The sequence below is a fragment of the Christiangramia sp. 3-2217-3z genome (assembly GCF_051195275.1).
GTDB lineage: Bacteria > Bacteroidota > Bacteroidia > Flavobacteriales > Flavobacteriaceae > Christiangramia > Christiangramia marina.
In genome coordinates, this window is sequence record NZ_JBNJLI010000004.1 from 57,672 (window position 1) to 115,342 (window position 57,671).

At 38.1% G+C, this 57,671-nt stretch carries 58 protein-coding genes and 1 tRNA gene (2 of these 59 cut by a window edge); 34 read left to right on the forward strand and 25 right to left on the reverse strand.

What is annotated here, in order from left to right; all coding sequences use genetic code 11:
* A protein-coding gene (locus tag ACSHZO_RS08385; RefSeq protein WP_298247023.1) for an oligosaccharide flippase family protein crosses the window boundary here: on the forward strand, positions 1-116 show its final stretch. It extends 1,342 nt beyond the left edge of the window; the window shows 116 of its 1,458 coding nt (coding positions 1,343-1,458); the start codon falls outside the window, past its left edge; its stop codon occupies positions 114-116.
* A gap of 82 nt (positions 117-198) precedes the next feature.
* On the opposite strand, the gene ACSHZO_RS08390 is transcribed toward ACSHZO_RS08385, so the two are convergent.
* The gene (locus ACSHZO_RS08390) at positions 199-1,425 is read right to left on the reverse strand and encodes a hypothetical protein (RefSeq protein ID WP_298247024.1); all 1,227 of its coding nucleotides are present in this window, start codon (positions 1,423-1,425) and stop codon (positions 199-201) included.
* A gap of 133 nt (positions 1,426-1,558) precedes the next feature.
* Positions 1,559-4,348, reverse strand: a complete 2,790-nt coding sequence (gene uvrA, locus ACSHZO_RS08395) for an excinuclease ABC subunit UvrA (protein ID WP_298247025.1) — start codon at positions 4,346-4,348, stop codon at positions 1,559-1,561.
* 223 nt (positions 4,349-4,571) lie between these two features.
* On the opposite strand from uvrA, the gene ACSHZO_RS08400 reads away from it, so the two are divergent.
* Together ACSHZO_RS08400 and ACSHZO_RS08405 are read left to right on the forward strand one after the other, a co-directional pair.
* Positions 4,572-5,156 carry an RNA polymerase sigma factor gene (locus ACSHZO_RS08400; protein ID WP_298247026.1) on the forward strand — a complete coding sequence of 195 codons (585 nt, stop codon included), beginning with the start codon at positions 4,572-4,574 and terminating at the stop codon, positions 5,154-5,156.
* A gap of 58 nt (positions 5,157-5,214) precedes the next feature.
* Positions 5,215-5,367, forward strand: a complete 153-nt coding sequence (locus tag ACSHZO_RS08405; RefSeq protein ID WP_298247027.1) for a hypothetical protein — start codon at positions 5,215-5,217, stop codon at positions 5,365-5,367.
* A gap of 27 nt (positions 5,368-5,394) precedes the next feature.
* On the opposite strand, the gene ACSHZO_RS08410 is transcribed toward ACSHZO_RS08405, so the two are convergent.
* Positions 5,395-6,054 carry an endonuclease III domain-containing protein gene (locus tag ACSHZO_RS08410; RefSeq protein WP_298247028.1) on the reverse strand — a complete coding sequence of 220 codons (660 nt, stop codon included), beginning with the start codon at positions 6,052-6,054 and terminating at the stop codon, positions 5,395-5,397.
* A gap of 31 nt (positions 6,055-6,085) precedes the next feature.
* Between ACSHZO_RS08410 and bcp the strand changes: the two genes are divergently transcribed.
* Entirely contained in the window at positions 6,086-6,538 is a 453-nt protein-coding gene (bcp, locus tag ACSHZO_RS08415) for a thioredoxin-dependent thiol peroxidase (protein ID WP_298247029.1), read from the forward strand.
* Positions 6,539-6,555: 17 nt separating this feature from the next.
* On the opposite strand, the gene ACSHZO_RS08420 is transcribed toward bcp, so the two are convergent.
* The 6 genes from ACSHZO_RS08420 to ACSHZO_RS08445 all read right to left on the reverse strand — a co-directional run bounded on the left by ACSHZO_RS08420 (position 6,556) and on the right by ACSHZO_RS08445 (position 11,246).
* A complete protein-coding gene (locus ACSHZO_RS08420) occupies positions 6,556-6,936 on the reverse strand; it encodes a hypothetical protein (RefSeq protein WP_298247030.1) in 381 nt (126 codons plus the stop codon).
* A 3-nt stretch (positions 6,937-6,939) separates the two neighbouring features.
* Complete coding sequence (locus tag ACSHZO_RS08425) at positions 6,940-8,142, reverse strand: alanine dehydrogenase (RefSeq protein ID WP_298247031.1); 1,203 nt, start codon at positions 8,140-8,142, stop codon at positions 6,940-6,942.
* Between the two features lie 55 nt (positions 8,143-8,197).
* On the reverse strand, positions 8,198-8,797 hold the full coding sequence (locus ACSHZO_RS08430; protein WP_298247032.1) for a hypothetical protein: 600 nt from the start codon (positions 8,795-8,797) through the stop codon (positions 8,198-8,200).
* Positions 8,739-8,885: a hypothetical protein gene (locus ACSHZO_RS08435; protein WP_295180574.1), complete on the reverse strand. Its 147-nt coding sequence runs from the start codon at positions 8,883-8,885 to the stop codon at positions 8,739-8,741. The genes ACSHZO_RS08430 and ACSHZO_RS08435 overlap by 59 nt, the downstream gene beginning before the upstream one ends.
* 279 nt (positions 8,886-9,164) lie before the next feature.
* Positions 9,165-9,569 carry a tRNA (adenosine(37)-N6)-threonylcarbamoyltransferase complex ATPase subunit type 1 TsaE gene (gene tsaE, locus ACSHZO_RS08440; protein WP_298247033.1) on the reverse strand — a complete coding sequence of 135 codons (405 nt, stop codon included), beginning with the start codon at positions 9,567-9,569 and terminating at the stop codon, positions 9,165-9,167.
* 129 nt (positions 9,570-9,698) lie between these two features.
* Entirely contained in the window at positions 9,699-11,246 is a 1,548-nt protein-coding gene (locus tag ACSHZO_RS08445; RefSeq protein ID WP_298247034.1) for a PglZ domain-containing protein, read from the reverse strand.
* Between the two features lie 111 nt (positions 11,247-11,357).
* Here ACSHZO_RS08445 and ACSHZO_RS08450 point away from each other — a divergent pair, with 111 nt between their 5' ends.
* The 24 genes from ACSHZO_RS08450 to ACSHZO_RS08565 all read left to right on the forward strand — a co-directional run bounded on the left by ACSHZO_RS08450 (position 11,358) and on the right by ACSHZO_RS08565 (position 34,903).
* Positions 11,358-12,587, forward strand: coding sequence for an HD domain-containing protein (locus tag ACSHZO_RS08450; protein ID WP_298247035.1), 1,230 nt, complete (start codon positions 11,358-11,360; stop codon positions 12,585-12,587).
* Positions 12,588-12,611: 24 nt separating this feature from the next.
* On the forward strand, positions 12,612-13,637 hold the full coding sequence (gene lpxD / locus ACSHZO_RS08455; RefSeq protein WP_298247036.1) for a UDP-3-O-(3-hydroxymyristoyl)glucosamine N-acyltransferase: 1,026 nt from the start codon (positions 12,612-12,614) through the stop codon (positions 13,635-13,637).
* Positions 13,630-15,027, forward strand: coding sequence for a bifunctional UDP-3-O-[3-hydroxymyristoyl] N-acetylglucosamine deacetylase/3-hydroxyacyl-ACP dehydratase (locus ACSHZO_RS08460; RefSeq protein ID WP_298247037.1), 1,398 nt, complete (start codon positions 13,630-13,632; stop codon positions 15,025-15,027). Before lpxD ends, ACSHZO_RS08460 begins: the two co-directional genes overlap by 8 nt.
* Before the next feature lie 5 nt (positions 15,028-15,032).
* On the forward strand, positions 15,033-15,818 hold the full coding sequence (gene lpxA, locus ACSHZO_RS08465) for an acyl-ACP--UDP-N-acetylglucosamine O-acyltransferase (RefSeq protein ID WP_298247038.1): 786 nt from the start codon (positions 15,033-15,035) through the stop codon (positions 15,816-15,818).
* A gap of 6 nt (positions 15,819-15,824) precedes the next feature.
* Positions 15,825-16,391, forward strand: a complete 567-nt coding sequence (efp, locus tag ACSHZO_RS08470) for an elongation factor P (protein WP_298247039.1) — start codon at positions 15,825-15,827, stop codon at positions 16,389-16,391.
* Between the two features lie 3 nt (positions 16,392-16,394).
* Positions 16,395-17,324 carry a UDP-3-O-(3-hydroxymyristoyl)glucosamine N-acyltransferase gene (locus ACSHZO_RS08475; protein ID WP_298247040.1) on the forward strand — a complete coding sequence of 310 codons (930 nt, stop codon included), beginning with the start codon at positions 16,395-16,397 and terminating at the stop codon, positions 17,322-17,324.
* A 5-nt stretch (positions 17,325-17,329) separates the two neighbouring features.
* Entirely contained in the window at positions 17,330-17,725 is a 396-nt protein-coding gene (locus ACSHZO_RS08480) for a nuclear transport factor 2 family protein (RefSeq protein ID WP_298247041.1), read from the forward strand.
* A gap of 105 nt (positions 17,726-17,830) precedes the next feature.
* Positions 17,831-18,196: a BlaI/MecI/CopY family transcriptional regulator gene (locus ACSHZO_RS08485; RefSeq protein ID WP_298247042.1), complete on the forward strand. Its 366-nt coding sequence runs from the start codon at positions 17,831-17,833 to the stop codon at positions 18,194-18,196.
* Between the two features lies 1 nt (position 18,197).
* The gene (locus ACSHZO_RS08490) at positions 18,198-19,889 is read left to right on the forward strand and encodes a M56 family metallopeptidase (protein WP_298247043.1); all 1,692 of its coding nucleotides are present in this window, start codon (positions 18,198-18,200) and stop codon (positions 19,887-19,889) included.
* 130 nt (positions 19,890-20,019) lie between these two features.
* Entirely contained in the window at positions 20,020-20,238 is a 219-nt protein-coding gene (locus tag ACSHZO_RS08495; protein WP_298247044.1) for a hypothetical protein, read from the forward strand.
* Between the two features lie 151 nt (positions 20,239-20,389).
* On the forward strand, positions 20,390-21,265 hold the full coding sequence (sucD, locus tag ACSHZO_RS08500) for a succinate--CoA ligase subunit alpha (RefSeq protein ID WP_298247045.1): 876 nt from the start codon (positions 20,390-20,392) through the stop codon (positions 21,263-21,265).
* 110 nt (positions 21,266-21,375) lie between these two features.
* Positions 21,376-22,122 carry a 3-oxoacyl-[acyl-carrier-protein] reductase gene (fabG, locus tag ACSHZO_RS08505; protein WP_298247046.1) on the forward strand — a complete coding sequence of 249 codons (747 nt, stop codon included), beginning with the start codon at positions 21,376-21,378 and terminating at the stop codon, positions 22,120-22,122.
* A 12-nt stretch (positions 22,123-22,134) separates the two neighbouring features.
* Entirely contained in the window at positions 22,135-22,335 is a 201-nt protein-coding gene (locus tag ACSHZO_RS08510) for a hypothetical protein (RefSeq protein WP_298247047.1), read from the forward strand.
* Positions 22,336-22,433: 98 nt separating this feature from the next.
* The gene (locus ACSHZO_RS08515) at positions 22,434-24,470 is read left to right on the forward strand and encodes a hypothetical protein (protein ID WP_298247048.1); all 2,037 of its coding nucleotides are present in this window, start codon (positions 22,434-22,436) and stop codon (positions 24,468-24,470) included.
* A 14-nt stretch (positions 24,471-24,484) separates the two neighbouring features.
* The gene (locus ACSHZO_RS08520; RefSeq protein WP_141877650.1) at positions 24,485-25,300 is read left to right on the forward strand and encodes a prohibitin family protein; all 816 of its coding nucleotides are present in this window, start codon (positions 24,485-24,487) and stop codon (positions 25,298-25,300) included.
* A 210-nt stretch (positions 25,301-25,510) separates the two neighbouring features.
* Entirely contained in the window at positions 25,511-26,374 is an 864-nt protein-coding gene (gene hisG / locus ACSHZO_RS08525; protein ID WP_298247049.1) for an ATP phosphoribosyltransferase, read from the forward strand.
* A gap of 9 nt (positions 26,375-26,383) precedes the next feature.
* Positions 26,384-27,670, forward strand: coding sequence for a histidinol dehydrogenase (gene hisD / locus ACSHZO_RS08530; RefSeq protein ID WP_298247274.1), 1,287 nt, complete (start codon positions 26,384-26,386; stop codon positions 27,668-27,670).
* The gene (hisC, locus tag ACSHZO_RS08535; RefSeq protein WP_298247050.1) at positions 27,670-28,716 is read left to right on the forward strand and encodes a histidinol-phosphate transaminase; all 1,047 of its coding nucleotides are present in this window, start codon (positions 27,670-27,672) and stop codon (positions 28,714-28,716) included. The genes hisD and hisC overlap by 1 nt, the downstream gene beginning before the upstream one ends.
* Positions 28,713-29,852, forward strand: a complete 1,140-nt coding sequence (hisB, locus tag ACSHZO_RS08540) for a bifunctional histidinol-phosphatase/imidazoleglycerol-phosphate dehydratase HisB (RefSeq protein ID WP_298247051.1) — start codon at positions 28,713-28,715, stop codon at positions 29,850-29,852. The genes hisC and hisB overlap by 4 nt, the downstream gene beginning before the upstream one ends.
* Positions 29,852-30,433 carry an imidazole glycerol phosphate synthase subunit HisH gene (gene hisH, locus ACSHZO_RS08545; protein ID WP_295179402.1) on the forward strand — a complete coding sequence of 194 codons (582 nt, stop codon included), beginning with the start codon at positions 29,852-29,854 and terminating at the stop codon, positions 30,431-30,433. The genes hisB and hisH overlap by 1 nt, the downstream gene beginning before the upstream one ends.
* Position 30,434: 1 nt before the next feature.
* Entirely contained in the window at positions 30,435-31,163 is a 729-nt protein-coding gene (gene hisA, locus ACSHZO_RS08550) for a 1-(5-phosphoribosyl)-5-[(5-phosphoribosylamino)methylideneamino]imidazole-4-carboxamide isomerase (RefSeq protein WP_298247052.1), read from the forward strand.
* 51 nt (positions 31,164-31,214) lie between these two features.
* Entirely contained in the window at positions 31,215-31,970 is a 756-nt protein-coding gene (hisF, locus tag ACSHZO_RS08555) for an imidazole glycerol phosphate synthase subunit HisF (protein WP_298247053.1), read from the forward strand.
* A gap of 4 nt (positions 31,971-31,974) precedes the next feature.
* A complete protein-coding gene (gene hisIE, locus ACSHZO_RS08560; protein ID WP_298247054.1) occupies positions 31,975-32,595 on the forward strand; it encodes a bifunctional phosphoribosyl-AMP cyclohydrolase/phosphoribosyl-ATP diphosphatase HisIE in 621 nt (206 codons plus the stop codon).
* A gap of 19 nt (positions 32,596-32,614) precedes the next feature.
* On the forward strand, positions 32,615-34,903 hold the full coding sequence (locus ACSHZO_RS08565) for a T9SS type B sorting domain-containing protein (RefSeq protein ID WP_298247055.1): 2,289 nt from the start codon (positions 32,615-32,617) through the stop codon (positions 34,901-34,903).
* A gap of 25 nt (positions 34,904-34,928) precedes the next feature.
* Here ACSHZO_RS08565 and ACSHZO_RS08570 read toward each other — a convergent pair whose 3' ends face one another.
* The 8 genes from ACSHZO_RS08570 to ACSHZO_RS08605 all read right to left on the reverse strand — a co-directional run bounded on the left by ACSHZO_RS08570 (position 34,929) and on the right by ACSHZO_RS08605 (position 43,067).
* Positions 34,929-35,780: a pirin family protein gene (locus ACSHZO_RS08570; protein ID WP_298247056.1), complete on the reverse strand. Its 852-nt coding sequence runs from the start codon at positions 35,778-35,780 to the stop codon at positions 34,929-34,931.
* Between the two features lie 6 nt (positions 35,781-35,786).
* Positions 35,787-36,527, reverse strand: a complete 741-nt coding sequence (locus ACSHZO_RS08575; RefSeq protein ID WP_295179413.1) for an NYN domain-containing protein — start codon at positions 36,525-36,527, stop codon at positions 35,787-35,789.
* Positions 36,528-36,635: 108 nt separating this feature from the next.
* The gene (locus ACSHZO_RS08580; RefSeq protein WP_298247057.1) at positions 36,636-37,790 is read right to left on the reverse strand and encodes a hypothetical protein; all 1,155 of its coding nucleotides are present in this window, start codon (positions 37,788-37,790) and stop codon (positions 36,636-36,638) included.
* A gap of 114 nt (positions 37,791-37,904) precedes the next feature.
* Entirely contained in the window at positions 37,905-38,783 is an 879-nt protein-coding gene (locus tag ACSHZO_RS08585; RefSeq protein ID WP_298247058.1) for a cation diffusion facilitator family transporter, read from the reverse strand.
* A gap of 35 nt (positions 38,784-38,818) precedes the next feature.
* Complete coding sequence (locus tag ACSHZO_RS08590; protein WP_298247059.1) at positions 38,819-39,565, reverse strand: sulfite exporter TauE/SafE family protein; 747 nt, start codon at positions 39,563-39,565, stop codon at positions 38,819-38,821.
* Between the two features lie 14 nt (positions 39,566-39,579).
* The gene (locus tag ACSHZO_RS08595) at positions 39,580-40,398 is read right to left on the reverse strand and encodes a DUF1853 family protein (protein WP_298247060.1); all 819 of its coding nucleotides are present in this window, start codon (positions 40,396-40,398) and stop codon (positions 39,580-39,582) included.
* An 11-nt stretch (positions 40,399-40,409) separates the two neighbouring features.
* Positions 40,410-40,895, reverse strand: coding sequence for a GyrI-like domain-containing protein (locus ACSHZO_RS08600; RefSeq protein WP_295179421.1), 486 nt, complete (start codon positions 40,893-40,895; stop codon positions 40,410-40,412).
* Positions 40,896-40,898: 3 nt separating this feature from the next.
* Positions 40,899-43,067 (reverse strand): S9 family peptidase, encoded by a 2,169-nt coding sequence (locus ACSHZO_RS08605; RefSeq protein ID WP_298247061.1) that lies wholly within the window; start codon positions 43,065-43,067, stop codon positions 40,899-40,901.
* Positions 43,068-43,314: 247 nt separating this feature from the next.
* On the opposite strand from ACSHZO_RS08605, the gene truA reads away from it, so the two are divergent.
* The gene (truA, locus tag ACSHZO_RS08610) at positions 43,315-44,103 is read left to right on the forward strand and encodes a tRNA pseudouridine(38-40) synthase TruA (RefSeq protein ID WP_298247062.1); all 789 of its coding nucleotides are present in this window, start codon (positions 43,315-43,317) and stop codon (positions 44,101-44,103) included.
* A gap of 4 nt (positions 44,104-44,107) precedes the next feature.
* Here the strand turns inward: truA and recQ are convergent, their stop codons facing one another.
* Positions 44,108-46,213 (reverse strand): DNA helicase RecQ, encoded by a 2,106-nt coding sequence (gene recQ / locus ACSHZO_RS08615; RefSeq protein ID WP_298247063.1) that lies wholly within the window; start codon positions 46,211-46,213, stop codon positions 44,108-44,110.
* A 137-nt stretch (positions 46,214-46,350) separates the two neighbouring features.
* Here recQ and corA point away from each other — a divergent pair, with 137 nt between their 5' ends.
* Both corA and ACSHZO_RS08625 read left to right on the forward strand, forming a co-directional pair.
* The gene (gene corA / locus ACSHZO_RS08620; protein WP_298247064.1) at positions 46,351-47,430 is read left to right on the forward strand and encodes a magnesium/cobalt transporter CorA; all 1,080 of its coding nucleotides are present in this window, start codon (positions 46,351-46,353) and stop codon (positions 47,428-47,430) included.
* Positions 47,421-48,578, forward strand: coding sequence for a lactonase family protein (locus tag ACSHZO_RS08625; RefSeq protein ID WP_298247065.1), 1,158 nt, complete (start codon positions 47,421-47,423; stop codon positions 48,576-48,578). The genes corA and ACSHZO_RS08625 overlap by 10 nt, the downstream gene beginning before the upstream one ends.
* Positions 48,579-48,607: 29 nt before the next feature.
* On the opposite strand, the gene ACSHZO_RS08630 is transcribed toward ACSHZO_RS08625, so the two are convergent.
* From ACSHZO_RS08630 to ACSHZO_RS08650, 5 genes are all read right to left on the reverse strand, one after another.
* The gene (locus ACSHZO_RS08630) at positions 48,608-49,519 is read right to left on the reverse strand and encodes a succinylglutamate desuccinylase/aspartoacylase domain-containing protein (RefSeq protein ID WP_298247066.1); all 912 of its coding nucleotides are present in this window, start codon (positions 49,517-49,519) and stop codon (positions 48,608-48,610) included.
* A gap of 4 nt (positions 49,520-49,523) precedes the next feature.
* On the reverse strand, positions 49,524-50,570 hold the full coding sequence (locus ACSHZO_RS08635; RefSeq protein ID WP_298247067.1) for a glutathione synthetase: 1,047 nt from the start codon (positions 50,568-50,570) through the stop codon (positions 49,524-49,526).
* Positions 50,567-52,417 (reverse strand): flavohemoglobin expression-modulating QEGLA motif protein, encoded by a 1,851-nt coding sequence (locus ACSHZO_RS08640; protein WP_298247068.1) that lies wholly within the window; start codon positions 52,415-52,417, stop codon positions 50,567-50,569. The genes ACSHZO_RS08635 and ACSHZO_RS08640 overlap by 4 nt, the downstream gene beginning before the upstream one ends.
* Before the next feature lie 216 nt (positions 52,418-52,633).
* Positions 52,634-52,707 (reverse strand) — tRNA-Arg (locus ACSHZO_RS08645).
* Between the two features lie 135 nt (positions 52,708-52,842).
* Positions 52,843-53,121, reverse strand: a complete 279-nt coding sequence (locus ACSHZO_RS08650; protein WP_298331949.1) for a hypothetical protein — start codon at positions 53,119-53,121, stop codon at positions 52,843-52,845.
* 241 nt (positions 53,122-53,362) lie between these two features.
* Here ACSHZO_RS08650 and ACSHZO_RS08655 point away from each other — a divergent pair, with 241 nt between their 5' ends.
* From ACSHZO_RS08655 to ACSHZO_RS08665, 3 genes are read left to right on the forward strand one after another with little or no spacing between them, the layout of a single operon-like run.
* Positions 53,363-53,989 (forward strand): lipid-A-disaccharide synthase N-terminal domain-containing protein, encoded by a 627-nt coding sequence (locus tag ACSHZO_RS08655; RefSeq protein WP_298247070.1) that lies wholly within the window; start codon positions 53,363-53,365, stop codon positions 53,987-53,989.
* The gene (locus ACSHZO_RS08660) at positions 53,973-55,589 is read left to right on the forward strand and encodes an ArnT family glycosyltransferase (protein ID WP_298247071.1); all 1,617 of its coding nucleotides are present in this window, start codon (positions 53,973-53,975) and stop codon (positions 55,587-55,589) included. Before ACSHZO_RS08655 ends, ACSHZO_RS08660 begins: the two co-directional genes overlap by 17 nt.
* 11 nt (positions 55,590-55,600) lie before the next feature.
* Positions 55,601-56,572 (forward strand): type I phosphomannose isomerase catalytic subunit, encoded by a 972-nt coding sequence (locus tag ACSHZO_RS08665; RefSeq protein ID WP_298247072.1) that lies wholly within the window; start codon positions 55,601-55,603, stop codon positions 56,570-56,572.
* A gap of 21 nt (positions 56,573-56,593) precedes the next feature.
* Here the strand turns inward: ACSHZO_RS08665 and mgrA are convergent, their stop codons facing one another.
* Together mgrA and ACSHZO_RS08675 are read right to left on the reverse strand one after the other, a co-directional pair.
* Positions 56,594-57,589, reverse strand: coding sequence for an L-glyceraldehyde 3-phosphate reductase (gene mgrA, locus ACSHZO_RS08670; protein WP_298247073.1), 996 nt, complete (start codon positions 57,587-57,589; stop codon positions 56,594-56,596).
* 60 nt (positions 57,590-57,649) lie between these two features.
* Positions 57,650-57,671, reverse strand: the final stretch of a protein-coding gene (locus ACSHZO_RS08675) for a hypothetical protein (RefSeq protein ID WP_298247074.1). The gene runs 437 nt beyond the window's last position; 22 of the gene's 459 nt are visible here — the last part of the coding sequence; its start codon lies off the right edge, out of view — the gene reads right to left on this strand; the stop codon is at positions 57,650-57,652.

Here is a 57,671-nt window from a genome sequence, read left to right on the forward strand (position 1 = left end):
TAAATATATTTTTGAAGGTTTTAATTTCCGGGATTATCTACGGACTAATCATCTATTTTTCTAAGGTTTCTTCGGAAATAAATACGATGATCGACAAGGTTCTGAATTTGTCATAAACGAGAAAACCCCATCCGCAAGGCAGCATCAGGGGTTTTCCAACTAACCAACCAAAAAATTAAATTATGAACTTATCATCTACTATATATTATTCATATTTCGTGCCGAACCTCTAGCTCTTGAAGAAATATTTTTTCTTTCGTTCACTGAAGACTTAGACCTGCTCGAAGATCTTGTTCTGGTTGACTCAGCCTTCTGTCTGTTTGGACGTTGAGCACTTGTATTCCTTTCAACAGAACGAGTTTTATTTTGAACTTTTGGAGTCCTTTCGGTGTTCCGTACTGATGTAGAACGACTGGCTTTTTGAACTCTGTTTTCAGTAGACCTGGTGTCCAATCGAGAATTTCTTTCTATCGTTCTGGAACTGGTTTTTCTACTTTCTGGCGATACACGCCCTTTAGAATTTGTACTTCTTTCAGATCTCGCTCCGTAATTCTTAGACCTATTATTCTTAATAGGAGAACGTTCAGCAGTGATTATTCTACTGCTTTTTGAGTTATTAGATCGATTCGCATAGGCTTTGGATCTTGCCGCTTGTTGCCTGTTACGAACTAATTGATCGCTTTTATTGGTACGAGCACGATATTGTGCAAGATCACGCTTTTGTTTTACTTGCTTTCCGTAGTGATATTGAGCAACACGCTGAGAAGGTCTGTAGAAGTTTCTTTTGTGCTTATGTGTACTATAATAGTTATTATAAACCGTCGTATACTGGTTGTAGCTTACACGATGTGGCTGATAATAAGCCCGGTATGGCTGATTAAATACGATACTAACATTAAGCGATGGACGACGATAATAAGAATGCCATGGTCTGCGAACATAATGCCGGTTATAACTGTTTATATAACCTGTTCGTTGAATCACTCTACCAAAATTGTTATAATGTAATCTTAAGGAACCAACATTAGCAAGCATTCCATAACGATTGTAATCCATTACAATATTTCCAGCCTGGATGATTCTACCATAATAATCGTAGTAGACCGGAACATCTTCGATCTGGATTACAGCTCCATAATCATCATATTGAATAAATGGTTCGTAATTGTAACCAGAATTATAGCTAATATTTACGTTAGGTGTAGAAATTCTCACTTCATTTCCTCTTCGGAAATCAGGATTATAATAGAAATCGAACTCTCCATTTGGATAAACCGCGAATTCAACACCACCTTCAATAAAAATAAAAGAGTCATTGAAAAGATTGGAGTAGGTAGTACTTTTGGATATTTCAGAATGCGGATTTTCAGCGCTAACTGACCATCCTACAAAAAGGCAAACGATAAATAAGGTCAGATTTCTCATAGTAGTAGTATTTAAATTAAGAACATTTCTTAACTAAATACAAAGCTCATGCCAAAACCCGAAACTACTTCATGCTACCTCATCATACAGTCCTCTTCAGGAAATTAAAATAATGAATAACAGTGTATTGTGTTTAATTCAATTTTTCAGAAAGATAGGGCGCGGTAACTGATTCTTTATTTTTAGCAACCTCTTCCGGAGTTCCTGTGGCAATTAAATAACCACCATTTTCTCCACCTTCCAGTCCCAGATCGATCACATGATCAGCACATTTTACAAGATCCATGTTATGTTCAATTACTACTACTGAATGTCCTTTAGAAATCAAAGCATTGAAAGATTTCAATAATTTCTTGATATCGTGAAAATGCAGTCCTGTGGTTGGTTCATCAAAAATGAAGAGTGCTTTGGTTTTGGTTGTTCCTTTAACCAGGAAAGAAGCCAGCTTGATACGCTGAGCTTCACCACCCGATAGAGTAGAGGAGCTTTGTCCTAATTGCACGTATCCTAAACCAACATCTTTTAGAGGTTTAAGCTTTTTAACGATCTTTTCCTGATCATGATCTTCAAAAAATGCTGTTGCATCATCGATAGTCATATTTAGAACATCATCAATATTCTTATCATGAAAGGTCACTTCAAGCACATCTTTTTTGAAACGCTTACCATTACAGGTTTCACATTCGAGGTGAACATCTGCCATAAATTGCATTTCAATGGTAACTTCACCTTCACCTTTACAGGTTTCACATCTTCCGCCGTCTACATTAAAAGAAAAATGCTTCGGTTGAAAGCCACGTAATTTCGCCAGTCTCAGGGAAGAGAATAGATTTCGAATATCGTCATAAGCTTTTATATAGGTTACCGGGTTCGATCTTGATGATCTACCAATAGGGTTTTGATCTACGAACTCTACACTTCCAAGATTTTTAAAATTGCCTTCAATTCCAGAAAACTGACCTGCTTTTTCCCCATAACCTCCCAATTCTTTCTGAATGGCTGGGTAAAATATCTTTTTAACTAAAGTACTTTTTCCACTCCCCGAAACTCCGGTGATCGCTGTAAAGACTCCTAAAGGGATTTCGACATCAATATTCTTCAGGTTGTTCTCCCTTGCCCCAAGTATCTTGATGAAATTCTTAGAAGTTCTTCTCTTTTCTGGCACTTCAATATTTTTCTTACCTTTAAGATATTCCGCAGTAAGAGAATTAGATTTGAGAATTTGTTTAAGATTTCCTGTTGCAACCACGTGACCACCATTAGTTCCAGCTTCCGGTCCAATATCGATGATCTCATCTGCAGCATTCATAATCTCCTCATCATGTTCCACCACAATGACCGTATTACCAAGATCTCGTAAATGTTTTAAAACACCAATTAACTTCTCGGTATCCTTAGGATGCAATCCGATAGAAGGTTCATCCAAAATGTACATGGACCCAACCAGGCTGCTCCCAAGAGAGGTGGCAAGATTGATCCTTTGTGATTCCCCACCAGAAAGTGTATTGGATTTACGATTTAATGTTAGATAATCCAGACCTACATTGGAAAGGAATTGAAGTCGGTTTCTAATTTCCTGCAGTAATCTCTTTGCAATTTTCTCTTCGTATTCATCAAGAGTTAAATCATCAAAGAATGCTCGAACCTTATCCAAAGGTTTTTCTACCAGATCGGTAATATTGAGTCCGTTTATTTTTACATAGTGCGCTTCCTGTCTAAGTCGTTTTCCTTTACAAACTGAACATTTGGTTTTACCGCGATACCTTGAAAGCATCACCCGATTCTGAATCTTGTATGCCTTGCTCTCCAGAAACTCAAAAAACTGGTTTAATCCTTCGAAATACTGATTTCCATTCCAGACCAGCTCTTTTTGCTCGTCACTTAGTTCAAAATAAGGTTTGTGTATGGGGAAATCGAATTTATGAGAATTCTTGATCAATTGATCTTTATACCAGCTCATACTATCACCTCGCCACGGAAAGATTGCATTTTCATAAATGGATAAACCTGTGTTTGGAATCACAAGCTCTTCATCAATACCTATAACATCGCCGTAACCTTCACACTTGGGACAGGCTCCATATGGATTGTTAAAGCTGAACAAATGTACATTTGGCTCCAGGAAACTAATGCCATCCAATTCGAATTTATTGCTGAAGTGTCCTGAGCTGTTATCTGATAACCTCTCAATGAATAATTCACCTTTACCTTCGAAAAATGCCGCTTCAACAGCGTCTGCCAATCGGTTGAAAAAGTCTTCTTCATCCTTTGTAATAATTCGGTCTACTACTAAAAAAGTATTTTCAACTTTTGCTTTCGATAGATCGGTTTCATCAATACGCACTACTGATTCACCTATTTTTATCCTACTGTAACCCTGCTGAGCCAGTACATTTATTTTATTTTCGAGCTTACGACCTTCTTCCAGGTGAATAGGGGCGAGAAGTAGCAGTTTTTCACGTTCGGGAAAACCTTTTACATAATTGATCACATCTGTGACAGTATCCTTCTTGACCTCGTTTCCAGAAACTGGAGAATAGGTTTTACCAATCCTGGCAAATAATAATTTTAGATAGTCATAGATTTCCGTAGAAGTACCTACGGTAGACCTCGGGTTCGTAGAATTAACTTTTTGTTCAATAGCAATTGCCGGAGCGATACCTTTAATATAATCTACTTTTGGCTTATTCAACCTGCCAAGAAACTGCCGGGCATAGGAACTAAGACTTTCTACGTAGCGCCGTTGACCTTCTGCATAGAGCGTATCAAATGCGAGACTTGACTTTCCTGAACCGGATAGACCTGTAATTACCACGAGTTTGTTCCTGGGAATTATGGCATTGATATTCTTAAGGTTGTGCAGCTTTGCACCTTTAATAATGATATTTTTCTTGGGGTCAATATTGGCTATATCTACGGTCATTCTCTCTGGGATAAGGCTGCAAAGTTACTCATTATCAAGCGGAGAAGAAAGCCGGGAAAAGCCTATAGTATTGTTAAAATATTAAGCTTTTGTTTGCATTTCTCAAATTTAAGTTGCTATATTTGGTGCATAACCAAAATTCATACGCCTATAAAGCACAGTTACTTTTAAACTCTAAATAACCTAACCTCAGGATCTGTTCCTGAAATTTAAAGTAACTGGTATGAATAACACTAAGGTCACCGATGCCTCACTTGTACGTGATTATCTGGAAGGAAACGAGAATGCGCTAGGAACACTTATTAGCCGTCACCAACAAAGAATTTACAGTTTTATTTACTCAAAGGTCTACGATAAAGATATCTCTGAAGATATTTTTCAGGATACTTTTATTAAAGTTATTCGTACTCTAAAGCGAGGTAAATATAACGAGGAAGGTAAATTTCTTCCCTGGGTAATGCGAATAGCACATAATCTTGTCATTGACCATTTCCGAAAAAATAAGAGAATGCCCAAATTTGACAATAGTGGGGATTTCAATATTTTCTCTGTACTAAGCGATGGTGATCTAAATGCAGAAACCCAGATTATCAAGGATCAAATCGAGTCAGACGTTCAGGAACTTATTAAAGAGCTTCCGGAAGATCAATTGGAAGTCCTTACTATGAGGATTTATAAAGATATGAGTTTCAAGGAGATTTCAGATCGAACAGGAGTTAGTATTAATACCGCTTTAGGTAGAATGCGATACGCTTTGATCAATCTTAGAAAGATCATTGAGAAACGAAATTTGATCTTAACAAACTAATTTCGCAATATTATGAAGTAAATGCCGTTAACTTATAAATACCAAAAAATAACGGCACATGGGGAAACTCTACTTTAAAAAAACTTCGAAAGAAGAAAAAAATGTTCAACCACGTCCAGCAAAGGAAACAATCGAGTTTTTACTCAGTTATTCCAAAGCCCTGAACGTTGTGGAATATCAAAACATGAAGTTTGAAACACTTCTAAACTAAACAAAAACCTGTCATTACTGGCAGGTTTTATTTTTTTATCTTCTTAAAATATTCGGCAATTACACTTTTTCGGCCAATAGTTTTTGTAATGATATCCTTATCCAGGTTCCAGGCTCGTGCCGGAGAATACTGTCTCCCATACCAGATAATTTGTAAATGTAGTCGGTTCCATAGATCTTCAGGAAAAAGTCTTTTTGCATCCTTTTCCGTCTGCACCACGTTTTTTCCATTCGTAAGATTCCAGCGATACATAAGTCTGTGGATATGCGTGTCAACTGGAAAAGCAGGAATATTAAACGCCTGTGCTACTACTACACTGGCAGTTTTGTGACCTACCGCTGGAAGTTCTTCCAGAGCTTCTATACTTTTTGGTACCTGACCATTGTACTTATCCAAAAGAATATGGGAAAGCCCATGTATGCCTTTGGACTTCATTGGAGAAAGCCCAACTGGCCTGATAATATCCCGAATCTCCTCTACACTTAATTTCACCATTTTCTCAGGAGTATCTGCGATCTCAAATAGTTTAGGAGTGATTTGATTAACTTTGACATCGGTGCTTTGAGCAGAAAGCAACACCGCTATCAATAAGGTATATGGATCTTTATGATCTAAAGGTATAGGAATTTCAGGATAGATTTCATTTAAAGTATCAATTACAAACTGAACCTTTTCCTTTTTGGTCATAAAGCTTTATTTTTAAGCAAAAGTAAGAATTATGACAACATTAAAAGCAGGGGATAAGGCTCCCGATTTCAAAGCTGAAGATCAGGACGGAAATACCATCACTTTAAATGATTATAAAGGAAAAAAGCTGGTATTATTTTTCTACCCGAAAGCGAGCACGCCTGGTTGTACTGCGGAAGCCTGTAATTTAAGTGATAATTATGAAGCAATGAGTGCAAAAGGTTATGACATTCTGGGTGTTAGTGCCGATTCCAAAAAAAGGCAGCAAAACTTCAGAAACAAGTATGAATTTAAATATCCATTACTTGCAGATGAGGATAAGGAAGTGATCGAAGCTTACGGAGTTTGGGGACCCAAAAAATTTATGGGAAAAGAATACGAAGGCATTCACCGAACAACCTTCATCATTGATGAAAATGGAAAGATCGAAGAGATAATTCAGAAAGTCAAAACCAAAGCTCACGCCGAGCAGATCATGGAATAATATAGTAGGCGGCCGATTTATTCGGCCGTTCTTATTTTTACTTTCTGTATCGTAGCAATACTATCGCAATTTTGTATTCTGAATTCTAATTCTTCAGTTTCACGTGTTCCGGTAACATAATAGATATTGCATGGTTTCGCATCAGTATCACTTAAGTTGAAATCAACGTCTCCATTTTTAAGAACTTCGGAAATATAGGAAGTGTCAATTTCGCGATCCATTAGAAAAATCAAAGATTCTTCAGACCATTTTCTCTCTTTTATCTTAATATTTTTCAGCACACGTGCATTTGGAGAGTAATCGCAAGAAGCTTTTTTACCACCTAAAAAAAATATTAATAGTACAATTCCGAAGAATAGTCCGACGCCAAAATAGCCAAAGCGATGTATAAGTTTCATTAATTAGAAAATCAGGAGATTTATATCACGGTAAGAAAGATTGAACCATTCTGCTATCGATTTATTGGTCAAAATTCCGTGGTAAAAATACAAACCATTACGTAAACCGCGATCAAATCTCAGAGTATTTTCTAAACCACCCTCTTCACCAATATGTAATAAATACGGGGTAAAAATATTACTTATTGAAAGGGAACTCGTTCTGGCGTACCTGGACGGGATATTAGGAACACAATAATGAATGACATTATGCTTTTTGAAAATAGGTTCATCATGGCTTGTGATCTCGCTGGTTTCCACGCAACCACCCATATCGATGCTTACATCAATGATCACGGCGCCTCTTTTCATACTTTGTACCATGTTCTCAGTAATAAGCACCGGACTTCGATCCTTTCCACGAACAGCACCAATTACAACGTCTGCACGTTTTAGCGCTTTTGATAAATTTTTAGGCTGAATGGTACTGGTATAAAATGTATTGGTAAGATTCGCCTGAATATTACGAAGTTTCGTAAGGGAAGAATCAAATACTTTGACGCTGGCCCCAAGACCAATAGCCGATCTGGTCGCGAATTCACCTACGGTACCTGCTCCAATAATAACTACTTCAACAGGTGGTACACCGCTAATATTTCCAAACATGAGTCCGTTTCCATCTGCATGATTACTCATGATCTCAGAAGCGATGAGGACAGAGGCTGTTCCGGCAATTTCGCTCAAGGCACGCACTATAGGGTAGGAGCCATCCTCGTCCCGGATAAATTCAAAGCCGAGTGCAGTAATTCTTTTCTCTGCCAGCTTCTGAAAATACTCTTTACACTGAGTTTTAATTTGAAGCGCAGAAATTATGGTTGTTTGCGGATTAATATTTTCAAGTTCCTCTAGAGATGGCGGCTCTATTTTTAAGATGGTAGGGCAGGAGAATACTTTGCGGGTATCTTTGGTGATCTCTGCTCCGGCATCTGAATAATCTTTATCGCTAAAGCGCGCCCATTTTCCGGCACCGGATTCAATCATCACTCGATGGCCATGTGCGGTGATGGCTGCAACGGCATCAGGACTTAAACAAATCCTTTTTTCCTGGTAAGCGGTCTCTTTTGGTATTCCTATGAATAATTCACCCTTTTTCTTGTAGATCTCAAGAGTTTCTTCCTGTGGAATTAGTTGTTCTTTAGTAAAAGGTGAAACCTGCTGTTTGCCCATAGTTATTGGTTAAAGCAGTTAAATTACAACTTAAAATGGAATTGAAAAATATAAACTAAAGTTTACGGTAGTAGTCTTCGACAAGTACATTGGAATGTTCGAGTTCATCATTATCTTCTTGAAATTCCTTTAATTCTTTGCGCTCTCGCTCTGATATACTTGTAAATACCGATACCTCGGTTTCGTCCAACTCCGACAGATCTAATCCATAGATCCTATCGAAAATCTTAATTCTCACTAAATAAACAATCGATAAGATGACAATAAAAAATGGTGCCATGTAGATTAAGTCTCCATTATCCATGCTGATAACATGTTGAAAATAATCTTCATAGAATGCAGCAATTAATTGAAAAGCATACATAACCATTGGCACTAGGATGACATGATACCACCAGTGTTTACAGGTAAAAAACCAGATGATAAGTAGAAGTAAAGGGACTAACTTTGAAGTATACGTCCAAGCGGCAGTTAGGACATCTTGGTAATAATTACTTTCGTAGGTAAAAAAAGAAGTTTCCCAAACACGGGTGCTTGGGAAAATTTCATATAAATAAAAAAGATAAGGTGAGAATGCTATGCAAATCGCTATTATACTACCCGTGAGTAGGAACCCTGATGAGCCTTCTGTCCACAGCTTGTTTTTCAATTTCATCCTTATTAGTATCGTTATCAGTAGTTGAAGTTACAAAAAAACTTGCTCCGAATATTGCTGCTGCGAAAAGTACTGCTTTAAGTTTCATAATATAAGATTTTAATATGGTTGTTTCGTTTTGTTCTGAGACAAACATAGAACAACTTAAAATCCTGTGGGTTAAAACATTAATCGTACCTTTGCGCCATTTTTCGAGGCATAAAATACCCGAAAAACCGCATAAAAAACTTTAAATATGTTAGTTTAAATCTGTTTATAAATCGTTTAACGAATATAAATTAATAAATCAGGTTTATAAAATATCTGCAAAAGTAATAATATTCTTACAAACAATTTTAATCGTCAAATTAACGAATTTTTGATTTCGTTAACTTAACTTTAACATTCTTGAATTCTCCGATACTACCTCAATATGCACTTTTTGATGATCATCACTAAGTAATTTCCCTACTTTTTGTGGCCATTCAATCAAATTCCATGCTCCAGAATCCAGGTAATCTTCAAATCCAATATCTAATGCTTCCATATCTGATTCGATTCTATATAAATCGAAATGATAAACCGCACCCTGATCTGACTCGTAATGGTTAACTAATGAAAACGTAGGACTGGAAACGGCGTCCTGGACGCCAAAAGCTTTTGCTAACTCTTTAATAAGAGTCGTCTTGCCTGCACCCATCTCGCCGTAGAAAAGTAGTGTTCTACTCTTTGTGTTCTGTAGAATGTGTTCTACCGCTCGATCCAGTTCGTGAAGTTCGTAGGTTAACTCCATAAATTCAAAATGTCAGATTTGGGATGATAAAGATATATAAAAAAAGGTTATACTGCCGTATCTTTTTGATATTCAAATAAGTACAACAACAAAGCATGTATTTCAACCTATATAAATGCCGTTTATCGATTATTTTGGATTTAAGACTACAAACGGGATTACAACTTCTTCTAACGAAATTCCTCCATGCTGATATGTATTCTTATAATAGCTTACATAATGATTGAAATTATTAAAATATGCAAAGAACAGATCTTCCTTGGCGAATATATAAGAGCTACTCATATTAATGGTTGGTAGATGAACTGATCTTGGGTTCTCTATAGCAAACACTTCCTTGTTCTCGTACGTAAGACTCCTGCCTGTCTTGTATCTTAGGTTCAAACTCGTATTCTTATCACCAATAACCTTTGAAGGGTTCTTTACATTGATCGTTCCATGATCTGTAGTAATGATCAATTTAAAACCTTGTTGCTGTGCTTTTTGTATGATATCAAGTAATGGCGAGTTTTTAAACCAGCTCTGGGTTAAGCTCCTATATGATTTGTCATTAGAAGCCAGCTCCTTTATCACTTCCATCTCGGTCTTGGAATGAGAGAGCATGTCTACAAAATTATAAACGACTACTGTAAGATCGTTGGATTTCTGACTTTTAAAGTTATCTGCCAGCTTTCTTCCCGCCTTCAGGCTAGTAATTTTATGATATTCGTACCTCAGGTCTTTTCCCAATCTCTTAAGCTGTTCCCTGAGAAAATCAGATTCGTGTAGATTTTTACCTCCTTCTTCAGTATCGTTCTTCCAGTATTCTGGAAAGAGCTTTTCCATCTCACTTGGCATCATTCCGGAGAAGATTGCATTTCGGGCATATTGTGTTGCAGTGGGCAAAATACTGAAGTAAGCATCCTCTTTCTCTTTCTTATAATGTGTCGTGATAATTGGTTCCAGTGATTTCCACTGGTCATATCTTAAATTATCGACGACAACTAGCAACGTTGGCTCTCCAGGTTTGATTTCCGGCAGAATCTTTTTCTTGAATAAAGTATGAGACATCACCGGAGGCTCACCACCTTGCTGAAACCAATCCTCGTAATTCTTAGAAATGAATTTAAAGAACTGATTATTTGCCTCCTGTTTTTGAGATTCAAGAATTTCGAACATTCCTGAATCTTCAATTTCTTCTAACTGTATTTCCCAGTAGATCAATTTCTGATATAACGAAACCCATTCTTCATAAGAGTTCACCTGAGATAATTCCATGGCTATTTTTCGAAATTCCTGCTGGTAGTTCGATGTAGTTTTTTCAGAAATGAGTCGGGAGTGATCCAGATTTTTCTTTAAACTCAGCAAGATCTGGTTAGGATTAACCGGCTTGATTAGATAATCTGCAATCTTTGAGCCTATCGCTTCTTCCATTATATATTCCTCTTCACTCTTAGTGATCATAACCACCGGAACCGTTTCCCTACGCTCTTTGATTTCCGTAAGGGTTTCCAGACCGGTAAGCCCCGGCATATTTTCGTCCAGGAATATAATGTCAAAATTTTCTTCTTCGATGAGTTCAAGCGCTTCAGTTCCACTTTTGCAGGTTTGAACCTCGTAGTTTTTCTTCTGAAGAAATAATATATGTGGTTTTAAAAGGTCAATTTCGTCATCGACCCATAATATCTTTATCGTCATAAATTTGATTATTTATGGCTTCCGAAGAGAACCATTATAATTGAAATAGAACTTATTACCGGGGCTAAGTTCATATATGTATCTTTGTTTTGAACATTAGATTATAAAAGCTTGGCTTCACAAACTAAACTCAAAATATTAAACGATCCAATTTACGGTTTTATTACCATTCCTAATGAACGGATCTTTAAGATTATCGAGCATCCGTACTTCCAGAGATTGCGTAGAATTTCCCAAATGGGTTTATCTTACCTTGTCTATCCGGGGGCACATCACACGAGGTTTCATCATGCTCTTGGTTGTGTACACTTAATGCTGAAAGCAGTTAGGATACTCAGAATTAAAGGTGTAGAGATTTCAGAAGATGAGGAAGAAGCATTACTCATAGCAATTTTAATGCATGATATTGGACATGGTCCTTTTAGTCATGCGATGGAACACAGCCTGGTGGAAGGAGTAGATCATGAGACTATTTCACTCCTTTTTATGGAACAAATGAATACTGAATTTAACCAAAGTTTAACTCTGGCAATTCAGATCTTCAAAGGAAGTTACGATCGCAAATTTATGTATCAGTTAATTAGTAGTCAGATGGATATGGATCGTCTGGATTATCTAAAACGCGATAGTTTCTATACCGGTGCCGTAGAAGGTAATATTAATAGTGAACGCCTAATTACTATGCTGAATGTGGTGAATGATGAACTGGTGGTGGAGGAGAAAGGTATATATTCTGTAGAGAAATTTTTGATAGGTAGACGCTTAATGTACTGGCAGGTGTATTTACATAAAACCAGCCTGGTGGCAGAGCAATTGCTTATACGGGTTTTAAAGCGGGCCAAGGAATTAATAGGCGAGGGCCATCAATTACATGCCAGCGGCAGTCTGTTGTATTTTCTTCAGAATAAAGTGGAAAGACATAATTTCGATCAGCATACTCTCGAGATGTTTTCGAGGCTAGATGATAATGATGTGATTTCTGCAATGAAGGAATGGATGTATTCAGATGATTTCGTGCTCAGTAATTTGTGCGAAATGATCATTAACAGGAAACTTCTTAAGAGTAAGATCAAAAAGAAACGACCTTCCCAGGACAAACTGGATCAGCGAAAAAAAGCTCTTCAGAAGAAATATAATATTTCAGAAAAAGAAGCATCCTACTTTGTATTCGAAGGGGAAATCGCAAATCTTGCCTATAAACGAGAAAAGGATACTATCAATATTTTACATAAAAATGGTAGAATATGTGACGTAGTAAAGGTTTCAGACCAGTTTAATCTCAAAGCTCTTACAAATACTGTGACCAAATACTATATGTGTTATCCAAAAGTTAAAGATTAGTTCATTTTTTTTACTTTTGCCAGAATGAAATTTACAGCGAAACAAATTGCCGAGATATTGGAAGGTAAGGTGGAGGGGAATCCTGAAGCCGAAGTTTCTGAACTTGCTAAAATAGAAGAGGGGAGTGAAGGCTCACTAACTTTTCTAAGTAATCCTAAATATAATAGCTTTTTATATACCACGAATGCGAGCGTTACGATCGTTAACGAGAACTTCGAGGTTGAGCAACCGGTAAATACTACATTGATTAAAGTAAAGGATGCTTACAAGGCTTTTTCAACCTTGCTTGAATATTACAACCAGATCAAGTTAAATAAGTCGGGGATTGAAAATCCCAGTTTTATTGCTGAATCTGCTACCTATGGTGACGGACTGTATCTGGGTGCTTTTGCATATATAGGAGAACAGGTGAAACTGGGAGAAAATGTCAAGATCTACCCGAATGCTTACATAGGTGATAACGTGCAGATAGGTGATAACACCACTATTTTTGCCGGAGTGAAGATCTATTCTGAAAGTATTATAGGAAACGATGTGACCATTCATAGTGGTGCTGTAGTAGGTGCTGATGGTTTTGGATTTAGTCCGGGAGAAACCGGTGCTTACAGTAAGGTTCCGCAGATAGGGAATGTCATTATAGAGGATCATGTAGAAATTGGTGCAGGAACGACTATAGATCGTGCAACCTTGGGTTCCACGATTATCAAAAAAGGTGTGAAACTGGATAACCATATACAAATCGCACATAATGTAGAAATAGGGGAGAATACTGCTATTGCTGCACAAACTGGTGTTGCCGGATCTACGAAGATCGGAAAGAACTGTCTTATTGGAGGACAGGTAGGGATTGCCGGGCACCTAACGATTGGAGACCGTGTGAAAATACAGGCGCAATCTGGTATAGGAAGAGATATAAAGGATGATGAGATGCTTCAGGGATCGCCAGCTTTTGGTTATGGCGATTATAATAAGTCCTACATACATTTCAAAAACCTACCAAAAACAATGAAATTAATTCACCAACTGGATAAAAAGATTAATAATGGCTAATAAGGTTTCAAAACAAAGAACCATAAGAGAAGAAATTTCTCTTGAAGGCGTTGGCCTGCATACTGGAAAAGAAGTAACGCTGACTTTTAAACCAGCGCCTGTAAATACAGGCTATGTTTTTAGAAGAACAGATCTTGAAGGATCTCCTGAAGTAGAGGCAGATGTAAATTACGTTGTAAATACTCAGCGTGGAACTAACCTCGATAAAAAAGGTGTTACGATCCAGACTTCGGAACATGTACTTGCTGCCTGTGTAGGTCTTGAAATAGATAACTTATATATTGAGTTGAACGCTCCTGAACCACCAATTATGGATGGTTCTTCCAAATTTTTTGTAGAAGCGCTTGAGAAAGCTGGTACTGAAGAACAGGAGGAAGACAGAGATGAATTCGTGGTCACTGATATTATTTGTTATCGTGATGATAATGGATCTGAAATCATCCTCATGCCTGCAGATGAATATCAGGTAACAACCATGGTGGATTTTGGAACCAAAGTACTGGGTACTCAGAATGCTTCTATAGAGCATATTTCAGAATTTAAGACTGAAATTGCCGATTCCAGGACGTTTAGCTTTCTACATGAAATTGAAACTTTACTGGAACATGGCCTTATAAAAGGTGGCGATCTAAACAATGCGATCGTATATGTAGATAAAGAGATTAGTGAAGATACTCTTCAGAAGTTGAGAGTAGCTTTCGATCGAGATGATATTTCAGTAAAACCTAACGGGATCCTGGATAATTTAACGTTGCATCATCCAAATGAGGCAGCAAGACACAAATTACTGGATGTTATAGGGGATGTGGCTTTAGCAGGTACGAGAATCAGAGGTAAAATCATTGCAACTAAACCTGGTCATTATATTAATACTGAATTTGCTAAGAAATTAGCCAAGGTTATCAAAGCTGAAAAACGGAATAATGTACCTAAGATCGATCTTTCTCAACCGCCACTTATGGATGTGAATGATATCATGGATACGTTACCGCACAGATCTCCGTTTCTATTGGTAGACAAGATTTATGAGCTAACAGATACTCACGTGATTGGGATGAAGAATGTGACCATGAACGAACCATTTTTTGTTGGTCACTTTCCCGGGAAACCAGTAATGCCCGGAGTATTGCAAGTAGAAGCCATGGCTCAAACCGGTGGTATATTGGCTTTAAAGTCGGTTCCGGATCCTGAAAACTATCTGACCTTCTTTATGAAGATCGATAATGTGAAGTTCAAAAGACAGGTGGTGCCTGGGGATACTCTAATTTTTAAGCTGGAGTTATTGGCTCCTATTCGTCGTGGAATTTGCCAGATGCAGGGCTATGCTTACGTAAACGGACAATTAGCGACCGAAGCCATTCTTATGGCACAAATTGTAAAATCAAAATAAAAACTATGAACCAACCTTTAGCATATGTGCATCCGGGAGCAAAGATCGCCAAGAATGTGGTGATCGAACCTTTCGCGACCATACATAATAATGTAGTGATTGGAGAAGGTACCTGGATTGGTTCCAATGTTAGCATCATGGAAGGTGCACGTATTGGTAAGAATTGTAGTATTTTTCCAGGTGCAGTAATTTCTGCGGTGCCTCAGGATAAGAAATTTAATGACGAAGATACTCTTACTGTAATTGGTAACAACACAACCATTCGGGAATGTGTTACCATAAACAGAGGAACTACAGATAGAATGAAAACAGTGATTGGGAACAATTGCTGGATCATGGCCTACTGCCACGTTGCTCATGATTGTATCGTAGGAGATAGTTGTATCTTTTCAAATAATAGTACCCTTGCTGGACATATAAATGTTGGAGATCATGTTGTTCTAGCGGGAATGGCAGCAATTCAGCAGTTTTGTAGCATTGGAAAACATGCATTTGTTACCGGTGGATCTATGGTTAGAAAAGATGTCCCTCCATTTGTAAAAGCGGGTAGAGAACCTTTAAGTTATGTAGGTATTAATTCTATAGGACTAAGAAGAAGAGGTTTTTCTACGGAAAAGATCAGGGAAATTCAGGATATTTATAGAATATTATACCAGAAGAATTACAATAATTCCCAGGCGGTAGCGATCATTGAAGCTGAAATGCAGGCCACCGCAGAAAGGGACGAAATATTAGAATTTATTAAAAACTCACAAAGAGGTATCATGAAAGGATACTTCAGTTCAAACTAAAAACTTATGGCTAGTACCAGTGATATCAGAAACGGTTTATGTATTCGTTACAACCACGATATTTATAAGATCATTGAATTTCTTCATGTAAAACCAGGAAAGGGCCCGGCTTTCGTTAGAACTAAACTGAAAAGTGTTACTACAGGAAAAGTTCTTGATAACACATTTTCCGCAGGGCATAAGATTGAAGATATTCGAGTTGAAACTCATAAATATCAATTCTTGTATGAAGATGGCGAGTTCTGGCATTTCATGAACGTTGAAGATTATACACAAATTCGACTTACAGAAAATGCTCTGGATATGCCGAAGCTTTTGAAGGAAGGTGAAGTGGTAACTATTCTTATCAATACTGAAGATAACATGCCACTTTCAGTAGAAATGCCAGGAAGTGTAGTGTTGGAAGTTACACATACAGAACCTGGTTTAAAAGGAAATACCGCTACGAATGCTACAAAACCAGCAACTGTAGAAACTGGTTATGAGGTGAATGTTCCTCTTTTTATCAACGAAGGTGATAAGATCAAGATCGAAACCGAAAAAGGTACTTACAAAGAGAGAATTAAGGAATAATCTATGAAATTCCCTCAAGAACATAAGCTTTCTCAAATAGCAGATCTTATTGATTGTTCGTATGTAGGTGAAGCAGATTTCCCAGTGCTGGGTATGAATGAGATTCACGTGGTGAATCCGGGAGATATCGTCTTTGTAGATCATCCAAAATATTACGATAAAGCACTCAACTCTGCAGCGACGGTTATTCTTATTAATAAAGAAGTAGACTGTCCTAAAGGTAAAGCTTTGCTTATTTCTGAAGACCCTTTTCGCGATTTCAATAAGCTTACACGCTATTTCAAACCATTTGAAAAACTGAATGCTACCATCGCAGAATCTGCAAAGATTGGTGAAGGATCTATCGTGCAACCTAATGCCGTTATTGGCAATAATGTTTCTATTGGTAAGAACTGTCTTATCCACGCAAATGTTACCATCGGTGATAATTGTGTGATTGGTGATCATGTGATTATCCATAGTGGAACGGTTTTGGGCGGTGATGCTTTTTATTATAAAAAGAGACCAGAAGGATTTGATAAATTACTTTCAGGTGGTAGAGTAGTAGTGCAGGACCATGTAGAGATAGGAACGAATTGTTCGATAGATCGTGGGGTTACCGGAGATACTACTATCGGTGAAGGTACCAAGCTTGACAATTTAATTCAGATCGGGCATGATACTGTTATCGGAAAAAATTGTTTATTAGCATCTCAAATTGGAATAGCCGGTTGCGTGATCGTAGAAGACGATGTCACGATCTGGGGACAGGTTGGAATTAGAAGTGATATTCGAATTGCTACTGGAACGGTTCTTATGGCACAATGCGGAGTTTCAAAAGATACTACACCTGGCACAACCTATTGGGGCACGCCTTTTGGTGAAGTACGAACAAAACTTAGAGAATATGCGGCGATTAAACAATTGCCGGAGATTGTCAAAAAATTAAAATAAGATTTATGGATCTAGAGACTAAAGATATTGTAACCAAATTTTATGAATCCAACTTCTATAAAGATGAGGAAGTGCTGAAAGCATATCTTCATCCAGATGTTGAATTACGCTGGTACGGTACTACAGGATTCAGAAAATTAAATTTAGAAGGTATTTCTGCGATTACGAAAGAGATTTCAGAATCATACGAATCATTGCGGGCTGAGACTGAAAAGATCATCTCCAACGGCAGTGAAGCTGCAATTCATTTCACCTATTTCGTACGTACCATTGAAAACCCTGAAGAAGAAATGCCACTGGCGCATTTTGTCGCAATGTGGGAGCTGAAAGATGGAAAACTCTACAAGGGCACTCAAATTAGTCAGCTAGGTGAAGAGATTGACGATGATCCCTGGTCATAAAATTTAAACCCTCTGAGTAACAGAGGGTTTTTTTATATTTAATTGCTTCTACGTTTGTAGAGTTAATTATTTATTCTACATTTGTAGAGAATCAATATGTATCTTATGTCACTTTCTAATGCTGAAGAAGAACTAATGCAATTACTCTGGAAGCAGGAGAAAGCTTTTATGAAACAACTTATCGAAGCTTATCCCGATCCAAAACCTGCTACGACGACTATCGCAACTTTGCTTAGAAGAATGCAGGATAAAAATTTTGTTGCTTATGAGCAGATAGGCAGATCCAGAGAATATTATCCTAAAGTGAGCAAGAAAGCTTATTTCTCGAAAAGAATGAATGGGATGATCAAATCCTTTTTCGATAACTCTGCCTCCCAGTTCGCTTCTTTCTTTACTGAAGAAACAGATCTTACTGACGATGAGTTGAAGAAATTGAGAAAACTGATTGATGAGAAATTAAAAAAAGATTGAGATGCTGGAGTATATCTTAAAATCGGCGGGATGTTTGCTGGTTCTTTTTGGCTTCTATAAATTTTTTCTGGAAGCTGAAAAATCCAACAGGCTAAAGCGTTTTTATCTAATCTTCATGCTGTTATTTTCAGCAATCCTACCATTTGTTAGCATTTCTTACGAGGTAGTTGCCAAAGAGTTTGTTGACATTACACCAATGACAGCGGTACACTCTGAAGACTCAGCAGCAGTTAAGGAAATTGCTTTCTTCGACCAGTATGGGAGTCAGATATGGCTGGCAATTTACTTTATTGGGTTTTTCGCGTTTTTGCTTCGGTTTATATGGAACCTTAATAAAATGCGATTGACAATAAAGAAAGGTCAACTTAAAAAAGAACTTCCTTATATCTATGTGCTGCTTGGTAATTCAATCAATCCTTTCAGTTTCCTGCATTATATATTCTTCAGCAGAAAGGAATTTAAGAACACAAAAATTTCAGAAGCGGTGATAGCACATGAAAAAGCGCATGTAGATCAAAAACACTCCTGGGATCTACTATTTCTGGAACTGGTGAATGCCATTTTCTGGTTCAATCCAATATTTATATTCATTAAAAAATCCATCAAATTGAACCATGAGTTTCTTGCAGATGAGCAAGTACTTGTAAAGCATCAAAACCTGAGAGATTACACTGAACTTCTTTTAGGTTACAGCCGGGGACAGGATCTTAACGTTCTGGCAAGTCCCATTAATCATTCATTAATCAAAAAACGAATACTTATGATGACAAAAAATCTTTCAGCCAGACGGCTGAGTATGAAAATGCTGGTATTGCTGCCTATTCTTGGAGGTTGTATTTGTACTTTCAATGAAGAAATTGTAGCAAAGCCAGTGATGCAAATCGATGATAAATCGGAATTGATCGAGCTTCAGAAGAAAAAATCGGTTTATATCACAGTGAACAATAAAGAAATTCTTTTGTACGACAAGCCTGTATCCCTTAATATTTTTGCAGATGAGCTGGATAAGCTTACTAAGAACTGGAACGACTGGCAGTTGAAAAACCCATATTTTTATGTAGACTTCGCTAATTCAACTACCGGTTTTATTGAAAAACTTAATGCTGAGTATCGCAAAACTGAATTATCCAGAATTTCAGGAACTGAGTTTCTAGCTCCAAGCACTCCAGAAACTGGTGCTACACCGCCACCACCTCCGCCACCGCCAGTACAGGCTATAGAAGGCAGAGATCCAGCCTCCAAAAGCTCAAATTCAGGTGTTGGAGAACAGAGAGACAATCTCTTCAGTATTCAGGTTACCGGCAACACGCTTCGAGTAAACGGAGTAAAAACGAATCCTGATAAGTTAAGTGAATCTCTGGATAAGCTTTCCGAAGGGATAACAGACGAAGAGTTGAAAAGTTATAATTTCAGAATGCAAGTTATAAATCCAGCATCTGGATTTATGGAATCTCTGAATAGCGAATTCAGAAAAAGTAGAATGTCTAAAGTTAGCGGTCATGATATTCTTCCACCGCCACCTCCAGCTCCGACTGGGGAAGCTCGACCTAATTCAAAAACTTCCGGAGGTTCACAATGGACTGTACAAAAAGAAAAAGTCCACCATATTCCAACTTACGAAGATGTGGTAAATGATTATGAGACACAAAGTGTGGAGTTATCAAAGCAGGTTGAGAAAATGAATGTAATTTGACATAAGTTGGATAACATAGAAAAACTTAGTAAAGAAGAGAGCTAGTCTGAATTTAGAAATTAAGAAAAATCAGGCTGAATTAAAACAAATCATAGAGGAAAAGAAAGCTATTGAACATCAGACCAAAAAAATGCCGGCTCCACCAAATCCTCCAGCTCCGCCAACTGCTCCAGATCCATTAAAAACTGTCAAGGAGATCAATGCAGAGGGTGGAAGTTTTTTCTATAATGGCAAAAAGATCTCGGTTAAAAAAGCAACTAAGATTATAGAATCAAAGGACTATACGAAGATCGTTGTTAACCAAACTGGAGATTCCGATGGTTTTATGAAGATTACGGGAAGTAGATAATTTTAGAAAACGAGATGTAAACTCAGCGGGAATTTTCATTTCAAGTTAATTTTATATCAACTTTAAGGTTTTTTCTCGCAATAATCTATAAAATGACTTTAGGTTTTATATTTAAAAACATACTTTTGTGTTCCAAAATTAAAAGACATTTATGAGCGTTTTAGTCAATAAAGATTCTAAAGTAATCGTGCAGGGTTTTACCGGTAGTGAAGGTACTTTCCATGCTGAACAAATGATAGAATACGGTACAAATGTAGTTGGTGGAGTTACTCCTGGTAAAGGAGGACAAAAGCATCTGGATAAGCCAGTTTTCAATACAGTTTCTGAAGCTGTAGAGCAGGTTGGAGCAGATGTTTCTATCATCTTCGTACCACCAGCTTTCGCTGCAGATGCCATTATGGAGGCTGCCGATGCTGGAATTAAAGTGATTATTACTATTACTGAAGGAATACCTGTAGCAGACATGGTAAAGGCTTCAGATTATATTAAAGACCGTGATTGCCGACTTATTGGACCTAACTGTCCAGGTGTAATCACTCCGGGAGAAGCTAAAGTTGGTATCATGCCAGGTTTCGTTTTCAAAAAAGGAAAAGTTGGAATCGTATCTAAATCTGGTACGCTTACCTATGAAGCTGCAGATCAGGTTGTAAAACAAGGTCTTGGTATCACTACTGCAATTGGGATTGGTGGAGATCCAATTATTGGAACTACCACGAAAGAAGCAGTAGAATTGTTGATGAACGATGATGAAACTGAGTGTATTGTAATGATCGGTGAAATTGGAGGTCAGCTTGAAGCTGATGCCGCTCAGTGGGTTAAGCAGAACGGTAACAGAAAGCCGGTTGTTGGATTTATCGCTGGAGAAACTGCTCCTGCTGGACGTACAATGGGACATGCCGGTGCGATCGTTGGAGGTAGTGAAGACACTGCTCAGGCTAAAAAGAAAATTTTAAGAGAGAATGGTATCCACGTGGTTGATTCTCCTGCTGAAATAGGGAAGAAAGTTGCTGAAGTTCTAAAAGGATAAGCAAACCCAAAATAATTTGAAACCCTTCTTATACTCTAAGAAGGGTTTTTTTATGCAAAGCCTTGGGCTTTTGCTATATTTGGAAAGACAATTAACCAAGATCAAGTTATATGAAATTACTACAAGGAAAGAATGCCATCATCACAGGTGGTAGTAGAGGTATTGGAAAAGGAATCGCTCAGGTTTTTGCCGAGCATGGAGCCAATGTCGCATTCACCTATAATTCTTCGGCACAGTCTGCTGAAGATCTTGCAAAAGAATTAGAAACTAAAGGTGTAAAAGCTAAAGCCTATCAATCTAATGCTGCCAGTTTTGAAGAAGCACAGAAATTGATCGATGATGTAAATGCTGAATTTGGATCTATAGATATCGTGATTAACAACGCTGGTATTACAAAGGATAACCTTTTAATGCGAATGAGCGAAGCAGATTTTGACAAGGTGATCGAGGTTAATCTGAAGTCTATTTTTAATATGACCAAAGCCGTACAAAGAACCATGCTTAAGCAACGTTCTGGTAGTATCATTAATATGAGTTCTGTAGTAGGAGTGACTGGAAATGCCGGACAATCAAACTACGCAGCATCTAAAGCCGGTATTATTGGGTTTTCAAAATCGATGGCTCAGGAACTTGGTTCCAGAAATATTAGAACAAACGTCGTAGCTCCAGGATTTATCGAAACCGAAATGACCGAAAAGCTGGATGAAAAAACAGTACAGGGCTGGAGAGATTCTATTCCTTTAAAACGTGGAGGAAAGCCTGTAGATATCGCGAATACATGTGTGTATCTTGGTAGTGACTTAAGTTCTTACGTAACCGGACAGGTGATCCATGTAGATGGCGGAATGCATACTTAATTGAATAATCTTATGAATCTAAAATTGAATTGGAGTCAGTGGAAGGGACTTGCAGTAATGGTCCTATCTGGAATCGCTACATATTTGTTGCCTCAGGATTCTCTATTTCAGACTCTTGCCGGGGCATTAATGGGAGTGGGACTGGCTATTCTTTTGAAATTTATTCCGTTTAAATGGAGTGATTTAAATTTTAGAAGAAGATCTGCGAATTAAGTGTAGTAAACTCAAGATTTAGAATTAATCGAGCTTTGTGGGCTATAGATACTTTAATCAGACTATAATTTGTATTTTCACTAGACCAACGTGAATTAATGAACTTTCAAATCATATTATTAATTACCCTGGCGCTTTTGATAGCTCTGGGGTTTTCTTTTTTTCAGAATCTTCATAAAAACCGAAAAACTTCCGGGAATTTAGCACTTTTCGGACTTCGTAGTTTTTCTATATTTCTAATTCTTTTACTACTTATCAATCTCGAGATCACTCACACTGAAAGCTCCCAGGTGAAAGAGAATCTGGTAATACTATCAGATGCTTCAGAGTCTATTAAAATTCTTCAGAAGGATTCTGTGCTTCAGAATTTTCAAAACAAGATTCTTTCTTCAGAAAAACTGAATGACAAATTTGATATTATCAATTATCACTTCGGAAGGGAACTTATCACTTCAGATATTACTTCAAACTTCAGTGAAGAACTCACCAATATTCAGCAGTCTTTAAAACAGGCTGAAGATCTCATGGATAACAATAAGGGTGTAGTTGTTTTACTTAGTGATGGAAATCAAAATACTGGCAGAGACTTTCGATATCATAAATCTTCTGGATCTACTGAAATACTACCTGTGATCATAGGGGATACAAGTAGTTTTGAAGATGTAGCTATTCAGCGAATCAATGTAAACAGGTATGCCTTTTTAAATAATAAATTTCCTGTTGAAGTTTTCCTGAACTATTCTGGATCTAACGAACGCAATACGAAACTGCAGATTTTAAATTCAGGAAAAGTTGTTTTTCAGAAGGATATGGAATTTTCTGAAAAGAATAGATCATTGATTGTAAACGCGGAACTGGAAGCTAAAAGTATCGGACTCAAAAACTATACTGCCAGGCTTAGCAAATTACCAGATGAGAAGAATGTCAGAAACAATACCGAAAACTTCTCCGTGGAAATTGTAGACGAAAGCTCTAAGATCATGATTTTAAGTCCAGGTCCTCATCCAGATCTGGGAGCTTTGAAGGCTGCTATAGAATCGAACTCACAACGTAAGGTTGAGATAAAGTATATTCGCGATTTTAATAATCTTGAAATAACCGATATACAGTTATTTATACTACATAATGTAAATCGAAACTTTCAAAAAACTATAGAGTCAATTTCTGGTCTTGAGGCAGGAAAGTTGTTCATTACAGGTCCCGAAACGGACTGGCAATTTCTGAACGAACTCCAATTAGGATTTTCCAAGAACAGTATTGATCAGCCACAGGATGTCTTTGCTGTAAAGAATGACAACTTTGCCATTTATCAGCCAAAACATTTAGCCTACGAAGATCTACCGCCCTTACAAATTGCATTTGGCGAAACGGAAATCGATGCAAATCGTTACGCAGTACAATTATATCAAGTAATACAGGGGGTCGAAACTGATAGTCCGCTTCTTGCTGTTTCCATAGTCCATCCAAAAATCGGTTTGCTTACCGGTGAAAATATTTGGCGCTGGAGAGCAGCAAGTTTTCGAAAAGATCAGAATTTTCAGCAGTTCAATGGATTTATTGGAGATCTGGTACAGAATTTAAGCGCTGTGAAATCGAACGAAAGGTTGATCGCAGAGCATCCTCAAACATTTCTGGAGAATGAACATGTAGAAATAAGTGCTGCTTATTACGACGAGAATTACAGCTTCGATTCAGGAGCTAATCTTAATATCAGTATTTCGGATAGTCTTGGAAATACTGTTTTAAAAACCAATCTGGTAGCTAGGAACCTGAAATATGTGGCAGAGATCGGGAATCTTGCACCTGGGAATTACACCTATAAATTACAGGCTGAAAATCCAAATTTGCTCAAAAATGGAGCTTTCAACGTGCTCGATTATAATGCGGAAGAGCAACAACAAACAGCAAATCTGGCAGCAATGCAATTCCTGGCTGCGAATAATAATTCAACCGTTTTTTACGAAGATCAGTTTAAAACTTTTGAAGACTACTTATTGAAGAATGATAGTCACAGGCCAGTTCTTAAAAGCGAACAAAAAACCGTACCTTTGATAGACTGGTACTACCTGCTATTTCTTCTTGTGTTTGCCCTAGCCCTGGAATGGTTTTACCGAAAATATAAGGGTCTAATTTAAGTTCAAAAATTTATATGGAAAGATTACCTAAAATTGGTATCCCGTTATTTATCGGGTTAGTCATTGTAATAATTTTATTAGCAAAATCTACTGTAACTATTGATTCCGGAGAAGCCGGGGTTCTTTACAAAACATTTGGTGGTGGTGTTGTAACTGAAGGAAGTCCTCTTTCTGAAGGATTTCACGTAGTTGCACCCTGGAACAAAGTTTTTGTTTACGAAGTACGTCAGCAATCCATCGATGAAGAAATGACTGTATTATCTTCTAACGGTTTGGAAATTAGCCTCGATGCTTCCGTCTGGTTTCAGCCAGAATACGAAGCTCTTGGTAAATTGCACCAGGAAAAAGGAGAAGCGTACATTCAACGTTTACTTCAGCCAGCGATAAGATCTGCAACAAGGGCTGTGGTAGGACGTTACAATCCAGAGCAACTTTATGCCAGTAAAAGGGAAGCAATTCAGAAGGAAATCTTTGATGAAACAAACCTGCTTCTGGAAGATCAATATGTTCAGGTAAATGAAGTTTTAGTAAGAGATGTTTCCTTGCCGTCTACGATCAAAGATGCGATTGAACGTAAGCTTAGACAGGAACAGGAATCACTTGAGTACGAATTCCGACTTTCAAAAGCAGAGCAAGAGGCAGAAAGACAAAGAATTGATGCTGAAGGTAAAGCCCGTGCGAATACTATTCTTAGCGAATCACTTACAGATAAGGTATTACAGGAAAAAGGAATTCAGGCTACCGTGGAACTAGCAAAATCACCAAATAGCAAGGTAATTGTTATAGGTTCCGGTGAAGGTGGAATGCCAATTATTCTTGGTGACAACTAATAAACAAATATTTAAAATTAAAAAATTGGTTTTATAATTCAGATTTTTATTTAGCTTTGGCATCACAATGACGAATTTTAATGTACATCACCATCATTTTTTACCCCACGCTCGAGCGAGGTAAATTTGATATGTTGTAACACTAACTATAATATCATAACCCGTTTGAGAAATCAAGCGGGTTTTTTTATTCCTAATATTAACTAAATTATGAGTCAGCAAAAATTAAGAATCGCAGTACAGAAGTCAGGAAGACTTTTTGAAGATTCTATCAAAGTTTTAAAAGATGCAGGTATTTCCATCGATAATGGAAAAGAGCAGCTAAAAGCATCATCCCGAAATTTTCCATTGGAAGTGATGTATTTACGTAATGGTGATATACCTCAATATTTAAGAGATGGAGTGGTAGACGTTGCAATCATCGGGGAGAATGTGCTTATTGAGAAAGGAAAAGATATTATTAGAGGAGAGAAACTTGGTTTTTCAAAGTGTAAAGTTTCCCTCGCGGTGCCTAAGTCCTTCAAATACAACAGTATTAGTGACCTTGACGGACTCAAAATTGCCACTTCCTATCCAAACACCGTGAAAGACTATCTGCAGGAGAAAGGTATCTCTGCCGATCTTCATATCATTAATGGTTCTGTTGAAATTGCTCCAAATATTGGACTTGCAGATGCTATTTGCGATATTGTGTCCAGCGGAAGTACACTTTTCAAAAACGGACTTAAGGAAGTTGAAGTAATGCTGAAAAGTGAAGCGGTACTGGCTATCTCTCCTAAAATTTCTGAAGAACGCAAGCAGATCCTTGAAAAACTGCAATTCAGATTAAAATCTGTATTAAACGCACGAACTTCAAAGTATATTCTTCTGAATGCTCCTGATGATAAATTAGAAAAGATTATTAGTCTGCTTCCCGGGATGAGAAGTCCAACTGTTTTACCTTTGGCAGAGAAAGGATGGAGTTCGATCCATACCGTGATCAATGAAGATAGATTTTGGGAAGTTCTGGACGAACTGAAAAGTAATGGTGCTGAAGGAATTCTGGTAGCACCAATAGAAACTATGGTACTTTAATTTACAATGATGAACACGATCAACAATCCTGACAGATATAAATGGAGCGAAATTTTAAAGCGACCAACTCAAACGGTGGCCGATATCGAGCAAACAGTGCATAAGGTTTTTGATGAGATCAGGCTTACAGGCGATGCTGCAGTTAGACAATATACCAAAGCTTTCGACGGAATCGATCTGGATACATTCAAGGTTTCTGCTGCTGAACTGGATGCAGCTTCCGCTGAAATTTCTCAGGAATTAAAAGAGGCGATAGCACTGGCTAAAAAGAACATCGAAATATTTCATGCAGCCCAGAGAACTGATAGAGTTGTTGTGGAAACCATGAATGGAGTAAATTGCTGGCAGGAAAAAAAGGCGATACAGAAGGTGGGGCTCTATATTCCCGGAGGAACTGCACCTTTGTTTTCCTCTATTTTGATGCTGGCAACTCCAGCAAATATTGCCGGTTGCGAGGAGATCGTACTTTGTACACCGCCAGATAAAAATGGAAACGTAAACCCTGCAGTTTTATATACGGCGAAATTGTGCGGAGTAACCCAGGTTTTTAAAATTGGTGGAATCCAGGCGATTGGAGCAATGACCTTTGGTACCGAAAGTGTACCCAAAGTTTATAAGATCTTCGGACCAGGGAATCAATTTGTTACTGTGGCAAAACAGCTGGCCACGAGATATCAGGTAGCGATAGATATGCCTGCAGGACCATCAGAATTACTAGTGTATGCAGATGATTCAGCTAACCCGGCTTTTGTTGCTTCAGACCTGTTGAGTCAAGCAGAGCATGGCGTAGATAGCCAGGTGATCATGGTAAGTACTTCAGAAAAAATGCTAGAGCTAGTAAGTGATGAAGTAGAAAAGCAGCTCGATGAACTGCCGCGAAAGGCCATTGCGCAACAGGCGATCGAAAACTCGAAACTTATTCTGGTAGAGACGGAAGAGACCGCTCTGGAACTAATTAATGAGTATGGGCCGGAGCATTTTATAGTATGTTCAGAAAATGAGGATTATTTTGTGGATAATATTATAAATGCGGGATCTGTTTTTATTGGAAATTATGCTCCCGAAAGTGCCGGTGATTATGCTTCGGGAACCAACCACACCTTGCCAACCAATGGTTATGCGAAACAATATAGCGGGGTGAATCTGGATAGTTTTATGAAGCAGATCACCTATCAAAAAGTTTCAGAAGAAGGAATTAAAAATATAGGTCCTGCAATCGAATTAATGGCAGAAGCTGAAGGATTACAGGCTCATAAGAACGCTGTAACCTTAAGATTAAAATCACTGAACCAATAATGAATTTCGATCTGAATAATCTCGTAAGGGATAACGTGAAAAGTCTTCTGCCATATTCATCTGCCAGGGATGAATATAAAACTGATGGTGAAGCAATGATATTTCTGGATGCGAATGAAAATCCATTTGAGAACGGACTGAACCGATATCCAGATCCAAAGCAAATGCTTTTAAAATCAAAAATTTCAGAAATTAAGAAGGTTCCTGAAAAGCAAATATTACTTGGGAATGGAAGTGATGAAGTTCTGGACCTCATTTTCAGGGCATTTTGTGAACCCGGAAAGGATAATATTATAAGTTTGCCACCAACTTACGGAATGTATAAGGTACTTTCTGGAATTAATAATATTGAAAATCGGGAAGTGCTATTAACTTCAGAATTTGAACCAGATGTGGATGCAATCTTGGAAGCTGAAGACTCCAACTCAAAATTGTTGTTCCTGTGCTCGCCAAATAACCCTTCAGGTAATTCTTTCAAAACTGAACTGGTTCAGAAACTTTTGGAATCTTTTAATGGCCTGGTCGTGATCGATGAAGCATATATAGACTTTTCAGACGATGCAGGATGGACTCAATCACTTGATAAATATCCAAATCTTATCATTACTCAAACTTTCTCTAAAGCCTTCGGGATGGCCGGGATCAGGTTGGGAATGCTATTCGCTTCAGCAGAGATCATTAAAATTTTGAACAGGATCAAGCCTCCATACAATGTAAATGAATTAACGCAGCAAAGAGCAATCAAAGGTCTTCAGAATTATTCTGATATAAAACAGCAAGTAATTGATATTAAGAGTGAAAGGGATAATTTATCTAAACAATTACTTCAGCTAAATTATGTTGCAAAGATATTTCCTTCAGATGCTAATTTTCTACTTATAAAGGTGGATGATGCAGATCAAAGATATATGGAATTGATCGGTAAAGGTATTGTCGTTAGAAATAGAAGCAAGCAACCTCTTTGCGAAAATTGTCTTCGAATTACAGTAGGAACAGCATTAGAAAATCAGAATTTACTCAAGGCCTTCAAAGAATTAGAATCATGAAAAAAGTATTGTTTATAGATCGCGATGGAACTCTTATCCACGAACCTGAAGATTTCCAGATCGACAGTATCGATAAGCTTGTGTTTTATCCCCAGGCGATCACTTACCTGAATAAAATTGCCAAAGAACTGGATTATGAACTGGTGATGGTCACCAATCAGGACGGACTCGGAACCGACAGTTTTCCTGAATCAGATTTCTGGCCTTATCAAAATTTTATTACCAGAACTTTTGAAAGCGAAGGCGTAAAATTTTCAGAACAATTGATCGATCGTACGTTTGCAAGAGACAATGCTAAAACCCGCAAACCCAATACCGGACTGCTGGAAGAGAAATATTTAAATAATAAAGATTATGATCTTCAGCAATCATTTATGATCGGGGACAGGCTTACAGATATGGAGTTTGCCATGAACTTTGGAGGAAAAGGCATCTTTATAGATACGCATGAAGATCTGGCTGCAGACGAAATTTCGAAAGATAAAGAAGAAGTAACTCAGCATATTGCCTTAAAAACGGCTTCCTGGAAGGAAATTTATGAATTTTTAAAACTTAAGGATCGTACAGCCGGGATCGAGAGAAAAACGAACGAGACAGATATTAAGATCGATCTAAACCTCGATGGTACCGGGAAAAGCGATATTAGTACCGGTATTGACTTTTTCGATCATATGCTGGATCAATTAGCCAGGCATGGACAAATGGACCTTACGATCAAAGTAAAGGGTGATCTGGAAGTGGATGAACACCACACCATTGAGGATACGGCCATTGCTCTTGGTGAAGTGTTCAATAAAGCGCTTGGAAATAAGCTCGGAATGGAACGATATGGCTTCTGTTTACCAATGGACGATTGTCTTGCCCAGGTAGCCATTGATTTTGGTGGTAGAAACTGGCTGGTTTGGGAAACAGATTTCAGACGCGAAATGATCGGTAAAATGCCTACGGAAATGTTCTTTCACTTCTTTAAGTCTTTTACAGATGGTGCCAGAGCTAATTTAAATATCAAAGCTGAAGGATCGAACGAACATCATAAGATCGAGGCAATATTTAAAGCCTTTGCCAAAGCGATAAAAATGTCGGTTAAACGAGATACAGAAAAAATGATCCTTCCATCTACAAAAGGAATGCTATAATGAAAATTGCAATTATCGATTACGGGGCAGGAAACATCCAATCCATTAAGTTTGCTGTTCAGAGACTGGGTTTTGAAGCTGTCCTTTCCAGCAATGCCGAAGAAATTCAGAATGCTGATAAGGTGATTTTTCCGGGGGTTGGAGAAGCTGGTAGCGCCATGAGAATGTTGCGATCCACTGGTTTAGACAAGCTTATTCCAGATTTGAAGCAACCGGTACTTGGAATTTGCCTGGGAATGCAATTAATGTGCAAATCTTCGGAAGAAGGAAACACTACTGGTTTAGGTATCTTCGATGCTGAAGTGATGAAATTTAATACAGATCTAAAAGTGCCACAAATAGGCTGGAATACGATCACCGAACTTCAAGGCAAACTTTTTGAAAATGTGTCTGCAGAAGAATATGTTTATCTGGTGCATAGCTTCTATGTCCCGGAATGCAGCGATGAAATTGCCAGAACAAATTACGGAGTTGATTATTCCACTGCATTAAACAGGGATAATTTTTATGGTGTACAATTTCACCCTGAAAAAAGCAGTAAAACCGGAGAACAGATTTTAAAGAACTTTTTGGACTTATAATATGCGAATTATCCCTGCGATAGATATTATCGACGGCAAGTGCGTAAGACTCTCTAAAGGAGATTACAACACAAAGAAAATATACAACGAAGATCCTCTGGAAGTGGCTAAATCTTTTGAAGCACATGGTATCAAATACCTTCACCTGGTAGATCTCGATGGAGCTAAATCCAGTCATATCGTTAACCATAAAATTCTGGAATCCATTGCCTCAAAAACTTCTTTAAATGTGGATTTTGGTGGCGGACTTAAAACAGATAAGGATCTGGAGATTGCTTTTGAATGTGGAGCGAACCAGATCACGGGCGGCAGTATTGCAGTAAAGAATCCAGAGATCTTCAAATCCTGGCTTACTAAATTTGGAGCTGAAAAGATCATTCTTGGAGCAGATGCCAGGAACAAAAAGATTGCAGTTTCAGGTTGGCTGGAAGAATCCAAACAGGAGGTAATTCCTTTTATTCAGAATTTTGAAACTGAAGGTATCAAATATGTGATCTGTACAGATATTAGTAAGGACGGAATGCTCGAAGGGCCATCTTTTGATCTTTATGCTGAGATTCTGGACGAAACTAAAGATATTAAATTGATCGCTTCTGGTGGAATATCACAGTTTGATGAACTTCCGAAATTGCAGGAACTTGGTTGCGAAGGTGTGATCATAGGAAAAGCGATCTATGAGAATCGTATTAGTCTGAAGCAACTTGAAAATTATATTTTAGAAAACGAATAGGAGTAGACCTATTAAATAAGAACTACTTAAAAACCTTGAAATTTAAGACCTGTGCTTACAAAAAGAATAATTCCCTGTCTGGATATTAAAAATGGCAGAACGGTTAAGGGCGTCAATTTCGTTGACTTGCGTGATGCCGGTGATCCGGTAGAACTTGCCGCTGCTTATGCTGAAAAAGGAGCAGACGAATTGGTATTTCTTGATATTTCAGCTACTGAAGAAAAAAGAAGAACGCTGGCAAAACTCGTTCTTGACGTAGCAGAACAACTTAATATTCCATTTACCGTTGGTGGCGGAATTTCTTCCGTAGAAGATGTAGACATACTTCTGAAGAATGGTGCAGATAAAGTGTCTATAAACTCTTCCGTAGTAAAGAACCCTGATCTTATTAATCAATTATCAGAAAAATTTGGGAGTCAGTGTGTGGTGGTTGCTATTGATGCGAAAAATATTGATGGCAAATGGACGGTTCACCTGGTTGGAGGAAAGGTTCCAACAGAACTGGATCTTTTTGAATGGGCCAAAGAAGTAGAAAGTCGTGGGGCTGGAGAGATCCTGTTCACTTCCATGGATCACGATGGTACCAAGAATGGTTTTGCGAATGAAGCCTTAGCCATGCTTTCAGAAGAATTGAATATACCGATCATTGCCTCTGGAGGTGCGGGGAATATTCAGCATTTTGAAGATACATTTAAGGAAGGTAAAGCAGATGCTGCTCTGGCTGCAAGTGTTTTTCACTTTAAAGAAATTGAAATTTCAGATCTAAAAAACAGTCTTAAAAATTCCGGAATTCCGGTAAGAATATAATATTATGGATATCGATTTTAATAAAAATAACGACGGACTCGTTCCTGCGATCATTCAGGATCAGGATACTGGAAAGGTATTGATGCTTGGCTATATGAATGAGGAAGCATATCTGAAAACCAACGAATCCAAAAAAATAACCTTCTTCAGTAGAACCAAACAGAGACTGTGGACTAAAGGTGAGGAAAGTGGAAATTTTCTGAACCTGGTTTCTATAAAACTTGATTGTGATAAGGATACTTTACTCATCAAAGTTCGTCCTGAAGGACCTGTTTGCCATAGAGGAACAGACACTTGCTGGGCTGAGGAAAACTCAGCAGAATACGGTTTTCTTTCAGAATTGGAAGGTATTATCGCCAGCAGGAAGAAGCTGAGTGAAACACCTAAGGAAAACAGACAGGAAAACGAGAATAGTTATGTTGTTTCATTGTTCGATAAAGGGCTTAATAAGATCGCACAAAAAGTTGGTGAAGAAGCTGTAGAAGTGGTCATTGAAGCCAAAGATCATGACGAAAACCTTTTCCTAAATGAAAGTGCAGATCTGTTGTTTCATTATATGATTCTTTTAAAAGCCAAAGGTTACGGACTTGAGGATATTGTAAAAGTTCTCAAAAAGAGACATTAAGAGTTAGTTCAAGGCTTTCATGAGAAAATTGATCCTGCTAATGTTACTGCCTGCACTGAGTTTCTCTCAGAGCATTCAGGTCGATCAGGATCGATATACTGCACAGGAACTTATCGAAGAAGTGCTCATACAAAGTGACTGCATTACAGATGTTGTGGTGACCAATGTTTCCGGAGCAAATTTTACCGATGGCAGTAAAAGTTTCGGGTATTTTGATGCAGCTGGCACAGGATTTCCAATTAGTAATGGATTGGTTTTAAGCACGGGAAAACTTGAAACGATTTCAGAGCCCACTTCCAGTCTGGCAAATGACTTTCATTCCGGCTGGGACGGTGATAGCCAGTTAGAGGAAGAACTTAATATCGACTCCTATAACGCCACGGTTATAGAATTTGATTTAGTACCCAATGTTGCCGGCATTAGTTTTCGCTATCTATTTGCTTCTGAAGAATATCAGTTTGATAATTCGGTGACATGTTATTTTTCTGATGCTTTTGCTTTTTTCATTCGGAAAGCAGATGAAACCATTTACAAAAACCTTGCAGTCGTCCCGGGTACTCAAACTCCCATTTTGAATACGACCGTTCATCCTTATATTTCTGACAATTGTCCGGCTGTCAACGAGGCTTATTTTGATCGCTTCAATTTTGATGCTGAAACGATATTCGATGGTCAGACGAAAGTTTTAAATGCTGTCGCAGATGTCATCCCAGGAGAAACATATCATGTTAAGCTTGTAATCGCTGATGATCTCAATGATAAATATGATTCTGCAGTATTCCTGGAAGCTGGAAGTTTTCAATCCAGTGCAGATCTTGGGCCAGATCGGCTGGTTCAGAATAATGATGCTATTTGCTATGGTGAAAGTGTATTACTTAAACCGGCTATTGCATCAGGAGATCAGGTGGAATGGTACAGAAACGGTGTTCTGCTGCAGGATGAGACAGGTGATCAATTACGTGTAAACACACCTGGTGAATACTCAATTGAATTAACTTCTACGGAAGGCTGCATTGCCCAGGGTAACGTGATCATAGAATATTATCCTGAAATAGATTATAGCCCGGCAGAACTTGTCGCATGTGGTTTTGCTGATACTGAAACTGTCCGCTTTAACTTGCTTGAAAGTGCTTCCCAAATTTTGAATCCGAATCAGAGAACGGTGTTAGAAGAGTTTTTTATAAATAGATCAGATGCCGAAAACGGAGTTAATCAGATCACCGATCCTGAAAATTACAGTTCTGGTACGGCAATCGTTTATGGGACTGTTCATGATGGTTTTGGATGTTCTGAAATCACAGAGATAAAACTTACTATAACTTCTGAAACCATTTTGGACGTATTTTCAATTTGTTCAGCTGAAGGATCTGGTAGTAATGACATAGAAATCAACGATCTTAGAGATCATCTTTTTGAAGAAAACAATAATGCTTCCGACTTCCAGATTTACTTAAGTAAAAACGATGCCTTAAATGAGGAATCTGAAATACTAACAGACATTTCATTTTCTGAAATACAACAGGAAAAGCTATATGTGAAACTTCTTGATCAGGAAGTTTGTCTAGGCTTTGCGATTTTACCAATTCAAAATGCTGGTGTGGCTGAACTTCCGGAAGATTTGGTATTAAGTTTATGCAATGCTAATGATGAACAATTGTTGCTTGACTCTGGTCTGGACTCGAATGCTTCAGAAGATTTGTTAATTCAATGGTTTTACGAAGAGGAGCAACTTCCACAGTCAACCTCGAAAATTTACGTTTCAGCACCAGGGAGTTATAGAGTAGAAGTAACCAATCAAAATTCATGCATAAGTTCAAGAAACTTCCAAGTTAATCTTATAGAAACAGCTATCATTCAGGAGGTGAATATAAGGAACCTTACTAATGGATATGAGGTGGAGATTGATATCACTGGAAATGCAACCTATGAATTTTCACTGGACGATATCGGGCAATTTCAGCCGAGTTCGATTTTTAGTAATGTCCCACCTGGAATTCATACAGTATATGTTCGGGATAACAAGGCTTGCGACGTGATTTCAAAAGAAATATCCATATTTGGTTATGATCTTTTCTTTACTCCAAACGGTGATGGTTTTAATGATACCTGGACCGTTCATGGTATTGCTTCAGATTATATTGTACAGATCTATAGCAGGTATGGTAAATTATATACTGTGCTGGATGCTAAGAATGCCAGGTGGAACGGTAAATTTGAAAATGTAGATCTACCTGCTGGAGAATACTGGTTTAGTCTGATCCAAAACGGAGAAAAGACATTAACCGGACACTTCAGCCTAATAAGATAAAAGACTGAAAGAATTTTTAGGGCAACTAATCCCAGCTACCCATCTTTCCAGAGTGAAAATCATCGTAGGCCTGCCTGATTTCATCTTCAGAATTCATAACGAAAGGTCCTCCAAAAACAACATTTTCCTTTAGTGGTTTAGCATGACCAATCAATAGTTTGCTATCTACTGAAGCCTTGATATTCAGAATTTCAGAATTATTGGAAAATTCAGCCAGATGTAAGGCAGGCACCAGAATATCGTTTACATTTAGTTCTCCAGAAATTACATAAAAGAAGATCGTTTCGTCTCTGGGAATTTCCAGCTCCAGTGTTGTATTAGCATTAAAGTGTACCACAGCCAGATCAACAGAAGTTGGAGTATCAAAAGCCCCACGTATCCCTTTAAAGTTCCCTGAAACGACCTGGGCTTTTATAGATCTTTCCTCATTTTCCCAGACGGAGATCTGCTCCTTTTGAAGTCCTTTATACTGTGGTTGCATCATCTTCAGTCTTTTTGGAAGATTCACCCACAATTGGAGGATCTCGAGGTCACCACCATTCTTTTTAAATTCTTCAGAAGAGACTTCCGCATGTAAAAGTCCGCTTCCCGCAGTCATCCACTGCACGCCTCCGGCTTCAATTACACTAGTATGTCCACCAGTATCCTTATGCGTGATATCACCTTCAATGATAAAAGTGACCGTTTCCATACCTCGATGTGGGTGCGGGCCAAACGGTAATCCCTGGTTGTTCGCATCATAGGTTTGCGGACCGTGATGATTTAAGAACAGAAATGGATCGAGCATTTGTAATTCTCTGGTTGGCATAGGAGACCAGGTCTTCAAATCCCCGATAGGGCGATATTCAGCTTTATGTAGTTTTTTGATATTCCGCATTAGCATTTATTTATTTCGAACATAGATAAGTTTAAATCGAGAATTAGAATTCTCTCTGGATTCTATTTCAAACTTTTCAATAGAATCTATCATTGGAGTTAGCTTCTGGAAACCGTAGTTACGTGAATCAAAATTCGGTTGTTTTTTCTGAAGTAAACTTCCAACATCCCCAAGGAATGCCCAGCCATCTTCATCGGCAACATCAGAAATGGTTTGTGAAATTAATCGGACCACCTTTGGAGTGATCTTGTCTACATTCTGTTTTCTACTCTCCTTGGTTTTTGCTTTATCATTCTCATTTTCATTCTCCTTGGAATTATTCTTCAGAATTTCAATATAGATGAACTTATCGCAGGCGACAATGAATGGATCTGGAGTCTTTTTTTCACCAATACCAATAACTTTCATGCTAGCTTCACGAAGTCTGGTAGCAAGACGTGTAAAGTCGGAGTCACTTGAAACCAGGCAGAAGCCATCAACTTTATTAGAGTAGAGAATGTCCATGGCATCAATGATCATTGCAGAATCTGTAGCGTTCTTTCCCTGGGTATATCCATATTGCTGAATTGGCTGAATGGCATTTTCAAGAAGCACACTTTTCCACTTGTTCAAGTGAGGTTTGGTCCAATCTCCGTATATTCTTTTGATCGTAGGATTACCATATTTGGCAATCTCTTCCATCATTTCTTTTATATGTGCTGAAGGAATATTGTCTCCATCAATGAGCACGGCTAAGTTTGTATCCATTTTTCTGGTTTGGTTGGATAAAGTTAAGGTTAAATTCAGTTTTTGCTAAGAAGAGGGAATAAAAAAAGCCCGGAAAATATTTCCGGGCTCCTTGAACTTTTAAAAATATTAGAACCTGAATAGTGCATTCATTTTAGATTCTTTTTCAGGCATTAAATAATCCTGAATTAAATAAACGTTTCCGCCCATTTCGATAGTTTTCTTCGCCGCCAGATTCATAAGAGAGCTGTTTTCACTGGTTTGCTCATCGTCGATCTCAGTTTTCATTTGATCTTCGTCGTAAGTTCCCCATATCTCGGCTCTATTTTCGACAAATAATGTATCGATTCTTCCATGATGGATTGCCGCCATAATATCACTTGGTGCAGAAGAGGTATTCTCTGTTTGACTTTGCTCTTTATATTTCTCAAGCTTGCTGTCGCGATCCTTATCCAGAAATTTTTCCGCGATCTTCAGAGACTTTTCATGCACTCCCAGTAGATCTGAGTCATTTGGATTACCGTCCACAACTTCATCTACAAGGTGATTGTAAGTATTAGCCTCTTTGTAAATTGGAAATAGATAATCCTCACAGTAAACGATCAATGGTAACTTTTCTTTGTTTAAATAATTTTGAAGTCCTTGATCTACCGCGCGAAAGAATTGTTTGATCTCATCTTTTTCATCTCTTTCACTACCACCGTGACCGTGAAACTGAGTTTTTTCTCCTCCAGCTCCCTGCGTTCTAAATTGCAGTGCTTTTTCTTTATAATCGTACCCTACACGTTCTTCAAGTTCTGAAGGTGTAAGATCATCGATATCGATTGGAGTTATAGAATATTTACTGGCCTCATATAACTGCACATCACTTATCTGTAAAGATAATACATGAAATTTGCCATCACCATTCATTGCTGGTATTAATGGCTTCACATAAAATTCTTCGGAAATATACGTGTAAGCTTCAAAATTGACGGGAAGACTGAAAGTTTTGAAATAATCTGGAGCAGCGAAAACTGCCAGTCCATCTGACTGGTGTCTCCAGAAATCTTTATCGTCCAGAAGTTCTTCAAACTTCTTAGACATCGTATCTAACTTACTTTTTTCAAATCCCTTAGCTGAAAGTTTTTTACTTGCCTCAGTCCAAAATGAATGTAAGTGCTTAAGGTTTTTCTGTTCTAAAACTTCTTTTCCACCACGTTGTGTTGGAATAAAAATAGACACACAAGTGTCATTTTTATAGCTAGCTAATTCTTTAAATTCCTTTTCATTTATCATAGACATATCTTTAATTTTTTGGTAGTTAAAAGGTAAGTCTATTGTGAAACACTTCAAAGCGAAAGCCCCGTGCTTACTACTAAATCTTTCTTAATAAGTCTCAAAATATTGTGAACTGGCTTAAAGTTCGTCGTCTGGTTCAACATGAATCAGCACATCTGCGACCTGGGGAACATTTTCCAGCACCTGGTCTTTGACTTCATGTGCAATATTATGACCCTCTTTAACAGTGATATTCGCATCCACCGCAATGTGTAGATCTATGTGGTAAGTCATACCTGTTTTGCGTACGTAACATTTCTCTGTTTCTACCACTCCAGGAACTCCCAGGGCGGCACTTCTAATATCCATTTCTATATCTTCGTATCGATGCTCATCCATTACTTCTCCCAGAGCCGGTCTAAGGATCAGGTAGGCATTAAACAGAATAAAACCTGAAGCAAAAAGTGCTGCCCAGTCATCAGCGTTTTCATATCCATCACCCATCACGAGGGCTATACTTATGCCTACAAAGGCCATAAATGATGTAATAGCGTCACTTCTATGGTGCCATGCATCTGCTTTGAGAACAGAACTATCTGTCTCATCGCTTTTTTTAGATACGAACCTATAGGATAACTCTTTAATAATAATGATGACCGCGAGAACGATGAGTGTATAGGGTTCAGGAACTTCGTGAGGGGTCTGTATATTTTCAATACTCTCATAGGCAATGATCGTGGCTGAAACAATCAGAAAACCAACAACCATGAACGTAATAAGTGGTTCTGCCTTCCCATGGCCGTAAGGATGATTTTCGTCTGCAGGTTTGTTGGCATAACGAATCCCTAAAAGAACCAGGAAAGAAGAAAAAACATCGGTGGTGGATTCTATGGCATCTGCGATCAAAGCATAAGAGTTCCCAAAGATTCCAGTAACTGCTTTTGCTATTGCCAGCAGTGCATTTCCCGCGATACTAAAATAGGATGCTTTAACTGCCTCTTTGTATTCGGGACGCATAGAAGTGAATTAGGCTGCAAAGCTATTAATTTTAATTATTTCAGCTGATTGTAGATCAATAAAATCCCACTAACTACCATAAGAATGATTAGTAGCTTACGAAAACTTGAACTTTTCATAATACTCAGGAATTTTTTACCAATGATATTTCCTAATACCGCTCCAAGACCTAAGGCAATTCCGTAAATCCATAATTCGGTATAAAGAAGTCCGAAGAACGTATAACTACCAATTTGTGCGATTCCAAGGAAGAATGAGTTCGCGGTTTTTGTCGCAATTAACTCTTCTTTATCCAGACCCAGATTGAGATAAAAAGGGTTGAGAACTGGTCCTAAAGCTCCAATTACAGTTCCCAGGATAGAAACTATAAACCCTAATGGTATGAAGTACCATAGTTTTACAGGAAATGATCGTTCCTTCTTTCCGAAGCGATATTGAAATACTGTGCTTATCAAGAATATTCCAACCAGAATTTGTAGCCAGCCCGGATTGATTCGTGTAAAGAACCAGCCGGCGAGTAAGGCTCCAAGCAAAGCAGGAGGAACGTAAAACCTGAAAACCTGCCAGTTGATATGTTTCCAGAAAATTATGAGTCGGGCCGGTCTGCCAATAAAAGTTCCAAGATTCAAAACGGGTGGTGTTTGCGGAGTTCCAATTAGAAAGGTAAGAAACGGTACAAGAACTAGTGCGCCACCACCACCAGAGATCGTTGAAATAATAAATGCTACAATTCCTGCCAGCAAAAGAATAAGCGGATTGAACAGATCTATATTTTCAAACATGTTAGCAGTTAGTATCATTTCCACCATACTACAAAAAACCTTGAAAAGCTATGCTTATGCTTCATCCATATAAGTGGTGATTTTTTCTTCTGAAAAAGTTCGGAAATTTCTTCCATTATTTCAGCATATGAATACCAGTGATTGCAGGATTCTGGTTTTGCGCTCCATAAATTTTTCTTTGGAGCATAGAACACTGCATTATTCTTGTCCAGTTCCTTAAATTCCTGAAGGCTAAGATATTTACCATTTTGCGATGTAGCATCAGGATCATTAGAATACAATTGAGCTTTAAAGCATATTTGTTGCTCTATTTTGTCCAGATCCAGATCGTATTTTTCCAGATAACCTTGAGTTTCCGGATGTTTTAGTAGCGGTAATTGCTTCGTAGTGATCTTCTCCATTTTTTCCAGAAAAGAATCTTTCCTGTTGGGACCTATGAACATCTTCTCATCCTGACCTACTTCTGGGTCCAGAATATAGATCTTATAAACCAGCTCCACATGTAAAGGTCTATTATTTTGAAAATCGTAAAGTAAAAAGTCTAGTTCACCCAGAGTGATCTTTTGTTGATTGACCTGGATATTGGAAGCAATAAGTTTGTAACGTTTGGAAAATTTGATGGATATTTCAAAAAAACTTTCCATCCTTTTGCCCAAAACAGAATTCCTGGGGTGATCAATTTTTTTAAGTTCAGCTATTAATTCCTCAGTGATATCTACTTCGGGAAATTCGAAAACAGGAATTTCAGAACGGTATTTTTTTCTAATATCTGGCGTTTCTAAAAATCCTTTAAACTGACTTATAAGGTCGACTTCCGAAGAATGAGATAGCATATAACGTTTGACTATTTGGGACTTATCGGAATATAAATATCTTCCAGAGATTCAGGATCATCGGGTCCTTTATAATCACTTCCCATGATCTCAAAATGAGGGCGATGTGCAAGCTGATATTCAGATTTTGGAAGCCAGTCCTCAAAAATATACTTCGCGGTTCCGGCAAAGTTCTGTGCCGTTCCGCGATGTCTGAAAACCGCATACAATCCGCCTTCCAACTCAAGTTTTTCAAGACCTTCTGGAAGGTCTGCATAATCGTCTACCTCAACTGCGGCCCATTTTTCAAATTTGGTTTGAGGATCAAATTCTCCCTTTAGAAATGCTTTTTTATACTGTTCTACAGAATATAAGTCTCGATTGGCCAGGGATGGTGTCTTTACCTTAATACTCATAAAACGTTTCCAAAGCACTTCTGTTTTATCATTTGCCATACTGGTTTCCTTACTTATACCTGCAAGTTTAACAGCTTCAATTTCCTTTATCTTTGGTTGCATTTTTTAAGATTTTGGTCCTAATTCATAATTCTGAGGGGGAGTGGCTTTCATTAAATGTTCCACAAAATAATCCCAGCGTCTTCGCATCATATAATACGAATCTTTTCCGAAGCCATGGCGCGCATGAGGGAAAATTATCAGATCAAAATCCTTATTGGCTTCAATAAGGGCATCAACTACCAGATATGTATTATATGGTGGTACATTATCATCCATAGCACCATGTGCTAGAAGCAATTTACCTTCCAGGTTCACCGCCAAGTTCTGGTTGGCTTGTTTAGCATAATTTGAAGTACCATCTTCGTCTTTGCGCAATAAACCTATATAACGCTCTCCCCAGTCATCCTCATAATTGCGGTTATCATGGTTTCCAGATTCAGAAATACCAACCTTATAGAATTCAGGGTAATTAAAAAGTGCGGCAGCAGTGGCAAATCCACCACCAGAATGTCCCCAGATGCCAACGCGATCCAGATCCATATAAGGATACTTTTTAGCTAATTGCCTAAGTCCGCTGATCTGATCTTCCAGGGTGTTATCGGCCATATTACCGTAGCAGGCATCATGAAAGGATTTTGATCGATTCGGGTTGCAGGTCCCGTCAATAATTACCACTATAAAACCTAGTTCGGCGAGTGCCTGATGATCACTCCGGCTTGGATAAAATGAACGGGAACCAACTCCGCCTCCCTGAGGTCCTGGATAAATATAGTTCACCACGGGATAGGATTTATTCTCATCCAGGTGTGTTGGCGTAAACATAAGGCCGTAAAGGTCCCAATCTCCATTCCTGGACTTCACGCTAATTCGCCTGGCCGGTTTCCAGCCTTCAGCCTCCAGATCTTTAATATCTGCCTGCTCCAGCATAGCGATTTGTTTACCATTCATTTTTTTCAGGACAGTCTTGTTAGGAGTGTCTGGTTTGGAATAATTGTCTACAAAGTATCTACTGTCTGGAGAGATACTAATTCTGTGATTTGCATCTTCAGGAGTAAGGCTTTGCAGCTTTTTGCCATCAAAGCGAATGCTGCAAAACTGAGCGAAGTAGGGATCCATTGACTGATCCTTCCCATTTGCCATAAAATAGATCAAGCGATCTTCAGGATTGAACTTTAAAACTTCAGTTACAACAAATTCTCCTTTGGTGATCTGGTTTTTAAGTTCTCCGGTTCTGGAATCATAAAGATATAAGTGACCCCAATCATCTCTTTCAGAATACCAGATGATCTCATTGCTTTCAGGGAAATATTTCCAGTTAATGCTACCTTGTCCAGATTCATACTGAGTATTTACTTTCTCCTCAAAAACTTCACGAACTTCTCCAGTAGTTGCATCTGCAATTCTGAACTTTGCTACTTTATGGTCTCTTGAAGTTGAAACAAAGGCCAGCTCCTTAGAATCCTCACTCCACTGATTATCATCGAATGCACCTGAACAACTAATATCATCACACAGAGTTCCTCTTCTTGGATCCTGCGGAATTTTTAGCGGAATGATCTCTGAATTTTCTGTATCTATAATAATACGCTCGATCTGAATCACCTTTTCATCCCCCGGAAGTGGATATTTCCACTGCTGAAGTTCTGGAGCCCCAACTTTAGTTGAAGCAAGGTACATATCACTTACATGACGCTGGTCCTGTCTAAAAGTGGCGATCTTTTTTGAATCTGGAGACCATAACAGGATTGGCTTGTCACTTTTTCTCCAACCAGCATTATCTGTAGCATAACCATAATTTTCGATTCCGTCTTTGGTTAGTTGCGTCTCCTCACCAGTGGCAGCATCTTTGATCCATAAGTCCCAATCCTTGATATAAGCCAATTTATTTCCATCTGGGGAAGCAACTTCTATACGCGAATACCTTCCATTTTCTTGGGAACCTGATTCAATGTTTGCTAGCAATTCCTCTTTGGAAGTAAAAGTAGTTTTGTCACCAGTTTTACTGTTGACCAGAACAAATTCGGAATCATCCCGGGTAGTAACCCGATACCAGAAGTCTCCATTATCCAGCCATTGTGGGTAGACGTAACTCCGGTAAATTTTACTATTTGTATTATAACTCAAGAACTTTTCTGCATTTGCGTAATCTTCGGCAGTGATGCTATCCCGGTTTTGGGAATTCACGTTGTAGAACGTTAGAAAAGCAATAAGAACTAAAAGGTATTTTATCATATTCTATACTTTGAGGACTGGTTTAATTTCAATGTTGATCTTCAGGTTATTTTAGCACATTTACTCCTTTTAAATTCTTCCGAAGGTATTAGATGCCAAAAAACTTTTGATAGGTTTATTCTGAAAACTCCTGTCAGGACTCCAATTTAAATATAATTACTGAAATCTCAGAAACCTGAAGCGTATGAAAGTTTGAGTAACTAGGAATGCGGTTCATTTTGGATATCTTTGCGGGAAAATCAAGCCTTTGTTCAGGAAAAGATTCTTCTATTTTATTAAAGTACAGTATTTGGGCTATCGCTTACATGGGTGGCAAAAACAGCCTGATGTGAAAACGGTTGAAGGTTTGATCACTAAAACCTTTGGCTGGATCATGCCCGGCGCAAAATATAAGATCCTCGGAACCAGCCGTACAGATGCCATGGTATCTGCGGAAGAGTCGGCTTTTGAATTATTTCTTGATCATGAACCACTGGAAAATTTGCAGGAATTCCTCAAACTATTAAATAAAAATCTACCACAGGATATTCGAGCTTTAAGTATTGAAGAAGTAGATGATAAATTTAATATTATACAGGATTCGAAAACAAAGGAATATGCCTATTTATTTAGCGTTGGTGACAAATTCCATCCATTTTGTGCGCCTTTTATGGCCAATTTCCAGGAAAATCTGGACATTGAAAAAATGAAAGAAGCCGCAAAGCTTTATCAAGGCAAGCATAATTTTAAGAATTACTGCGTGCGGGTATCTGAAAAAAGCACTTTTGAGCGTGAGATGTTAAGATCTGAACTTGTTGAGAATACGCTTTATACCGCTAATTTTTTCCCTGAAAATTCCTATATATTTCATATTCACGCATCAGGTTTTTTAAGACACCAGGTTCGCTTAATGATGGGAACGCTTATACAGGTAGGACGCGGTGAATTAAGTCTTGATGAAATTGAAGAAAGCCTAAGACCAGATACCCCGCATTTACAAATGGACTTTATCGCCCCGGCATCTGGATTGATCCTGAGAAAACTGGAATTTGATTAGCAATCTATTTATCAGCAATGATCTTAAGACCTAGCTTGATCGTCTCATAAGGGATGGCTCCTTCAAAATGTTCGAAGTATGCTTTCAATGAATTAGGATCTTTAAGATCAGATTTTGCTTTTTTGATCGCTTTTAGATCAGATTTTGGAACGAACTGATGCAGGTTGATCTCCTCTTCCTCGTCATAAAGTTTGATCAGGTGCGCGTAGATCGTATTGGTTGAAACGCCTTTTTCTTTTGCCATTTCCTCAATACTCAATCCACGATCATATAATTCCAGTGTTTCCTTAAAGGTATTAGACTTTTTAGAACGTTTAATTTTCGGTTTTTTCTCCCTTTTATCTTTACTGAAGGCAATGATCTCTTTGATAAAGCGATACCCATAGTCTTCCATTTTCTTACGACCAACTCCATCGATCAGCAGGAATTCTGCATCAGACATTGGACGTTGTTTTTCCATATCCTTTAATGCAGCATCGTTGAAAATAAGGTAGGCAGGAATATCTTCTTCTTTTGCGATGGAAAGTCTTAACTGTCTTAGTTTCTCGAACAGCGAATTAGAAGCTGACTCTTTTTTGTCTTTTTCAGCTTTCTCTACCTGTTGTTTAACATCTGCCAGAAAAACCTTCTCCTTGCTGAATAGAACTGACTTAGCATTTTCGGTTAACTGAAGATGATTGTTTTTATCAAAAGCGATTTCCAGCAAACCAAGGTTGATCAATTGTATGATATACTGCTGCCAGTTTTGCCAGGAAATATCTTTCCCGATACCATAGGTAGAAAGCTCCTGGTAATTGTTCTTACGAACCACTTCATTTTGTGAACCCCTTAGAACATCGATAACTACGGAAATTGGTTCAGACGCTTTAAGTCGGTAGATACAGGAAAGCGCTTTTTGAGCGATGATCGTACCATCAAAAAATTCCGGTGGATTTCTGCAAATATCACAATTACCGCAATCCTCCTGAAGATACTCTCCAAAGTAACCAAGCAGGATCTTCCTTCTGCAGGAAAGTGCTTCAGAATATTGCTTCATTCTATCAAGCTTTGCCAATTGTACTTCTTCATTCTTCGCATTCGAAGCAAATTTCTGAAGCTGGATCACATCAGCATAAGAATGAAACAACAGTGTTTCAGATTCCAGCCCATCTCTACCGGCACGTCCAATTTCCTGATAATATCCTTCCAGGTTTTTTGGCATATTATAATGAATAACCCAACGGATATTCGATTTATCGATACCCATTCCAAAAGCGATGGTCGCACAAATGATCTGTTTTTCGTCATTGATAAATTCATCCTGTATCTGTGAACGTTCATCATGATCGATTCCTGCATGATAAGCTTCTGCTTTAAATCCTTTTGCATTCAGTTTGGAAGCAAGCTCTTCAGTAGTTTTTCGGCTAAGACAATAGACGATTCCACTTCCAGAAGTACGATTTTTGAGAAATTTTGCAATCTGCTCAAATCGCTTGATACCAGGTTTTACTTCCAGGCTTAGATTCTTCCGGTCGAAAGATGCAATATGTTTTTTGGCAGAAGGAATATTAAGCTGTCGGCAAATATCATTTCTAGTGGCTTTATCTGCAGTTGCGGTAAGCGCCAGGATTGGAGTTGAAGGGAACCTGTTCTTAAGATATCCAAGTTGTGTATAGGCCGGGCGAAAATCATGTCCCCAACTCGAGATACAGTGTGCTTCATCGATGGCGATGAGACTAATTTTTCCATCTACCAGGAAACGATCTACGATTTGTAGACTTTCCGGAGCAACATAAATAAGTTTAAGCTCTTTATTCTCAATTTGCTTGAATATAGCTTCACGTCGATCTTCGGTCTGGCTGCTGTTTATATAAGCGGCAGGAACACCATTGGCTTTCAATCCATCTACCTGGTCTTTCATGAGTGCTATTAAAGGGGAGATTACCAGCGTAATTTCAGGTAATAAGATTGCGGGAAGCTGGTAACAAATAGATTTCCCACCACCGGTTGGCATGATCACCAGGTTATCTTTTCCATCGAATACAGATTGTATGATCTTCTTCTGTAAGGGTCTAAACTTTTCATATCCAAAATACTCCTTCAGAGTATCCAGCAGCTTAACTTCATTCATGGGACAAAGGTAAAATTAAAGGTTCAGAACAACCAGCTGCAAGGTCAATTTTCAGAAGGAATAAATAGTCCCTTAGCCAAGGGTGCAATCTAGAGTATTGACAGATTATTCCTATTTTTATGGAAATTAAAGTTTATATGGCGAAACGAAGAAAGCTGTTGCTAAGGCGTCCTAAACATACAAAGACGGTAAACCAGGTGCCTGGAACGATGACCTACGTTGGTCATAAGGAATCTTCAGAAACCAAACTGGAAGTAATCGATTATAATGCTGATCAGTACGAAAGGTATACTTCCAATTCGCCAGATGATGCATTTAATTATGTAGATGAAAAAAGTGTTACCTGGTTCAATATTGACGGACTAAATAATATTGGTGAGATCGAAAAACTTGGGGATTACTATGAATTGCATCCCCTGGTCATGGAAGATATTGTAAATACCGGGCAACGACCTAAAATTGAAGAATACCAGGATTATCTTTTTATTGTTGCGAAAATGCTTTACCACAAGGATGGTGAAATAGAAAATGAGCATATTAGTATGATCGTTGGTAAAAACTATGTCATCACCTTTCAGGAATCTGATGGTGACGTTTTTGATCCTATTCGAGAACGTTTGGAAACTTCAAAAGGAAGAATAAGAGGTAAGGGAGCAGATTATTTAATGTTCGCGCTTCTGGATGCCATTATAGACAATTATTTTCTGGTGATCGATGATATGAGCGATCGTATCGAACTACTGGAAGAAAGCCTTTTTACTAACAGACCAAGTGATGATATTGTTTACGAAATACAGGATCTTAAAAGAAACATTCTTAGAATTAGACGTGCTGTTTTTCCTCTGCGGGAGGTGATAAGCCGACTGGAAAAACTGGAAAACGAGATCATAGATCCACACACAGGGAATTATATTAGAGATTTATATGATCATATAATTCAGATCTCAGAGAATATCGAAATTTATCGGGAAATGATCTGGGGTCTTATGGATATGTATATGACCACAATTAGTAACAAAATGAACGAGGTCATGAAAGTACTTACCATCATGGCGAGTATTTTTATTCCGCTTACCTTTATCGCTGGAATCTACGGAATGAATTTCGAATATATTCCGGAATTGCAATGGAAGTATAGTTACTTTGTACTTTGGGGAGTAATGATCATCATATTCCTTTTAATGCTTCATTATTTTAAACGAAAAAAATGGCTTTAAAATTCACTAAGATCGCTAAGATTACTGCCTGCAGTGTATTTATTCTAATAAGTTCTAATACTTCAGCTCAATCTGAAGCTGATGCGGACAAGGAAATGAATAAGATGTATGTAGGAACTTATACAAAGAAAGAAGGCCATGTAGATGGCAAAGCTGAAGGGATCTACCTGCTACATCAGGATCCTGATAATGGGAGTCTCACTAACTGCGGTACACAGGCTAAGATCGTTAATCCTTCGTTCGTAAAAACAGGAAGACAAGGAAAGTTTCTTTTTGCGGTTAGTGAACTGGGACCGGGAGACGATAAGTCCGGTTATGTATATTCTTACCAGATCCAGGAGAATGGAAACCTTAAGGAAATTAGTAAACTTTCTACCGGAGGCCATGCTCCCTGTCATATCGCCCTGGACAGATCTGGAAAGTTTGTATTCGTTAGTAATTACATGGGTGGGGTAGTAGCTACTTATAAAGTTAAGTCTGATGGAGCCCTTGAAAAGGTGAGTGAATTAAAACTTCCTGAAGCTGAAACCGCTCACGCACATACAGTTAAAATAAGTGGTGACAATAGAACTGCATATGTTGCAGACCTTGGGAATGATAGAATTTTAGTATACGAATTTGATGTTGCCAGTGGAACACTTTCAAAACATGAAAATTTCCAGGTGCAACTTCCTGAAGGTGCTGGCCCAAGACATTTAAGTTTGAGTAAGAATGGTAATTTCGTGTATAGCATGAATGAGCTGAATTCTACTGTGACCACCTATAAGGTTTTAAAGGGTGGCGCACTTGAAATTGTACAGACTCTTAGTTCATTGCCGGAAAGTTACCTGGATAAAAATTCTGGAGCCGATATTCATATAGGCAAGGAAGGAAAATTTCTTTATACCAGTAATCGAGGTCATAATAGTATCGCTATATTTAGTATAGATCAGGTGAACGGAACACTAAAGAATGTTGATTTTGTTCCGGTAGCTGGAAAGACACCACGAAATTTTGCCATATCACCTTTCGGAAAATACTTATATGCTGCCAGCCAGGATACTGGAAATATAACAACTTACACGATCAATCCTGAAAGCGGAAAATTAAAGATTCAGGAACCCATTTTTGAAATTAAAACCCCGGTATGTTTGGAGTTTCAGAAATAAAAAAAAGCAGCCATTTGGCTGCTTTTTTTCTATACATCCTGCACGACAAAGAAACCATCGTTTCCCTGTGACTGGTATAGCGGCATGAAAATATAAGCATCCCATTCGCTATAAACTTTCTCGCCGTTCTGTTCGGCTAAAAGTTCGCCTTTTTCAATTTTCTGAAAATTCTCATATCCTTCCTTCATTTTGAAAGTATCTCCATCCTCCAGGCCATGGCGATGAATTATTTCGAAAGTCTTTTGTTCTGGAGCATTTTTTTTACTGAACCTTTCCACACATTCCGGATAGGTAGAGATTTCAGAAAGATCTAATTTATTTGCTTCCCTCAGAGCTAACCAGATCACCCCTTCATGATTTTCTTCAGAAGTATCATCTGTATGTTGACCAGCTTCGAATACAAACCCAGTCATTCCAGTTCGGCTTAAATAATGGTCGATGTCTCCCGTAATGATATCACTGAAACCTCTAATGATATAAGTCGGGAAATTATGCGCCCATTCATCATTGTCGTTCACTTCCTGTACCGAGACATAAGGCAAACTTGCCGATGAGGTGGTATGGCAATCTAGAAAATACCTTTTCGTATGGTCCTTTTCAGAATAATTGTTTAGTACCTTAATGATCTCGAACATTTCTTTTTGCTCATGAGTTTGAGGATCATTTATCTGAATATTTTCTTCTGTCCAGGTTCTGTTGAGGTCCTCGTCTATATAACGTTTGTTCTCATTAAGTGCTTTCTGGTTCCCGGAAACTCCAACAATTTTACCCTCAATCTCAGGTTTGGTTTTATCCAGTTGTTTAAAAACTTCCTTCAGGGCGAACACACCACTTGGTTCGTTTCCATGAATTCCAGCTGTCACGAATAATAACGGGCCGGGTTTTCCTGAAGAATATTCTCCTATGATCCTGTCTACGTTCTCTTCTAGCTTCTCTTTCATAAAATTAATCCATTGTGGCCAGAGTCCTGTTGCTTAACTGACCTTTATACATATTCTTATACTCAACTTTTCTTTCGATCGCCTCGATAATATAATCTGTAAAAGGCGAAAGTCCGATATCCTTAAAATGTTCCATTCCACCCGGGCTTAGTACATTGATCTCGATCAATTTATCTTTGACAATATCAAGTCCCACGAAAAATAATCCGTCACGAATTAATTTAGGTGCTGTTAGATCAACGATACGTTGCATTTCCGGAGTTAGCTCACTACTATCTGCAGTAGCCCCAAGACTGAAATTACTACGGAATTCTCCTTCGCCTGCTACCCGTCTAATAATTGCTTTTTCGCCATCTCTTTCCATTACCTTTCCATTTAGCAATAGTACCCGAACATCACCATCTTTGACGGCAGGTAGAAATTCCTGTGCGATCACGTATCCCTGAGAGCTTAAATGATCTATGATCTGGTTTACATTCTTCTCGTGTTCATCTATAAGATATACATCCTGTCCTCCTGAACCTTCCAGGGGTTTCAGGACCATTTTTTTATTCTGTTTCTCCCAGAAATCTAAAAGTTGGTCTTTGTCTCTTGTAATGATAGATGCTGGTTTAATTTCCTGAGGTAACTCTTCGAAATATAATTTATCAATAAAGGCATGGGATAGGGCATAGGCATCATTTAGAACCAGAACATCCAGTTGCTGGATCATTCTTCCAAATGCGACCCCGGCCTGCTCAGCCCATTGTCTTCCTTCTTCTTCGGTAGGATTGTTTCTAATAAAAAGAACATCCAGTATCGTACAGTCAATTTGCTTTTTTATAGCCTTTGGACCCTGCAAGGCCTCCAGAAACTTCTTAGTAGACTTGGTTTTAGTATCCTTTGGTAATTGAGTAGAATTTATCGTGATAGGTTTATCATGGTGGAAGTTAAAATCTCCAACACCCATTGCATAAACTTCATGACCTCTTTGATGAGCCATCTGCATTAACGCATTCGATGTACCATCTTTCTCTGTTGCGACATCATTTAATACAAAACATATTTTCATTTACATACCATTTGTGGAAGGCTTAAACCATTCCTGATTAATTTCAATTTTTCGAACATTTGTTCACTATGTAGAAACCGGGGTTTTATCCTTAGCGGTTCCAAAACTTTTCTGTCGGTTAATTCCCGGATTATATTCGTGTGCTTGATTCCGTATTTACCGGCTAGCAGAATCTCATAATCATCATTATTTTTAAGGTGTTCTTTCAGTAGAACTAGTCCTTTTAAATAAATTATGTCTTTAATAAATCCACCGCCCTGCATAATTCGGGAAGTGATATTGAAGGCTCTTTCCGCAGAAAAACCGTAATCCATTTTTAATAATCTGAATATTTCCTGGAAATTCGCACCTTCTAAAACTGCCTGTCCTGCCAGCACTCTTCCAGCAAGGATTCTAAGTCTGTTTGCTGTTAGACCATCAACCATAAATTCAGACATTACGGCCAGACCTTCCTGTAGGGGATCATAATCTGCCAGGCCAATGCTTAATTGTTTTAGCGGTTGCCTGCTTCCATTATAATGCGTGAGAACATGCGTTCCAACTTCGTGCTGAATGAGTGCTTCAGCTTCGATACGACTCATTTCATAATCTGCAGGAATGTATAATTCCCCGTGTGAAACCATCATTACGTTCACATCTTTTCGAATATGCACTTTGCAATTAAAGTTTTCATCCTGCTCCTTGAAATAATCAAATTCTTTTCGGGCAAGGCTGCTAAATTCTTTCGCATCAATAATATCATTCGACTCGTTATAGGTTTCTTCCGGTACTTCGTTGAGTATATTCTGAGCTTCTTCGCACAGTTGTCTATCCACGCCTTTGTAGAGTCTTATGCTATCATACATAAAGTTGCTGGACCCACGTTCACCCAGCATGGTGATTTGCATATCAAGTTCTTCACGCTTTTCGCGGAATAAATAGGACATCGCAGGATCGTCAATATCTTCGATCTTTAAATTATACAGTCTGCGCTTTAAAATATCAGGATCAACCGGAAGAAGCCGATAATGATAGTCGAGAACATTCTGATATTTACTTTTAAAGAACTCTTCCTTGATCTCATGAATATTTGCAGGAGAAACCAGCCAGAGGAATTGATATGATTTTTCAATATCTGCCAGCTGCTTATCAATATCAAAAACGACCTGCTTTAAATATTTTCGTCCCAGTGCATTAAAGCTTGCTACGCCACCTGTGGTTTGTACCCTGATAAAATCAAAGAATGACCTATGCATAGCTTTGATCAGGAAGTCTTTGAAATTCCTGAAGAATACTGGGTATAATTTATTATTCTCATTCCTGTAAACTGGAGGAATTTCAAGGCTTACAAGAACAGCACCGCAATTCTTAGCTTCCTCAATACTCATAAGATCTTCGGAATCTTCCGCATGCCTGTGTATGGTATCCACGATCTCTGTATCCAGATACAGGCCGGTAAAAACTTCATTTATGGTTAACAGATCCTTCTGAAGGGTTTCCAGACTGGTAGGAAGTTTTTCAGCAGGACCTTTAATACGCAATTTTTGAGATTCCTCATTTCCTGCATAAATTTCGAACAGTAAATATGATTTCATTTCTACTGATAGCAAATTAGAAATAGCGATCAGTAATTTTTGATAACCGGCAAAATCGCGATTTCCGATAATCATATAAGAAGATTCACTGGTAATAAACCTTTTGGTGCCTTTATCATTTGACTTTTTACGGTAGATGACCAGATAGGGTAATTCTTTTTCAATATGCAAAATCCCCATGCCGGGAAGCATACAGCTTATCTCCTTATTTTCTTTAAGAATTGTTAAGATTTGTTGAATGGAATTTTCAGATAGATCAGGTATTTCCTGCATAATTTGAAAACTTATATTTTAATCCTCTCTAAATGTCATGTTTGGTGAGGATCTGGTTGGTTTTATAACATTAGCTTACTCCAATTTAGGAAGAATTAGCCGTTCAAAATCTGTCTGAAATCTTTTGACAAATTTTTATGACAGGCTTAGTAAAAATTAGGAAATGGCGAAGAATCTATTAAAAACAAAAAAGCCTTCCATAAGGAAGGCTTTTCGTGATGGCACCAGGATTCGAACCTGGGACCGCCTGCTTAGAAGGCAGGTGCTCTATCCAGCTGAGCTATGCCACCGATTTGCGGTTGCAAATATAAACCACTTTATAAATTAAACAATGCTTCTTTTGGGAAAAGTTCAGGTAAGTTTAAAAAAATAAAAACTCCCAATCGGAAGTTTTTGATTTTCAGTATAGATACGGTTTTAGAAATTTAGCTTTCTCTGATCAATTTTTTTTCCAGCCCAACTGCAGCCACTACTAATTGGTGCAGTAAGCTTGGATTTTTATCCATTTTTTCAAAAACCTGTATGTATAAATGATTAAACCTTCTGATTAATTCGAGTGTTTGAAGCGAAACACTGAAAAAATTTCCCGAATCGCGAAGCTCTTCAATAGAATCCTTTACAGACTCGATATGAGATATTTCTTCATCGGTACTTTGGATATAATGTTCTTGCTGTAGCATACCATTAGTTTTTTGGTTAGCCAAAGCAGGTATATTCTAATAGATTGGGTATTCAAAAATAATTTGATAATTTAATTGAAATCTGAGCTACTAGCACTTTTAGTTGAAGTATGAGAAAAAATCGGTAAGAGGTAAAAAAACTATAATTCGAATATTATTTTACATTTGTGGTATCGACCAGAAATATTCCAGAACATTCATCAAACTACAATTTACCATTGCACACCAACTCAAATAATTTCCTAAAATCGCGATATACAGAAGTATGAACGATTGGATAATTTATCTTATAGGCTTTATCGCTCAACTACTTTTTTCAGGCAGGATGATCGCACAATGGCTGCTTTCAGAAAAGAATAAACGGGTGGTCACACCTCAATTTTTCTGGCATATTAGCTTGCTCGCATCATTCTTGTTATTTATTTATGGATACCTACGGGACGATTTTGCCATTATGCTTGGGCAAACGCTTACTTATTTTATATACATCAGGAATTTGCAGTTACAGGGAGACTGGAACAAAATAAATAGGGTTGTAAGAGTTTTTCTCTGGATATTTCCTTTGTTCGTGGTGATCTATGGGTTTAACAACAATCAGTATGACGCTGCAGCTTTATTTAGAAATGTGGATATTCCTATGTGGTTACTGGTCGTCGGGACTGCAGGACAGCTTATTTTCACCCTTAGGTTTATCTATCAATGGGCTTATTCTGAAAGAAGAAAATCTTCTTCCTTACCACTTGGCTTCTGGATTCTTAGCATGCTGGGATCATCTTTGATCATCTACTATGCAATCCTTCGAGAAGACCCTGTCTTACTTGCAGGTCATAGTTTTGGTGTTATTATGTATCTTAGAAATATCTATATTCAGAAGAATGAAGTTAAAGGATAATTACTTTCTGCTTTTACTATTTGTTTGCTTCGCGATATTCTTTGTGAATCTCGATGCCATTTTTGTAAATATCATGGAAGCTAGAAATTTTGCTACGGCCCGGGAAATGATTAATCTTGATCACTGGATCTTCACAACCCTGAATAATGAACCACGCTACGAGAAACCGCCTTTACCTACTTGGCTAACTGCGGTATCCATGATGTTATTTGGAATGAAGAACCTGGTCGCCGCAAGATTACCAGCCGCTGTCATGGGCAGCATCGTAAGTATTTTTCTTTATAGACTTGGCCTCAAATTCACTAATAATAGTAAGTACGCATTCATTAGCGGACTTATAGGCGCTACCAGTTTCTATATACTCTTTTCAGGAAGGGATGGCCAGTGGGACATTCATACTCATGGCTGGATGATCATGGCGATATACTTTCTGTTCCAGATCTTTCAGGATACAGGAAATTCCATGAAAAACGCTGTTTTAAGCGGAATCTTTATTGGATGTTCTTTTCTGAGTAAAGGTCCGGTATCCATGTATGCGCTGCTATTGCCATTTTTAATCTCCTTTGGTTTAGTATATCGCTACAAAAGTTTGAAACATTACTGGAAACCAGTACTGCTAACATTTAGTATCGCATTGATTATTAGTGCTTCCTGGGCCATCTATGTATATCTTCTGGACACCAGTGCCGTTTCTAAGATCACTGAAAAAGAAACCGGTCGCTGGCTGGATTATAATGTAAGACCGTTTTATTATTACTGGAGTTTTGTGATCCAGAGTGGTATCTGGACAATTCCCAGTTTTGTGGCTCTTTTGTATCCATACCTCAAGAATAAAGTTTTTGATAAGAAAGCTTATACGTTTACCCTCATCTGGACTCTTTGCGCAGTAGTGCTTCTATCTATCATTCCAGAGAAAAAGTCCAGGTATTTACTTCCAGTGATGCTTCCAATGGCTTTGAATACAGCATTCTATATAGAGTATTTATTCCGCAGGTTCGATATGATTCCGAAGAAAGAATCCTGGATTGTATATTTCAATTTCGGACTAATTGCGTTGATCGGAATCTCATTTCCACTCGCAGGGTATCTATATTTTGGGGATCGGGTTCAGAATTTCCTGGGCTGGTATATTACGACCTCAGTTCTCCTGTTCACCATAGGAGTTATGATTTTATGGTACTTAAAGAATAGAAAGATCAAACCAGTTTTTTATCTTACGGTATGGTTTATTATTAGTGTTATATTCTTTGGTTTACCTATAGCTTCGAAAATTGAAAAGAATCCATCATATGAAAGTATTACCATTGTCGATGTTTACAGGGAACGAATGGACGTTAAAGTTTATGAGTTTCGGGGTTTTACTCCGGAAATGATTTGGGAATATGGCCAGCCAATAGAAATTCTGTATGATGGTGAAAATTATAAAATACCGGAAGAATCTCACTTTTTGCTGTTGGCTACGGAAGAGGAAAAAGAAGAAGTGATCGAAACTTTTGAAGGGTATACTATTGAAAAGATCGAAGAGATCGATATGAATCCTGTTGGAAATAAACACAAGGAACGTTTATACAGAGATCTTTACAAAATTGACAAATTTTAAATAATTCAGACATGGTTGATTATCCAATTAAATTCAGACCAATACTTCAGGAAAAAATATGGGGCGGGAATAAGCTTCGTGATATTTTGAATAAAACGACCGATAAGGAAAACGTTGGGGAGAGCTGGGAGATTTCCGGGGTAAAAGACTTTATTTCTGAAGTTAGTAATGGTTCAGAAAAAGGACAGAAACTAACAGATCTTATTAAGAAGTATAAAGCAGATCTAATGGGGGAGGAGATCTATAAAAGGTTTGGAGATGATTTTCCGCTGCTTATTAAGTTTATTGATGCAAAGACAGATCTTTCAGTTCAATTACATCCTAATGATGCATTGGCTAAGCAAAGACATGATTCATTTGGTAAAACTGAAATGTGGTATGTGATGCAGGCTGATAAAGGTTCTAAATTGAATATTGGTTTTAATAAAACAACTAATAAGGAGGAATACGTAAATCATCTCGAAAATAAGAAGATTCTAGATATTCTTAATTTTGAAGAAGTTGATAAAGGAGATTCGGTATTCATAAATACGGGGAAGGTTCATGCGATAGGAGGAGGGATCTTACTTGCTGAAATTCAGCAAACTTCAGATATTACCTATAGAATTTATGACTGGGATCGTGTAGATAAAGAGGGGAAAAGCCGTGAACTACACACAGAACTCGCGCTGGATGCTATAGACTTTGAGAAGAAAGATGATTACAAGCTGGAATATGATCATATAGATAATCAATCTTCAGAAATTGCCAGCTGTGAGTACTTTACTACAAACTATCTTCCTGTAAAAGGTAAAGTCAAAAAGAACCTTTCTAACCTGGATTCGTTTGTCATCTATATGTGTGTTTCAGGTAAAGCTCAAATTACAATTGGTTCCAATTCCGAAGAGATTAATGCGGGAGAATCGGTATTAATCCCAGCAAACACAAATGAGGTTGAGATTTCTGCTGAAAATACAGAACTTCTGGAAGTTTATATAAAATAGATTCCAGAAGTTCTGAAAAATTCAAAAATTGAGAATACTGTCTATTTTCTTAAGTTCTTCTGAGCTAAAATGAATGTTCCTGATAGCTTTCAGGTTGTCTTCTAACTGAGATTTTCTGCTTACCCCAACTAAGACAGACGTTACTCTTTGATCTTTTAATAGCCATGCTACGGCCATTTGCGCAAGGCTTTGTTCGCGTTTTTCAGCTAACTCGTTCAGCTCCTGAATTTGTGAAACCACTTCATCTGTAATTTGTGCTTTATCCAGATAACTACCTTCTGTAGCAGCTCGAGAATCCTTCGGAATACCATTGAGATATTTACCAGTTAGAATGCCTTGTTCAAGAGGAGAAAAAACGATACTTCCAAGTCCGTTTTCTTCCAGCGTATCCATTAGTCCGTTTTCAACCCAGCGATCAATCATGTTGTAACGGGGCTGGTGAATTATAAAAGGTGTTTTCAGATCCTTCAGAATCTTGGCAGCTTTGGCTGTGTCTTCAGCATTATATTGTGAAATACCAACATACAAAGCTTTTCCATCTCTTACGATTTGGTCCAAAGCGCCCATTGTTTCTTCTAGAGGTGTTTCCGGGTCTGGTCTGTGATGATAAAAGATATCTACATAATCAAGACCCATTCTTTGCAGGGATTGATCCAAACTCGCGATCAGGTACTTTCTGGAACCAAAATTTCCATAAGGTCCGGGCCACATATCCCATCCGGCTTTGGAAGATATGACGAGCTCATCTCTATATTGCTTGAAATCCTGCTTAAAGAACTTTCCGAAGTTACTTTCTGCAGAACCGTATGGCGGGCCATAATTGTTAGCCAGATCAAAATGCGTAATTCCATTATCGAATGCGGTATGGAGGATCTCCCGCGCATTGTCCTGGTCATCATTATCTCCGAAATTATGCCAGAGACCCAAGGAAAGTAAAGGCAACTTTAAACCACTTTTACCACATCTTCGATACTCCATAGTATCATACCTGGAGTCTGCTGCTTTATAATTACTCATATTATGATTTTCCCGGCAATTTAGAAATTATCGGGGCAACCCTAAACTTTAAGGAGCTAATTAATTTCTGGCAAAAGATAGG

Excerpts from the sequence above, each read along its gene's own strand:
- ACSHZO_RS08390 (WP_298247024.1), bottom strand. The coding sequence starts at position 1,425 with ATGAGAAATCTGACCTTATTTATCGTTTGCCTTTTTGTAGGATGGTCA.
- uvrA (WP_298247025.1), bottom strand. The coding sequence starts at position 4,348 with ATGACCGTAGATATAGCCAATATTGACCCCAAGAAAAATATCATTATT.
- ACSHZO_RS08400 (WP_298247026.1), top strand. The coding sequence starts at position 4,572 with ATGAATAACACTAAGGTCACCGATGCCTCACTTGTACGTGATTATCTG.
- ACSHZO_RS08405 (WP_298247027.1), top strand. The coding sequence starts at position 5,215 with ATGGGGAAACTCTACTTTAAAAAAACTTCGAAAGAAGAAAAAAATGTT.
- ACSHZO_RS08410 (WP_298247028.1), bottom strand. The coding sequence starts at position 6,054 with ATGACCAAAAAGGAAAAGGTTCAGTTTGTAATTGATACTTTAAATGAA.
- bcp (WP_298247029.1), top strand. The coding sequence starts at position 6,086 with ATGACAACATTAAAAGCAGGGGATAAGGCTCCCGATTTCAAAGCTGAA.
- ACSHZO_RS08420 (WP_298247030.1), bottom strand. The coding sequence starts at position 6,936 with ATGAAACTTATACATCGCTTTGGCTATTTTGGCGTCGGACTATTCTTC.
- ACSHZO_RS08425 (WP_298247031.1), bottom strand. The coding sequence starts at position 8,142 with ATGGGCAAACAGCAGGTTTCACCTTTTACTAAAGAACAACTAATTCCA.
- ACSHZO_RS08430 (WP_298247032.1), bottom strand. The coding sequence starts at position 8,797 with ATGAAATTGAAAAACAAGCTGTGGACAGAAGGCTCATCAGGGTTCCTA.
- ACSHZO_RS08435 (WP_295180574.1), bottom strand. The coding sequence starts at position 8,885 with ATGAAACTTAAAGCAGTACTTTTCGCAGCAGCAATATTCGGAGCAAGT.
- tsaE (WP_298247033.1), bottom strand. The coding sequence starts at position 9,569 with ATGGAGTTAACCTACGAACTTCACGAACTGGATCGAGCGGTAGAACAC.
- ACSHZO_RS08445 (WP_298247034.1), bottom strand. The coding sequence starts at position 11,246 with ATGACGATAAAGATATTATGGGTCGATGACGAAATTGACCTTTTAAAA.
- lpxD (WP_298247036.1), top strand. The coding sequence starts at position 12,612 with ATGAAATTTACAGCGAAACAAATTGCCGAGATATTGGAAGGTAAGGTG.
- ACSHZO_RS08460 (WP_298247037.1), top strand. The coding sequence starts at position 13,630 with ATGGCTAATAAGGTTTCAAAACAAAGAACCATAAGAGAAGAAATTTCT.
- lpxA (WP_298247038.1), top strand. The coding sequence starts at position 15,033 with ATGAACCAACCTTTAGCATATGTGCATCCGGGAGCAAAGATCGCCAAG.
- efp (WP_298247039.1), top strand. The coding sequence starts at position 15,825 with ATGGCTAGTACCAGTGATATCAGAAACGGTTTATGTATTCGTTACAAC.
- ACSHZO_RS08475 (WP_298247040.1), top strand. The coding sequence starts at position 16,395 with ATGAAATTCCCTCAAGAACATAAGCTTTCTCAAATAGCAGATCTTATT.
- ACSHZO_RS08480 (WP_298247041.1), top strand. The coding sequence starts at position 17,330 with ATGGATCTAGAGACTAAAGATATTGTAACCAAATTTTATGAATCCAAC.
- ACSHZO_RS08485 (WP_298247042.1), top strand. The coding sequence starts at position 17,831 with ATGTCACTTTCTAATGCTGAAGAAGAACTAATGCAATTACTCTGGAAG.
- ACSHZO_RS08490 (WP_298247043.1), top strand. The coding sequence starts at position 18,198 with ATGCTGGAGTATATCTTAAAATCGGCGGGATGTTTGCTGGTTCTTTTT.
- ACSHZO_RS08495 (WP_298247044.1), top strand. The coding sequence starts at position 20,020 with ATGCCGGCTCCACCAAATCCTCCAGCTCCGCCAACTGCTCCAGATCCA.
- sucD (WP_298247045.1), top strand. The coding sequence starts at position 20,390 with ATGAGCGTTTTAGTCAATAAAGATTCTAAAGTAATCGTGCAGGGTTTT.
- fabG (WP_298247046.1), top strand. The coding sequence starts at position 21,376 with ATGAAATTACTACAAGGAAAGAATGCCATCATCACAGGTGGTAGTAGA.
- ACSHZO_RS08510 (WP_298247047.1), top strand. The coding sequence starts at position 22,135 with ATGAATCTAAAATTGAATTGGAGTCAGTGGAAGGGACTTGCAGTAATG.
- ACSHZO_RS08515 (WP_298247048.1), top strand. The coding sequence starts at position 22,434 with ATGAACTTTCAAATCATATTATTAATTACCCTGGCGCTTTTGATAGCT.
- ACSHZO_RS08520 (WP_141877650.1), top strand. The coding sequence starts at position 24,485 with ATGGAAAGATTACCTAAAATTGGTATCCCGTTATTTATCGGGTTAGTC.
- hisG (WP_298247049.1), top strand. The coding sequence starts at position 25,511 with ATGAGTCAGCAAAAATTAAGAATCGCAGTACAGAAGTCAGGAAGACTT.
- hisD (WP_298247274.1), top strand. The coding sequence starts at position 26,384 with ATGAACACGATCAACAATCCTGACAGATATAAATGGAGCGAAATTTTA.
- hisC (WP_298247050.1), top strand. The coding sequence starts at position 27,670 with ATGAATTTCGATCTGAATAATCTCGTAAGGGATAACGTGAAAAGTCTT.
- hisB (WP_298247051.1), top strand. The coding sequence starts at position 28,713 with ATGAAAAAAGTATTGTTTATAGATCGCGATGGAACTCTTATCCACGAA.
- hisH (WP_295179402.1), top strand. The coding sequence starts at position 29,852 with ATGAAAATTGCAATTATCGATTACGGGGCAGGAAACATCCAATCCATT.
- hisA (WP_298247052.1), top strand. The coding sequence starts at position 30,435 with ATGCGAATTATCCCTGCGATAGATATTATCGACGGCAAGTGCGTAAGA.
- hisIE (WP_298247054.1), top strand. The coding sequence starts at position 31,975 with ATGGATATCGATTTTAATAAAAATAACGACGGACTCGTTCCTGCGATC.
- ACSHZO_RS08565 (WP_298247055.1), top strand. The coding sequence starts at position 32,615 with ATGAGAAAATTGATCCTGCTAATGTTACTGCCTGCACTGAGTTTCTCT.
- ACSHZO_RS08570 (WP_298247056.1), bottom strand. The coding sequence starts at position 35,780 with ATGCGGAATATCAAAAAACTACATAAAGCTGAATATCGCCCTATCGGG.
- ACSHZO_RS08575 (WP_295179413.1), bottom strand. The coding sequence starts at position 36,527 with ATGGATACAAACTTAGCCGTGCTCATTGATGGAGACAATATTCCTTCA.
- ACSHZO_RS08580 (WP_298247057.1), bottom strand. The coding sequence starts at position 37,790 with ATGTCTATGATAAATGAAAAGGAATTTAAAGAATTAGCTAGCTATAAA.
- ACSHZO_RS08585 (WP_298247058.1), bottom strand. The coding sequence starts at position 38,783 with ATGCGTCCCGAATACAAAGAGGCAGTTAAAGCATCCTATTTTAGTATC.
- ACSHZO_RS08590 (WP_298247059.1), bottom strand. The coding sequence starts at position 39,565 with ATGTTTGAAAATATAGATCTGTTCAATCCGCTTATTCTTTTGCTGGCA.
- ACSHZO_RS08595 (WP_298247060.1), bottom strand. The coding sequence starts at position 40,398 with ATGCTATCTCATTCTTCGGAAGTCGACCTTATAAGTCAGTTTAAAGGA.
- ACSHZO_RS08600 (WP_295179421.1), bottom strand. The coding sequence starts at position 40,895 with ATGCAACCAAAGATAAAGGAAATTGAAGCTGTTAAACTTGCAGGTATA.
- ACSHZO_RS08605 (WP_298247061.1), bottom strand. The coding sequence starts at position 43,067 with ATGATAAAATACCTTTTAGTTCTTATTGCTTTTCTAACGTTCTACAAC.
- recQ (WP_298247063.1), bottom strand. The coding sequence starts at position 46,213 with ATGAATGAAGTTAAGCTGCTGGATACTCTGAAGGAGTATTTTGGATAT.
- corA (WP_298247064.1), top strand. The coding sequence starts at position 46,351 with ATGGCGAAACGAAGAAAGCTGTTGCTAAGGCGTCCTAAACATACAAAG.
- ACSHZO_RS08625 (WP_298247065.1), top strand. The coding sequence starts at position 47,421 with ATGGCTTTAAAATTCACTAAGATCGCTAAGATTACTGCCTGCAGTGTA.
- ACSHZO_RS08630 (WP_298247066.1), bottom strand. The coding sequence starts at position 49,519 with ATGAAAGAGAAGCTAGAAGAGAACGTAGACAGGATCATAGGAGAATAT.
- ACSHZO_RS08635 (WP_298247067.1), bottom strand. The coding sequence starts at position 50,570 with ATGAAAATATGTTTTGTATTAAATGATGTCGCAACAGAGAAAGATGGT.
- ACSHZO_RS08640 (WP_298247068.1), bottom strand. The coding sequence starts at position 52,417 with ATGCAGGAAATACCTGATCTATCTGAAAATTCCATTCAACAAATCTTA.
- ACSHZO_RS08655 (WP_298247070.1), top strand. The coding sequence starts at position 53,363 with ATGAACGATTGGATAATTTATCTTATAGGCTTTATCGCTCAACTACTT.
- ACSHZO_RS08660 (WP_298247071.1), top strand. The coding sequence starts at position 53,973 with ATGAAGTTAAAGGATAATTACTTTCTGCTTTTACTATTTGTTTGCTTC.
- ACSHZO_RS08665 (WP_298247072.1), top strand. The coding sequence starts at position 55,601 with ATGGTTGATTATCCAATTAAATTCAGACCAATACTTCAGGAAAAAATA.
- mgrA (WP_298247073.1), bottom strand. The coding sequence starts at position 57,589 with ATGAGTAATTATAAAGCAGCAGACTCCAGGTATGATACTATGGAGTAT.